Origin of the sequence: Bradyrhizobium sp. SMVTL-02, assembly GCF_051853005.1 — a bacterium.
Taxonomy (GTDB): domain Bacteria; phylum Pseudomonadota; class Alphaproteobacteria; order Rhizobiales; family Xanthobacteraceae; genus Bradyrhizobium.
Genome location: NZ_CP182469.1, coordinates 2,780,755 through 2,838,425 on the forward strand (window position 1 = coordinate 2,780,755; position 57,671 = coordinate 2,838,425).

The window sequence follows — 57,671 nt, forward strand, 5'->3', positions numbered from 1 at the left end:
CATGGTGGTCGCGTGCCTCCTGATCGACCGGCGGCAACCCGCGCCGAAGGCCGGGCGGCTGCTGAACTTCGCGCCCGTCTTCGCCAACCGCGAAGCACTCGGATACATCCTGGGCTATGGCGCCCATTGCTTCGAGCTCTACGGCATCCGCACCTGGCTGGTCGGGTTCTGGACATTCGTCGTCGCGCATCAAGGCGCGCCATCGTGGCTGAGCCCCGTGGTGCTGAGCTTCTGCTTCGCGGTGATCTCGATGCCCGCCAGCATCCTCGGCAACGAGGCCGCGCTGAAATTCGGCCGCCATCGTGCGATCACGCTTGTGATGATTGCGTCGGCCTGCGTGGCGCTGGTGATCGGGCTCAATGCGACGGCGCCGGCATGGCTGCTCGCACTGTTGCTGTTCATCTATGGACTGACCGTGCCGGCAGATTCCGGCGCATTGACCGCCGGCATGTCGGCCGCGGCGGCATCCGAGCATCGCGGCGCGACGCTCGCGCTGCACTCGACGGTGGGCTTCGGCCTGTCCGCTCTTGGAGCATGGGGAACCGGCGCCGCACTCGACATCGCCGGCGGTCCGCAGAGCGCGAGCGGCTGGCTGCTGGCGTTCGTCGTTCTTGCCGGCGGAATCGCACTGGGGCCGGTGGCGCTGCTATGGGCGCGCATGACGCAGGCAAAGTAACGATCGTAGAGCACGTGCTCCCAAACAAAACACCCGCGACGGACTGCTCCGCGCGGGTGTGACGAACTCTCGATAATGCCAATATGCCCCTGTTTTGCCCGACGAGTCAAACCTGCTCGCAGGTCGCCGATAGGGCGACAGGCACGGTGTTCGCGGATCGGTGAACGTCAAACGTCCGGCGTGTGCCCGGGGCAGCCCGAGCATGTGTTGAGACTGCAGTTTGCAGAACTACTGTCGTGCCGCGCCGCTGGCTCCGGGGATCTGTCCCCCGAACTTTGAGGGGCCGGTGCCACTGACGCTCGTCGGCCCGCCCGCCGTCCCGTTCGGGTCGGTCCTGGCCGCGGTCCGGCCGGGGCCGTGCATCATGTTCATTGAATTGAACCACCCGTGATGGTGATGGCGTTTGGCGCCGTGGGCCGAGGCATAGCCGGTCGAGCAGGCGAGTAAGATCGCTAAAGCAAGCGTTGCTGTTTTCATCTGGGTTTCCTCTCCAATTGAGGAAACTGCATGGGCAAGCAACTTGTTCCAAGGCTACGCCGATCGTCACACTGGAAGCGTCTCTTAAGCGTTTCTCAAGCGTCGGTCACGTCGACGGGACGTTCCGCACCCCCTGTCCACATGGTCAAGCCGACGGCGGGCCGAAGCATCACGCCCTACAAACGGGTGCACCCGATCGAAAGGAGGTCGTCTGGTGATTTCAATGCCCCGCTACCGTGCATGGGGTTGTTTTCGCAGTTTTGTTTGGCATCGCCGAAACCGCCGCTCAGCGCCGTCCGCGCGGCGCCTCGGCCTTGGCCTGCGGTTCGGTCTGCGGGCCGCAGGTCGCCGCCTGGAGCGTCGCCTGCGCCTGCGGCATCAGGCCGGGCTCGGGGGCGAGCGCCTTCATCACGATCAGGCCGGTGGTGCTGGGCGAGTCGATGATCAGGCGGTCTGCCGCGGTGACCTCTTCGTCCTCCGGCAGCTCCTCGTGCTGCGCTTCGGTCATCAGGTCGAGCTCGATCACCTTCTTGCCGGCCGAGCGGTCGTTGATGGCGTAATAGGCGATCTCGTTGCGGGTGTAGAACGACACCGAGGTGTAGGCCTGGCTTACCGGCACGGTCAGCTTGATCGGGCCGCCCGAGAGGTCGTAGCGGCAGATCGCCAGCGCAAAGGCCGGGTCCATGAACGGCATCGGCGAGGTCTGCGGATCGGCGCGGGGAAGCTGCGTCACGCCGTTGAGCTTGGTCATCGGCGTCAGCCGCGAATAGGCATCCTGCGTCGCGATCCGCGGCAGCGCCAGCACGCTGACGAGATGGACCACGAGGCCCAGCACCACGCCGGCAACGATGGTGAAGGCGAGGCGGATCATGAGCAGCCCACCGTCGAGATGGTGGGCATCGGCGCATCGCGCTGGGTGCGCGTGGCAACCCCGACCGGGGTGTCGTAGAGGCGCAGCATCAGGGCGTAGCGCTCGATGCCGCCGGTCGGCAGCCAGTTGCCGGCGCGCGAGCGCGAGGCGATGCGGATCTCGAACGAGCCGTCGGACGAGCGCACGATCTCCTGGCTGGTGAAGCCGTAGCGCTGCAGCGAATTGGCGACGAGGTGGCCCTTGCGGTCGTACAGCGTCAGCGTCCAGAACCGCGCCGGCGGCGTCACGCCGGACACGATCACGTCGCAGCGGCCGTCGAGCGCCTTCTTCTTGTCATCAGTGGTCGCGGTGAAGGCGACGCCGTCGCCGGTGCCGATCGGCAGCTCGCCGTTGCGCACGATGGTGGCGCGCGAATACGGATCGACGTCGGCGGTGCCGGTGCGCGGCCGCGCCGTCCAGGCGCCGATGGTGAGCGCGCCGATCTCGGTGCCGCGCGTCGTCGTCATCCAGGTGGCGCCGACGCCCACCACGGTCGCGAGCAGAAGGGCCGTCAATGTGATCAGGATCAGTCGCACGGGTTTCGATCAGTTCTTGCGCGGGGCGGATGTATTCGCATTCTCTTCCGCATAATTCTGCGGGAAGGCGAGTGCACTCGATGCCGAGGACGGCTTGGCCGGATTGCTGTCGTCAGCCGTCGATTTGTTCACGGTCCTGGCGGCGTCATCGAGCAGCTTCTCGACGCGCACCAGGATGTCGGCGCCGCGCTTGGTCAGCACGGGCGGCGGACCGGGCTTGGTCTCCAGCACCTTCGGCGCCGCGCTGGCCTGCGCGTTCGCGTCCTTCGGCTGCGGCGGCAGCTTCTGGCCCATGCCGATGCCGGGGATCTCCCGGACCTCGACGCCCTGATGCGCGGCGACCATGATGTCGTGCCAGGTCTGCGCCGGCAGCGAGCCGCCGGTCATGCGGTTGGTCGGCGAGTAGTCGTCGTTGCCGTACCAGACCGCGCAGGTGAAATTGCCGGTGTAGCCGACGAACCAGGCGTCGCGATACGCGTTGGTCGTGCCGGTCTTGCCCGCCGTCGGAATGCCATCGAGGGCTGCGCGACGCGCGGTGCCTTCGCTGACGACGTGGCTCATCATGCCCGCCATGTCGGCGGCGGTGTTCGGCGGAATCGCCTGCTTCGGCTTCGGGCCGTCGCGGTCCCAGCGCCAGACCAGATCGCCGCCGCCGGTGCGTACCTCCAGCACCGAATGCGGCGTCACCGCCTTGCCGCGGTTCGGGAACGTCGCATAGGCGACGGCATGCTCGAGCACGGTGACTTCGTCCGAGCCGATCGGCAGCGAGGGCGTGTCGGGCAGCGGCGCCTTGAGGCCGAAGCGGCGCGCGACCTCGACGATCTTGGCGCGGCCGATCTTGGCCGGGTTCGGCGCCTTCGGCTGTTCCTTCTGGCCGATCGCGATGGACAGCTTCACCGGCACGACGTTGATCGAGCGCGTGATCGCCTGCGTCAGCGTCACCGAGCCGGAATAGGAATGGCCATAGTTCTGCGGGCACCAATTGCCGATGCAGACCGGGCCGTCGACCACGACCGAGTTCGGCGTGAAGCCGTTGAGCAGGGCCGTGGTGTAGACGTAGGGCTTGAACGAGGAGCCGGGCTGGCGATAGGCGTCGGTGGCGCGGTTGAACTGGCTGGCGCCATAGTCGCGGCCGCCGACCATGGCGCGGATGCCGCCGTCGAGATCGGCGACGACGGTCGCGGCCTGCGTTGCGTGATAGTCGCGGCCGAACTGGCGGAGCTGGTTCTCGATCGCGTCCTCCGCCGCCTTCTGCACGTTGGTGTCGATGGCGAGGCGCACCACGAACACGCGCTCGACGTATGATTTCGGGAAGGTGTCGACCAGCTTGCGCATCTCGTCGAAGGCGTAGTCGAGATAGTAGTTCGGCGATGCCTCGTCGCGGCGGTCGACGGCGAAGGCCGGGTTGCGGCGGGCGCCGAACACCTGGCCCTCGGTCATGAAGCCGGCATCGACGAGGTTGTCGAGCACGACGTTGGCGCGGGCACGTGCTGCGGGCAGGTTGATGTGCGGCGCGTATTTGGTCGGCGCCTTGAACAGGCCGGCGAGCATCGCCGCCTCCGACAGCGTGACGTCGCGCGCGGACTTGTTGAAATAGAAATGCGCCGCGCCGTCGACGCCGAAAGTGCCGCCGCCCATATAGGCGCGGTCGAGATACAGTTTGAGGATCTCGTTCTTGGTCAGGCGCCATTCCAGCCAGATCGCGAGGAAGGCCTCGTTGACCTTGCGCTCGATGGTGCGCTCGTTGCTCAGGAACAGGTTTTTCGCGAGCTGCTGGGTGATCGAGGAGCCGCCCTGCCGCACGCCGCCGGCTTGCGCGTTGGTGACGAGCGCGCGCGCGGTGCCGGCGATGTCGATGCCGAAATGCTCGTAGAAGCGGCGGTCTTCGGTCGCCAGCGTCGCCTTGATCAGGACATCCGGAAAGTCTTCCAACGGAATGGAGTCGTTGTGCTTGATGCCGCGGCTGCCGATCGGATTGCCGTAGCGGTCGAGGAAGCTCACCGCGAGATCGGACTTCTTCAGCCAGTCCTCATCCGCAGTCTCGCGGAAGGCGGGGATGGCGAGCGTGAGCATCACGACGAGGCCGCCAAGCCCCAGGGTGGCCGCCTCCGACAGCGGCTCGATGAATACCCAGCGCTTCCACCGCCCGACATAGAAGCGGTCCATGAAGGTCGAGTAACGCTCGTAGAGCTCGCGGATGCCCTTGGCCGAGGAGAACAGGGAGGAATCGATGCGGGCATCGAGGTCCAGGAAGAAATTCCCGACCTTGTGCTTCCATTGCGGTGGTATGGTCTGGCGCACCTAGAACCCTTGAGGCTTGGTTCGAAAGCGTTCAAGCACCCGGCCGGGGGCGGCATCGAGACGTCTTGAGGGAATGTTGCGGCAAACCCAAGGCGCCCGGTTCGCGTCCTCTGGGGACTCTGTGTTCCTTCTAGCCGAGCAGGGCCCATAAACCAATGGTCAGGCTCGCGATTTTGAACAGGCCTAATTGAACCCCGGTTCATTACGGGCGTTCCGGGGACGTTGCTTGCAGCGTCACGGCCGCGCGGCCTAGATGGGTTAGCCGTAGCTCTTTCGAATCTTGTTGAGGCGCATGACCGCAGCTCCCAAACGACCTTCCGGACAGGAAGGATTCTTCTGGAAAACCAAGACGTTGGAAGAGATGTCTGGGGAGGAGTGGGAGAGCCTGTGCGACGGCTGCGGCCGCTGCTGCCTGAACAAGCTCGAGGCCGAGGACACCGGCCAGATCTATTTCACCCATATCGGCTGCAAGCTGCTCGATGGGTCGACCTGCGCCTGCAAGGATTACCCGAATCGCTCCGATAAGGTTCCGGACTGCGTCCGCCTGACCCCGGCCAATGTCCGCACCCTGAACTGGCTCCCGCCAAGCTGCGGCTACAAGCTCGTCGCGGAGGGACGCGACCTCTATTGGTGGCATCCGCTGGTCTCGGGCGATCCCAACACTGTTCATGAAGCCGGCGTCTCCGTGCGCGGCCGGGTCGAGGGCAGCGAGGAGGAGGTCCCGGACGAGGAACTCGAGGACCACATCGTGCAATGGCCCGCCGTGCTGCCGAAACGGGCACGTCTGAAGCGACGCCCGAAGGACTGATCCGTCGTTTGGCTCTTTCGGCCATCACGTCTTCGGGATGACCCGGGGGTGGGATGCACCCATGCGCCGCGGTGCCTGCCCGAGAAGAACTTTGCTGTCTACATTGGCTTCATAGAACGAATCCTTCGCGGCGTTGCGCCGCTCCCATGCGTCCGATCGAGATGAACAAGTTCGACCGGCAGAGCAGTTCTGCCGACATCCAGGCATTGCCCGACGACATCGCCGAGGAGCTCTCCCGACTTCCGAGCGAGGTGATCAGCGTCGATGACGCGCCGTCCATCGCGCCGCCGGCCCCGCTGAGTTCCGACGAGGTCCGCACCATCGTCATCAGCCTGATGCTGACGATGTTCCTGGCCGCCCTCGATCAGACCATCGTGGCGACCGCACTGCCGACCATCGGGCGCCAGTTCCAGGACGTTTCCAACCTGTCCTGGGTGATCACGGCCTACCTGCTCGCCTCGACCGCGGTCGCGCCGGTGTTCGGCACGCTGAGTGACATCTATGGCCGCAAGGCCATGATCATCACGTCGCTCAGTTTGTTCGTGACTGGCTCGATCCTTTGCGCGATCGCACCGAACATGCCGATGCTGATCCTCGCGCGCGGCCTCCAGGGTCTCGGCGGCGGCGGCATCATGCCGGTCGTGCAGACGGTGATCTCCGACGTCGTGAGCCCACGCGAACGCGGCCAGTACCAGGCCTATTTCTCCAGCGTCTGGATGGTCGGCGGCATCCTCGGCCCTGTGATCGGCGGCGTGTTCGCCGAGCATCTGCACTGGTCGATGATCTTCTGGATCAACCTTCCGCTCACGGCCGCAGCGCTGGCGCTGCTGCTGCCGAAGATGAAGAAGATCCCGGTCTTCCACCGCAAGCGCAAAGTCGACTGGCTCGGCGGCGTGCTGCTGATGGCCTCCGCAGTCGTGTTCATGCTGGTGCTGACCTGGGGCGGCACGCGCTATCCCTGGCTGTCGCCGACCGTGCTCGCGATGGTGGGCGGTGCCGTCGCGCTCGCCGTCACCTTCGTCTGGCATGCACGCCGTGCGGACGAGCCGTTCCTGCCCCTGCCTCTGCTCGGCGGATCGGTCGTACCATTCGGCCTGACCGCCGGCGGCTGTGCGCTCGGCGCGATCACCGGCCTCACCGTGCAGCTCCCGCTCTATTACGAGTCGGTCTACCATCTCAGCGCCAGCGAGGCGGGGCTTGCGCTGATTCCGCTCGCGGCGGTCTCGACCTGCGGTGCGGCGATCGCCGGCCGCACCATGGCGCGCGCCAAGCACTACAAGCGCGTCGCCATCGTCGGCACGTCCTGGGCGGCGCTCTGCGGCCTCGGTCTCACGTTCACCACCTTGCCGCTGTGGGGGCTGCTGCTGCTGATGGCGGCGTTTGCGCTGGGCCTCGGCACGACCTTCCCGGTCTGCGTGGTCTCGATCCAGAATTCGGTCTCGCGGCCGCAAGTCGGCACCATAACCGGCGCGCTGAACTTCTTCCGCTCGCTGATGTCCTCGTTCACGGTCGCGGCCTTCGCGGCGATCCTGCTGATCGCGCTCGGCGCCGACATTCCGCTCGCCGGCGAACATCATGTCGCGGGCAGCATCCCTGCGATCCCCACCGAGGACATGCGGCACGCATTCCGCTACGTCTTCGGCGCCGCCACCGCGCTGATGACGGGCGCCGCGCTCTGCCTGATCATGATGGAGGAGCGGCCGCTCGCCGGCCCCTCCGTTACGCCGCAGGTGGAGATGGCGGAGTAAAATTAGCCGCCGCGATCGGCGTAAGCATCTTCGCCGGCGGGGCTACCGGCCTCCTGCCGTGCCCTCGTCGCAAGATGGCTCTTCAGCCGCGCCAGCGCGTCGGCAGACCAATCACTGATATCGGTGACCGCGACCCAGGCGTCGACGTAATGTTCGGGCGCGTAGACATGGCCAAAGCCCATCGGGGTATGGGTCGCGACCGCCATGTCGAGTGCGAGCTGCAGCATCGTCACGACCGGATACCATCGCAGCTCCGGTGAGACATCCGGCCCGCGCGGTGCGCTCATCCAGGCCGGGGGCTGAAAGGCATCGCGGTAGGCGAAGAACGTGATCGCGTCGCTGGCATATTGCAGGTAGACGACGCGCATCGGGCCCCAGGGCGTATCCGGCGGTACCGTCGGCCCGTTCTGGTTCATGAAGCGCACGAAGCGGCTGTCGCGGAATTCCGGCAGCCACGCCGGCGAGCCCGGATTGCGGTTCGCGGTGACCGAGCGCCAGATGCGGCTCTCGAAGGGAGGTCCGCTCCATAGTGCGCCGGCGATGGGATTGCCGATCGTCTCGAACAGCTCCGCGGATTGTTCCGAGTTCATGGCGCCGAGGCTGAGGCCGTGCAGGTACAGCTTCGGCCGCTTGTCCTTCGGCAAGCTCGTCCAGTAGCCGTAGATTTCCGCGAACAGGGCGCGCGCCGCCTCCGCGCCGTACTCGGGCTGAAACAGCAGCGACAGCGGGCTGTTGAGGTAGGAGTACTGCATCGCGACGCTCGAGACATCGCCGTGGTGCAGATATTCGACCGTATCCATCGCGGACGGATCGATCCAGCCGGTCCCGGTCGGCGTGATCACGATCAGGATCTTGCGTTCAAAGCCGTGCTGGCGCTTGAGCTCCTCGAGCGCGAGCTTCGCGCGCGCCTGCGCCGTGCCTCCACCGGCGAGGCCCACATAGACGCGCACGGGGTCATGTGCGGCCCGGCCCGTGACGGCGCCTATGTCCGCGGCGGTCGGACCCGAGGCAATGAAGCGGCGGCCGGTGCGCCCCAGCTCCGTCCACTTCAGCAGCGACGCCGGACTTCCCGTGCGATCCGGCGCGGTCGGCTGCGGCCGTTCGGGCTCGTGTAGGGCGTCGAGCTCACGGAAAGACGAATCGAGTGCGCGAAATGCCGTGCTGATCAGGACGTTGCTGGCAATGGACCAGAACAGCAGGCCTGCAGCCACGATGCCTATGACGTTCGCGATCTTGCGGGGAATGATGCGCTTCGCGTGCCAAATGAGGAATCGCGACACAAGCGCGAATAGCCGCCCCAGCAGCAGCAATGCGGCGAACGTGACGAGGGCGATGGCGCAGACCTTGAAGGGATGCGCGGTCTCGACCGGCGCCATCTTCATCACGGCGCGGACCGAGTTCTGCCATTCGGCGGCGCGCCAGAGATAGATGAGGACGACGAGCAGGCAGCCGGCCGCGACCAGCGCATTGGCCTGCGAGCGCAGGCGCGCCGATGGCTCTGGCAGCTCAAGATAGTGCCACAGCCAGCGCCAAAGATTGCCGGCAAGGTAGCCGATCGCGAAGCAGGCGCCGGCGAGGGCACCTTGGGTGAGATAGCTCCGCGGCACCAGCGTCGGCGTCAGCGCGGCCGCGAAGAACAGGGCGCCCAGCATGAGGCCGACGCCGGACAGCGAGACCAGTTGTCGCCGAATGAGCCGGGTCAGATACATGAAAGCACCTTAAGAACGAAGCTAAAGTTTGTCCTTGTTTGGGAAGCCGCTCTTTCGCGGCAGCAGAATCGTGAATTCGGTGAACTCGCCCGGCTTGGTCGCGACGTCGATCGTGCCGCCGTGCTGCTTGACCACGATGTCATGGCTCATCGACAGCCCGAGGCCGGTGCCTTCGCCGGCCGGCTTGGTGGTGAAGAACGGATTGAACATCTTCTCCTTCACCTCGTCCGCAATGCCGGTGCCGTTGTCGCGGATCCGGATCTCGATGCGGTCGCCGCGATCGCGCGTCGTAGCGGTCACGATCGGCTCGTAGCCCGCGCCGCCGTCCTCCGCCTTGCGCCTGGTCACCGCGTAAAATCCGTTCGAGATCAGGTTCAGCAGCACACGCGTGATCTCCTGCGGAAAGACTTCGGCTTGGCCGGCCGCGGAATCGAACTCGTGCTTCAGCGTCACGTCGAACTGCGGTGTCTCGGCGCGCGCGCCGTGATAGGCGAGGTTGAGGCTCTCCTCGACCAGCGTGTTGATGTCGCTCAAGCGATGCTCGCCGCCGCCCTCACGCGAATGCAACAGCATGTTCTTGACGATGGAATCGGCGCGCCTGCCGTGCTGCACGACCTTCTCCAGATTGTCCTTCAGAAGTCCCGTCAGCTCCTCGACCTCGCTGCGGACGTCGCTCGCGAGCGGGAGACGCGCCAGCACCTCGTTCAATTCGCTCGTCAGCTCGGCGGAGAGCGCGGCAAAATTGTTGACGAAGTTGAGCGGGTTCTTGATCTCATGCGCGATGCCGGCGGTGAGCTGGCCGAGGGAGGCCAGCTTCTCGGTCTGGATCAGCCGGTCCTGCGCGGCCCTGAGATCATCGAGCGATCTGGCGAGCTCACGCGTGCGGTCCTGCACCTCGTTGAACAGGCGCGTGTTCTCGACGGCGATCACGGCCTGGTCGGCGAAGGTCTTGAGCAAATTGATCGCCTTGTCCGGGAACTGACCGGCTTCCCGTCGCGTCACCGCGATGGTGCCGATCGCGACGCCGTCGCGCAGCATCGGCACCACGAGAATGCTGCGATAGCCACGGGTCCGCGCCAGCTCCTTCATGGCGTCGGTGAGATCGGGCTCGTTCTGCATGTCGCTGCGGAAGGCATATTCTCCGCGCATCGCCACCCGGCTGTGAATGCCCGACGAGGATAGCGGCGCCGGGAAGGAGCTGAGCAGGTCCGCGTTGCCGGCTTCATTGTCGGTGGTGAAGGCCGCCAGGTGCAGCATGCCGTCGATGACGCGGGTGACGGTGGAGGAATGCCCGCCGATCAGCGCCTTGGCGCTGTCGGAGATCGCCTGGAACACCGGGGTGACATCGGCCGGCGAAGCCGCGATCACCTTCAGGATATCAGCGGTCGCGGTCTGACGCTCCAGCGCTTCCCTGGTCGTGTTGAACAGGCTGACATTGCTGAGCGCGATCACCGCCTGGTCCGCGAAGGTTTGGAGCAGGCGCACATGGTGCTCGCCGAAGGCGCCGGTCGTCCGGCGCGTGGCGATGATGACGCCGATCGCCGCGCCCTCGCTCATCAAGGGGACGAACAGCATGCTGCGAAAGCCGCGGGCGCGCGCGATCTCGCGCGCGGCCGGCTCGAGCTCGGTGTCGGGCAGTTGTGCCGCGGCTCCATTGGCCACGAGCTGGTAGGCCGGGAACTGCGCGAACGGCACTGGGAACGAGGCCTGGAGCACGCGGTCGCCGGCCGGATCGGTCGGCGTGAAGGCCGCAAGATGCGCGGCGCCGTCGATGTAGCGCAGCACCGCGGTGGAGAATCCGCCGATCAGCCGGTTGGCATTGGCGGCGATGGCCTCGAACACCGGTTGTACGTCGGACGGCGAGGCCGCCATCACCTTCAGGATCTCGGCCGTCGCGGCCTGCCGCTCGAGGGCTTCCCGCCTTTCATCGGCGAGGCGCGCGTTCTCCGCCGCGCTCGATGTCAGCTGCTGCTCGAGCTCGTCGATCCTGCGCCTCAGCGCGTCGGCCATATCCTCGGTAAGCGCGGTCATTGTTCGTCCGGTGCGGCCGGGAGCAAGCCCCTCAGCCTGCGCCTTTAGCGCCAAACGCCCGGCCGGCCAAGACTGAAGTCAAAAAGACTGAAGTCAACAAGACCGGCGTCAACAAGACTCAAGTCAAGTGCCCGGCCGCGAGACTTCGGTCTCCTTGCTGGTGATGAACTCCAGCAGAACCGGCACGCCTTCGCGGGTCTTCTGAATGCCGCGCCTGATCGCGGGCACGATGTCCTCCGGCTTCGTCACCCGCTCGCCATAGCCGCCGAAGGCGCGTGCCATCGCGGCATAGTCGCCAGAGATATCGGTCGAGCGATATTTTTCAGTCGAAACCGGCATCACCTTCAGCTCGATCGCCATCGAGAAATTGTTGAGCAGGATCGACATGATCGGGATGCGCTCGCGCACGGCGGTCTCGAAATCCATGCCAGTAAAACCAATGGCCGCATCGCCCCAGACATTGATGCAGAGCTTGTCGGGTTTTGCCAGCTTGGCGCCCATCGCGAGCCCGAGGCCGTAGCCGAGCTGCGTCGTCTTGCCCCAGCCGAGATAGGTGAGGGGCTCGACCGCCTTCCAGAACGGCGAGAGCTGGTCGCGCGGGCTGCCGGCATCATGCGTGATGATGGTGTTCTTGATGTCGACGGTGTGCTGCAGGTCCCACAGCACGCGATAGGGGCTCAAGGGTGCGTCATTGCTGGTGAGCTTCGGCATCCACTTCGCCAGCCACTCCTCGTGCGAAGCCGCGATCTCGGCCGCGACGGCTGAGGCGTCGCGATCGGCGGTGACTGTCTTGCCGATCTCCTCCAGCAGCGCGTCGAGCACGAGGCCGGCATCGCCCACGAGGCCGATGCTGGCTTCGACATCCTTGTTGAGATGGTTCGGATCGAGCGTCGAATGGATGATGGTCTTGCCCTTGGGCATCGTGATGCCGAAATTGGTCTCGGTAAGCGAGCAGCCGATGCTGAAGATGACGTCGGCCTCGGCGAGGAATTTCGGGACGGCGCGCGGCACCGCGAGGCCGCCGGAGCCGAGCGAGAGCGGATGGGTTTCCGGGAACGACGATTTGCCCCCGAGGCTGGTGGTGACAGGGATCGCGAGCCGCTCGGCGAGGCGTTTCAGCTGCGGCCAGGCCTGCGCGTAATGAACGCCCTGCCCGGCGTAGATGACGGGCCTCTTTGCATTGACGAGCAGGCTGGCGGCTTCCTTCACATGAACAGGGTCCGCGCCGCAGCGCGTGCGCAGCACCGGCGTGTAGTTCAGTGGCTCCGGCACCTCCTCATTCCACATGTCGGAGGGGATCTCGACGATCACGGGCCCGCCGCGGCCGTTCTTCAGCTTGGTGAAAGCGCGGCGGAAGATGTTGGCGACCTCCGCGGCCAGGATGATCGGCTCGGACGATTTCGCAAATGGCTTCATCGCCTCGCTGGAATTGAAGTTCGGCTCGATATGCGCCAGCCTGCGCTGGTAACCCATCGGTAGCACCAGCACGGGGACGGATTCGCCGAAGCACTGGGCGACGCCGCCCATCGCATTCTCCGCGCCCGGCCGGTGCTGCATGCAGAACGCGCCGATGCTCCGCCCCGAGGTCACCCGCGAGATCGCATCCGCCATGTGGATGCCGACGCGCTCCTGCCGCACCATGACGGGGCGGATCTCGGCCCTGGCCGCGTGCTCGATCAGGTGATTGACCGGATAGCCGCAGAGGATCTCGATCCCCTCGCGCCGCATGATTTCCGCAATGGCGGTGCCGAGCTTCATGGCGTCTCTCTCCCTGGCAAGGCCGGTGATCCGGTCGGTTGAAGAGAGAGGATCAGGAATTCCGGGAAGCGTAAAGCGCGCGCGGTGAGCGCGGCGGTAGGCCAGCTATGCACCGCGAGCGTGCATCGGCTCCGGCTGGCGAGAGCGGCCGCACGCACTGCAGCAGGCGCCTGGCAGCAACGAGATCCGGCGTTTCGAAGCCCTCGGTGAATTCGTCATAAATCGGGGCGAGCAGTCGGATGGCCTTGGCCCTGCGGCCGGTCGCGATCCAGTGTGCTGCGAGATCGATGGCGATCCGCAACTGGAATGTCGTCGCACCGATGGCGCGGGCTTCGGCGAGCGCCTGCTGCAACCGCTTTTCGGCGCGCAGCGGCTCGCCGGCGCGGAGCAGGATCGCCGCATCGACCCGCTGGAGCTCCGAGCGGCACCAGCGCTCGCCCTGGCGTTCCTGATGGTCGATCGCCCGCGCGATCGCTTCGCGCGCCTCCGCGATCCGTTCCTGTCGCAGATAGGCGCGGGCGAGGACCGCGAGATAGCTGCCGATCCGCATCAGAAAGCGACATTCGATCAGCTCGTCGATTGCGGCCCGAATATCCTGAACCGCGCGCGGATCGCCACGCAGGTCGCGAAGGCAGGCGGAGAAATAGCGCTCGACCGGAACCCAGCGCGAGATGCGCTCGCGTTCGAGGTTGCGACGCAGCCGCATCGTGTAACTCTCGAGCGCGTCGAGATTGCCGGTTTCGAGCGCGACAGGAAGTGCGGCGAGCCCCAGTGCGTTCGACTGCGACACCCAATGGCCGCCGCGGTCCGCGGCGTCGACGGCGTCGCGGGCGAGCCTTGCCGCATAGTCGGCTTGCCCTTCCATCCACGCCACGAACGGAAGGTTGAAGCGGACGGTGATGAACCGGTAGACCTCATTCGCATCCTTGTGCGAACGGCCCTCGGCCAGCGAATAGGTCGCCGCGAGACGATCCAGAACCGGGCGGCTCTTGCTCAACTCGCCGGCAAAGGCGCGCGCCCAGGCCAGTGCCCGATCGGCTTCGGACGTCGCCGTCAGGTCGCGGCCGCGGTCGGCGAGCGCGGTGGCCTCCTCGAGATAGGTTATGGCGCGCGGGACCTGACCGATCTGCAGCAGGTAAAAGGCAAAACCCACCAGTGCTCGCTGCTGATACTCGATACTGCCAGCGCGCCTTGAAAAGGCGATCGCATCGAGCCAGGCAACCTCGTTCTCGTTCGACATCTTGCGGGCGTAGAACAGGCTCCACCCAAGGGCGCAGGCGAGCTTTGCCTTCGACAGATCGTCGCACGCGACGGTCTTGGCCAAGGCGAGCGCATCTTCCAATCGCGCCTGTGCTTCCGACAGGATGGAGGTTTCCGACCACAAGGTGATCGCCGCAACCGCGAGCCTGATGCCGACGACAGCATCTCCTTGTTCGCCGAACGCCCATGATAGCGCAGCGCGCAGATCGGCGATGCGGCCGAGATAGCGCTCCGTCCAATCGGCCGGCTCGCGCCAGTTCCACTCTTCCTCGGACTGCTCGAACAGCTCAAGCACGCGCTGCGCATGGCGGCGAAGCGCCTGGCCGCAGGCGGGATCGGCCTGGCGGCGCTCGGCTGCATAGCGGCGGGTGCTGTCGAGCAGCCGATAGCGAAGGTGCGCTCCGCGGGCCTGCGCGCTGAGGAGCGATTTGGCGACGAGGCTGCCGAGGCCGGTGACGACCTCGATCGGCGTGAGCCCTGACGCTTCTGCGACGAAAACCGCATCCTCGGCGTCAAAGGCGTCGCTGAATACCGACAGCAGGCCGAACAGTCTGGCTTCCTTCTGCGACAGCAGCCGAAAGCTCCAGTCGATCGTCGCCATCAGCGTCTCGTGGCGCGGCGGCGCACTCTCGGCACCGGGGGCGCGAAAGCCCAGCTTCTGGTCGAGCAGCGTCACCAATTCGCGAGGACTGAACCTGCCGATCTGGGCTGCCGCCAGCTCGATGGCCAGCGGAAGGCCGTCAAGCGAGTGGCAGATCGAGGCGACCGCCTCGGAATCGTCATCGATGAACTGGTAGTCCGACCATTCGGCGGCGCGGCGGACGAACAGCTGCACCGCTGGAAACCTCACGGCCTGATCGATCGACAGGTCGAGGCCAGACTTCGGCGAGGCAAGCGAGCCAAGCCGTACGACGTGCTCGGTGGCGGTGCCGAGCGCTTCGCGGCTCGTCGCCAGCAGCCTGGACGGCGATGTGTCCGTCAGCAACTTGCCGGCGAAGATCGTGGCGGCGGGCAGCACATGCTCGCAATTATCGAGGATGAGCAGCATCTGCCGCGGCCTCAGATAGTCGAGCACTGCAGCCAGACCGTTGTCCGTATTGCCTCTGATGCCGAGTGCCGTCACCAGCGCTGAGCCGAACAGCGTCGGATCGGAGATCGTCGCGAGATCGACGAAGCAGACGCCGTCGCGGCACCGCGGCGCGAGCGCCTGGGCGACGGCCACGGCAACCGTCGTCTTGCCGATGCCTCCCGCGCCGGCCAGGGTCACGTGCCTGTTGTCGGCCAGCAGATCGGCGATATCGACGATGTCCGCCTCGCGACCGACGATGCCGCGCAACAAGGGTGGCCTGGACAAGGGGACCGGTTCGGCGAGCGCCGGATCGTCCTCGATCTCGCCGATGCTGGCCTGGACATCCGCGATGAACTTGTAGCCGCGGCGCGCCACTGTCGCGACGTAGACGGGCTCGATCTGGGTATCTCCCAGCGAACGCCGCAAGCTCCACATGTTGACCTTGAGATTGCTGTCGTGGACGAATGTGCCTGGCCAGGCCGCCGCCATGAGCTCATTCTTGCTGACCAACTCGCCGCGGCGCTGCACCAGCAGCTGCAACAGCTCGAATGCGCGCCCGCCCAACTTGACGGGGCGCCCGTCGAGAAGCAGGAGTTGGCGGCTGGGAACCAGTCGAAACGGGCCGAAGCAGAATGTGAGTTCCTGCCGGCGTGTGCCCCGTTGTCGTGTCTGCGTGGCAGCCCGCATTGACCATTGCCAATCGATCGAAAAGATCGCTTGCAATTATCATGCGCTGCAAACTTATTGAAGTGAGCCGTTCTGAATTCGCACGATTGCCGCCGGCATTTGCCGGCCGAAGGGCTGCGACAAAACCGCTCGCGCGCAGGCCGGCTATTTCTTGGGCACGCCAAGAACCGCCATGTGCATGACCTCGATGCCGCCATCGGCCTGGGCCGCTCAAGCAGTGGCGGGAAGTGGAGCTGCGGGGTTGACGAGCCCCTCCGAACGGAGCTCGCGCCAGAAGTCGGCGGGGATGGGTTCCTCGAGCGCGGTGCGATCCTCGGCGATCCGGCCTGGGCGACTCGCACCGGGAATGACGGCCGCCACCACCGGATTGGCAAGCGCGAACTGCAAGCCGGCCGCCTTCATGCTGATGCCGTAGCGGCCGGCGATCGCCTTGATGCGCGCCACCTTGCTCAGGATTTCCGGCGGCGCCGGCGCATACTCGAAGTTCGGGCCGCCGACGAGCGCGCCCGAACTGTAGGGGCCGCCGACGACGATCGCGAGCTCGTGTTCCGCCACCATCGGCATCACCCGTTGAAGCGCTCTTGCGTGGTCGAGCAGCGTGTAGCGGCCCGCGAGCAGGAAGCCGTCGGGGCGCGGCTGTTCGAGCGCGAGCAGCAGCTCGATCGGCTCGACCCGGTTGACGCCGAGGCCCCACGCCTTGATCACGCCTTGATCACGCCTTCGTCGCGCAGCCGATCGAGCGCCTTGAACGCGCCCTTGCGTGCGCTTTCGAACACCGAAAGCCACTCGTCGCCGTAAAAATCCTGCGCGACGTCATGCACAAACGCGATGTCGATGTGAGAGATGCCAAGCCGCTTCAGGCTGTCCTCGATCGAGCGCAGTGTCGCGTCCCGGGAATAGTCGTTCACGATCCTGTTCGGACGTCCGTATTGGAAGACGCCGCCCTTCTCGCCGAGGTCGCGGGCGCTGGCATCCTCGATCTCGTCCAGGATCAATCTTCCGACCTTGGTGCTGACGACATAGTCGCCCCTTGGCCGGCCGGCGAGCGCGGCCCCCATGCGGATCTCGGCGAGGCCAGCGCCGTAGAACGGCGCGGTGTCGAAATAGCGGATGCCGTCCTCCCAGGCTGCATTGACCGTCGCGAGTGCTTCCTGCTCCGGGATGTCGCGAAACATGTTGCCGAGCGGCGCCGCGCCGAAGCCCAATCTTCCGGGCAGAATATCCTTGAGGGCCATGTTGCGAATCCTTAGTTTGCGACAGGCAAGTCCGTCCGTGCGCGGCGCCGCCGGTCTCACTCGGTCGCGGACGTATCCGCGCTTCTGATGAAGGCCGCGACCTCGCGCGGATGCGACAGCATCACCGCGTGGCTGCTTTTCATCTCCGTCACCTTCGCGCCCGATCGCTTGGCCATGGTGCGCTGTAGGGTCGGAGGGATCATGTGATCTTCGCTCGTCACCATGTAATGGGTCGGCTTCGTCTTCCAGGCCACGCGATCGACCTTGGTCTGCACCGCCTGCAATCCCCAGGGCAGCTGTGCCGCATTCATGAACCTGGTCGTGGCCGCATCGACATCGGCCGCGAACGAGGTCGGGAATTTGTCGCGGTCGACGAGGAGATAGTTGCCCTCAGTGACCACCGGAGCCTTGTGCTCGCTGGGTGGCACGGGTGCTTCCCCCAGCGAGCTGACCGACTCGCCGGCATCGGGGGCATATGCCGCGAGATAGACGAGGCTGCGAACCTTCGGATTATCGCCGGCTTCGGTGATGATCATTCCACCATAGGAATGCCCGACGAGAATGACCGGATGCCGCGCCTTGGCGATCACGCGTTCGGTCTCCGCGACATCGTCTCGCAGCGTGATCGTCGGTTGCTGCACGACGAGTACCTCATAGCCCGCGTTCGAGAGGATGTCGTAGGTATCCTTCCAGCCCGATCCGTCGACGAAGGCGCCATGGACAAGGACGATGGAAACGGCCCTCTCGGCCGCGACCGCGGGGGAGGCCGTTGCTATCGACATTGCGGCAAGCGCAGAGATAAGCAGCTTCATACCAGACTCCATTCTCGATACGGCGGCATTGCCGTTGATGCGCGCTTCACTAGCGTTCGCGAGCACTGCGGTATTTCCGTTTCCTGCGCGATGACGGACGCATCTTGCTCATCCGCCGCGGGACCGGCTTTTCCAAGCCGAGCACGCTGCGCTCCAAGCCTTTGCATTGCCTGCCTTTTACCTCTTTTAACCGCGCCGCCTCTGGACTTCGCGATCGCCGCTTGTGAGAAATTCGAAGATTGGCGTGGCAGCGGCCGGGGCTGCAACTCGCCACCGGATGGAATGATCGCTCGCTCGCGATACGGGGCCGGGATTCGCCGCAACTGAAGCGGAAGGTCATGATGGCGCTCGTGACGCATGGCGATCTGAAATACAAAAACAGCGAGAAGCTCGCGGCGGCCAGCGACTGGCCGGGGCTGAGCATCGAGCATCGCAGGTTCGAGGCGGGGCGGCAGGCAACGCCCGTTCCTATCTGCACCGAAATCGTCATGGTGCTGTCAGGCGGCGGCATGGTGTGCCGGGTCGGCAACGGCGAAGTCCAGAAGAGCTTTGCCCGGCCGGGCATGAGCTACCTCGTTCCCGTGGGGACGCAGGAGAGCCATCTCGAACTGTCCGACCGGATGGAGTGTCTTCACCTTTATCTTCCGCCGGCGCTGCTGGACCACAGCGCGCTTGCCGACTTCGATATCGATCCGGCGAAAGCCGAGATCGCCTACGCCCACGGCCTGGCCGACCTGGTGCTCTTCCATATCTGCTCGCCGCTGCGCGATCTGCTCCATCGTCCGCGCCAGCCGACCGACGCGCTGTTCGTGGAGGGAATCCAGGTTGCGCTCGCGGCGCATATTCTGGGAAATTATACCATCGACCGCTGGCGCGCGCCGGACAGGTCGCCGTCGCTCGATCCGCGGCGTGTGCAGCGCGTGCTGGACTATATCGAGGCCTCTCTTGGCAGCGACATCAGGCTCGAGGATTTGGCGGCCCAGGCCTGCCTCAGCCCCTATCATTTCTCACGGCTGTTTCGCGAGGCGACCGGATTGTCGCCGCACCGTTACGTGACCGATCGCCGCGTCCAGGCAGCGCGGCACGAACTCGCGCGCGACCGCTTGTCACTGGTCGAAATCGCCCTTGAGTTCGGGTTCGGCTCGCAAGCGAATTTCACGCGCGTGTTCCGCAAGGCCGCAAGTCTCACGCCGGGGCAGTATCGCGAATTGTGCTGCGGCCAGGCCGACGTGAAAACGGATCGCGCCGATCCGGCGTTGCGCAGGGATTGCGCATGATCCCGCAGGAATCGGAAATACGGCTCGGCCTCCATCAGGCAGTGCTGTTGTGCCGACCAGATCCGCAATAGGATGTACCGACCTGATCGAGTTCACGGTGAACGGGATCAAACGCCGGGTCGACGTCGTTCCCGAGATGCCGCTCTTCGACATGGCGATGTGGGGTGCGGCCGGGCAACCCTGTCCGAATTGATGTGTACTCCGCGTCGCGCCAACTGGCCGCCTGAATGAACAGCGTTATCGGAAGGAGAAAACCTTGACCCAACATGTCCTCTTCATCGTCACCAACGCAGCCGTGCTCGGTCCGCATAATCGCAAGACCGGTTTCTTTTTCGCCGAGGTCGCCCATCCTTTCGAGGTGCTCGACAAGGCTGGAGTCGCGGTGGAGTTCGCGTCCCCGGCCGGGGGATGGACGCCTTACGATGCGTACGACGAGAAAGATCCCGCCCAGAAGGATTTTCTTGCGAGTAAGGCCTTTCGTCGCCTAAATCACAGTCGCAAATTGTCCGAGGTGGACGCCGCCGACTACGACGCCATCCTGGTGCCCGGCGGTCTTGGGCCCATGGTGGACATTCAGCGCAATGCAACGGTCCAGAATGCCATCGTGCGCGCCTGGAGCACCGGCAAGCTCGTCGCCGCTGTTTGTCACGGGCCGTGCGCGCTGCTTGGCGTCAACCTTGGTGATGGCACCCCTTTCGTGCGCGGCAAGAAGCTCACGTCCTTCTCGAAGAAGGAAGAGTACGACTACGCCCGCGATGATGTGCCTTACGAGCTCGAGGACGCGTTGAGGGCAGAGGGTGCCGAGTACTCGTCGACAGCCAACTGGCAGCCTCACGTCGTCGTCGATGGCCGGCTCATCACGGGGCAGAACCCCGCTTCGGCCGGACCGCTCGGAAAAGAGTTGCTGTCCGCCCTCAAGCGACAGGACCGCTGATACGAACCTCTGAAATGTCGGAGCGGACGCAATTCGCGAGGGCGGGCTCGGCTTCTCCATCGGGACTACGGGCTTGCCAGCGGCGACAGCCGTCCGGAGCCGCTGACAACGTCCTATTTGCAGTTCTGGCAGATCATCAGCTTTCGCTTCAACGCCCGATCTTCCTGATCGAGGTCATTTGCATCAGGGTTGGACCTTGTGTCCTTTGCGGCGCGTGACCTCGCAGGCCGCGTCACCCGGCTCGGGCTGGCATTGTCATCGACGGTGCCGACGCTGAAGCCGTCGTAGTCGGCGGCCGGGTTCGGCTGAGGCATGCCGATCACGGCCGGTGAAGTCTGCCTGACGCCGCCGGCGCAGTTCTATCAGTCGTCGCTCGGGCGGGCCCGCCTTTGGGCTTGGAATGCCGGTCGCCCGGGAGTGGTAGAGATGCGTCGGGCGGAGCAAGCGAAACCGGCGGGCTTACCGAAGTCTGGCCTCGCACGCTGTCGTGCGACCATCCGCCGGCGAACATGAGGCTGAGAGCCAGGAGCGTCACGCGTCTCATCAAAATCCTTCGAACGGCTCTGGTTCGTCTGTTGGCAGCATGGCTCGCCGAACCACAACGTGCAGAGTATCAGGACTCCCGTAGCCGTCAAAGCGCGTAGCCCGGATTGCGCCGAAAAGGTTCGCCGCCGGCATTGCGCCGTTGCTCTCGTCGATGGTGATGATGCCGTTGCCGTCCTGGCCGAAGGCCTGAATCAACTTGGTGTTGGCGACCGTCGCGGGGCCGCCCTTGATCGAGGCTGCGCAGCCGTTGACGACGATCGTTCCGGCTGCGTTGCGGCCGAGTGGTGCTGCAGCTTGCTCCGTCATTGCGAGCGCAGCGAAGCAATCCAGACTGTCGTCGCAGGGGGACTCTGGTTGCTTCGCTGCGCTCGCAATGACGAGTTATGGAGGCGCCGTGCTTGCGACGCTATCGCACAAATCGGAGCGACGGGTGTGCCGCCTACTTCGTGGCTGCGTCGATCGAATTGAACTTGTTGTTCAGCAGCGCGCTGCCGGTGTTGTTCACGACAGCGACGATCGCGAGCGCGATACCGGCGGCGATCAGGCAGTACTCGATAGCGGTCGCTGCACTTTCATCGGCGAGAAAGGACCTGAGCAAGGCCATCGTCAACTCCTGTTCATCCGTCGAGTTTAGGCTGGTGCCATTTTCGGAATGGTAAATTGCTTCATTAAGTTTTTTCGCGGTGCGCGCACGCCAAACCGCAAGGTCGGATGGTCCCAACCTCCAGCTTTATGCGCTGCCATTCCTTGATTTAAGGTTTCGTCGCCCGAAGGTGCGTTCGGCCGTGTCGCCGCTGGCTCAGGATTTGATCGCGCCTCCGGTCGCGGCCTTGCCGAGCGTGTCAGGGCGGCTGCGAGGCGACCGACAGGTTGCCCATGACGCGGGGTTGCAACCGCGCCGAGCTGTCGGCAAGGCGCTTGTCCTCGGTCGTGTCGTTCACGAGGCCGATATAATTCTTTCGGGCGTCCGGCCGCTGCATCGCGCGCAAACCTTGGGTTCCATCGACGACGCGACCATGTCCTACGCAAAGCGAATCGACGGTTAATTTTCTCTTCCGCAGGACTACGTGGCGCCTTGCGGGTGCTGGAGGCGGCTTAACGGATTGTTGAGGCTATTTGCGGCGTGCGTCCGCGTTCAGCGCCCGCAACATCGCGATGCGGGCGAACATCATCCAGCCGCCACCCGATTCGGCCGCGTTGAGCAGAGTCTCGATCGCGGTCTGCCAGTGGCTCGCGTGCTGGGCATCCTCGGGCAACTGCATGATGTGATCGGCCGCTTCCTGGAGCGTCCGCAGCCTGCGCCCATCGGAGAGCGGAATCGGATCGTCGAACGGCGCCGACCAGGGCATGTCAGGCCGGCCGACCGGAGGGGAGGGACATCACGGCGCGATCGAAGGTCTGGTGCGCTAGCTGGCCTTCTTCGCCCGCGCCGGCGCGCGCACCGGCTTGTCGGCGGCCTTCTTCGCAGGCTCCTTCGCCGCCTTCGCCGCGGCGTCCTTGCCGCCCTTGCCCGATATCGGCAGCAGCATCTCGCGCTGGCCCTCGACGCGCTTCTTCGGCTTCTTGCCCTTGGCGGCCTCCTTGGCGACCTTCGCCGCAGGCGCCGCCTCCTTCTCGCTCGCGAGGCTCTTCTTCAGCGCGTCCATCAGGTTGATGACGTTGCCGCCCGTCTTCGGCGCGGCCTTCGCGGTAATGGGCACCCCGCTGCGCTTCTTGTTGATGAGATCGATCAGCGCGGTCTCGTAGTGATCCTCGAACAGCTCGGGTTCGAACGCGCCGGACTTCTTCTCGACGATGTGCTTGGCAAGGTCGAGCATGTCCTTGGTCAGCTTCACGTCCTGGATGTCGTCGAAATATTCCTTCTCGCTGCGCACCTCGTAGGGGTAGCGCAGCAGCGTGCCCATCAGACCGCTCTCGAGCGGCTCCAGCGCGATGATGTGCTCGCGGTTGGTCAGCACCACGCGACCGATCGCGACCTTGTCCATGCTGCGGATGGTCTCGCGGATCACGGCATAGGCGTCATGGCCGACCTTGCCGTCCGGCACGAGGTAGTAGGGGCGGATCAGATAGCGGTTGTCGATGTCGGCCTTGGGCACGAACTCGTCGATTTCGATCGTGTGCGTGGAGTCGAGCGCAATCTCGTCGAGTTCGTCCTTGGTCACCTCGATATAGGTGTCGGTGTCGACCTTGTAGCCCTTGACGATGTCCTCTGACGTGACCTCGTCACCGGTCTCGGCGTCGACCTTGAGGTACTTGATCCGGTGACCGGTCTTGCGATTGATCTGGTTGAAGGAAACCTTCTCGGTATCCGAAGTGGCCGGATAGAGCGCGACCGGGCAGGTCACGAGCGACAAACGCAGAAAACCCTTCCAATTGGCGCGGGGGGCCATGGGCTACTCCAAACGCAACAGGGGACGGACTTATGAGAATACCATCGAGGAACACCGAATCATACACGGCTCGGCGTGCAATCTTGCAACGGCGTTAACCGCCGGGCGGGGCTTGCGTTACCTGTGCGGCGCGCAGAGCGGCCCGGCGTCCGGAACATCGCGGATGATCACGCGTTGCCCCGGACCTGTCCGGCCGCGAGGAAGTTCGTAGCCATCGGAGGCGACAGCCACAGATCGAGGTCACCCATGGCAACCACGCGAGAGCAGCGTCGAATCGTCGAAACTCCGACCGAGGCGCGCCAGGGCGAACCTGGACCGTCCGTGGCGGCGTTGCTCGCCATCTCGACCGGCCTGGCGATCCTGATCCTCGCCGTCATCTGGTTCGTGTTCTTCCGGACCTGACGGCCGGACCGGGACGCTCCGGCCCTTCCTAATCGCCGCGCAACGCGGCACATTGCGCCCGCCAGGCAGCCGGCTCGTCCGGCTGACCGGCGGGCGCAGTCGCGTTGGCGGACAATAGGTCGTATATGACCAAAAAGTAACGTCGGCGGTTCCCGGCGTTCATATTCAGTTCACGCCGGAATTGCTCATCTGGAGCGGTGTTCATGCGGTCTATTTCTGGAGAGAAGCGTGCGCCTGCTCGTTGTTGAGGACGACCCCGATCTCAATCGCCAGCTCACAAAGGCGCTGACGGACGCCGGCTATGTCGTCGACCGCGCCTTCGACGGGGAGGAGGGGCACTATCTGGGCGACAACGAGCCCTACGATGCCGTCGTGCTCGACATCGGCCTGCCGAAGAAGGACGGCATCTCGGTGCTGGAGGCCTGGCGCCGCAACGGCCGCACCATGCCGGTCCTGATCCTCACTGCACGCGACCGCTGGAGCGACAAGGTGCAGGGCTTCGACGCCGGCGCCGACGATTATGTCCCAAAGCCGTTCCATCTGGAGGAGGTGCTGGCCCGCATCCGCGCGCTGCTGCGCCGCTCCACCGGCCACGCCCAGAGCGAGCTGAGCTGCGGCCCTGTTACCCTCGACACCAGGACCGGCCGGGTCAGTGTTTCGGGCAATCCGGTCAAGATGACCTCGCACGAATATCGCCTTCTGGCCTACCTGATGCACCATTCCGGACGCGTCGTTTCGCGCACCGAGCTGGTCGAGCACCTCTACGACCAGGACTTCGACCGCGACTCCAATACCATCGAGGTGTTCGTCGGCCGCATCCGCAAGAAGCTCGACGTCGACATCATCCAGACCGTCCGCGGCCTCGGCTATCTCCTGACCCCGCCGCCGGCGCCGGGCGCCTGAAGCGGGCTTGACGGGAGGCCGAACAGGGCCCTTGGTCCGGTCATGACCTCCGACGCCCTGATATCCTGCGCCCGCCGGGACCCTGCCGATGGCTACTAGCTCACTTGCCAATCGGCTGTTCCTGTCGGCGACCGCCTGGCTCGTGGTGATCCTGGCCATCACCGGCGTGGTGCTGTCGTCGGTCTACAAGAACGCGACCGAGCGCGCCTTCGACCGCCGGCTCAATCTCTATCTGCGCACGCTCATCGCCGAAGTCGCGACCCCCGACGAGCCGCCGGACCGCCAGTTTCAGTCGCTCGGCGAGCCGCTGTTCGAGCTGCCGCTGTCGGGTTGGTACTGGCAGATCACACGCACCGACACCGAGAAGCCGGAGGTGCGCTCCTCGCGCTCGCTGTGGGACAAGAAGCTGCCGAAGCTGGAGGAGCAGGGCGCCGAGCTCACCTCCGCGGGCATCCGGCTCGGCTATGTCGACGGGCCCGAAGGGCAGAATTTGCGGATGGTGGAGCGGCCGGTCGATCTCGGCGCCGACGGCAAATATCTGGTCAGCGTCGCCGGCGACGACACCGAGATCTTCGACGAGACGCGAAGCTTCGACTACTATCTCGGCGGCACCTTCACCGCGCTCGGCATCGTGCTGCTCCTGACCACGGTGTTCCAGGTCCGCTTCGGCCTCGCGCCGCTCAAGCGCATCTCGGAATCGATCGCCGACATCCGCTCCGGGCGGGCCGAGCGGCTCGAGGGTGAATTCCCGGTCGAGATTGCGCCGCTGGCACGCGAGACCAATGCGCTGATCGAAGCCAATCGCGAGATCGTCGAGCGCGCCCGCACCCATGTCGGCAATCTCGCCCACGCGATCAAGACGCCGCTGTCGGTCATCGTCAACGAGGCCGGCGCCCATGCCGCGGAGCCGTTCGCGGCCAAGGTGATGGAGCAGGCGGACGTGATGCGCGACCAGGTCGCCCATCATCTGGAGCGCGCGCGCATCGCGGCGCGCGTCTCGGTGGTCGCGACCGTGACGGAGGTTGCGCCTGCGATCGAGGCGCTGCGGCGGACCATGGAGAAGATCCACCGCGACCGCGGCATCATCGTCGAAGCCGAGTCCGATCCCTCGGCCAAGTTCCGCGGCGAGCGGCAGGATCTGGAGGAGATGGTCGGCAATCTCGTCGACAATGCCTGCAAATGGGCGGCATCGCGCGTTTTCATCGAGGTCTTGGTGGAAGCACCGCAGCAGGCGGGCGCAGGTCCGCGGCTGCGGATCCTCGTCGACGACGACGGCCGGGGCCTGTCGGAGACCGAGCGCGTCCAGGTCTCCCGGCGCGGCCAGCGGCTCGACGAATCCAAGCCCGGCTCGGGGCTCGGGCTATCCATCGTAACCGACCTTGCCGCCCTCTATGGCGGCAATCTCTCGCTTAGTGGCGCGCCGATCGGAGGCTTGCGGGCCGAGCTGGTGCTTCCGGGAATATAATCCTCTGTTCCCAAGGGGTTACTCGATCTGCCGGGCGCCGATCCGGAGCAAAACGGTGGCATTCAGGCCAACGTCCTCAACGGCTTCTTAAGGCGCAGCCACCTATGATCGCGCCCGGACGCATCCCATGTCCGACATTTTACCGTGCATTACCCGGCGCATGAGCCAGACATCGATCGAGCGGCTGAGGGAATATCTCGCGCAGCTCCCGCCGCAGTCGCAGGCGCTGCTGATGCGGGAGTTCGAGCGCGCGCTCGAACGCGGCCAGGACACGGCCGTGGCCACCCTCGTGCTCGAGCAGCTGCGCAAGATCGTCCGCAAGAGCGAAGCCGAGGAGGTCCCGCCGCCGCGCACCGACGATCTGTCGCGACTGCTGTTCCAGTCGCTGGAACCGTTCCTGGTCGAGGCGGGCGCTCCGATCCGGGTCGGACAGATCCGGCGTTCCTCGCTCCAGCCGATCTGGCAATGGCTTGGCCGGGACGGCGCCCCGGACAAGGTGAACGAGTTCAAGGCGGCGCTAGCGCGCATGCCGTCGGACAGTGCGGGGCAGGTCGAGGCTCTCGCCCAGAAGCTGCAGGCGGTCGCCGCGGACGCGATCTTCGCGCTCACGGGGCCGGGCGGTGGCGACAAGTCGCGCGCGCTCGCCCGGGTCGGCCCGCCCAACGTGATCGAGGACCTCTATTCGATCGGAGCGGTGCTTGGGGTCCGCGAGGCCATCGCGACGCTGAACGACAAGCTGCCGCGCACCTTGCGCGCCTTCGGCGATTCCCAGATCGCCTCGGTGACCGCGGCGCTCAACATTCCCATTCTCCAGACGCCGCAGATGCTGCCCTTCGCGCTGTCGATCGTCGTGCAGCGCATGACCGCGCCGTGGCAGGTCATCCGCCTCGCCATCAAGATCGCCGCCTCCGACGACGAGATCCGTGTCGCGGCAACCCCCTATGGCGTCGCCGTCACGATCGCCCTGCACGATCTGTCCTGCGTGGCCGCTATCCTGCGCGCGGATATCAAGCGCGGCCATTTCGACAATGTCGCCGACAACCTCAAGGCGCTGCACGACGGCGTGCGCGGCCTGCGCACCGAGCTCGACCTGCGCAACGATTCCGTCTGGGGCAAGCAGCTGACTTCGATCCGGGCCGACATCTCCAATGCGCTGCAATCGGAGATCGACAGCGTTCCCGGCCGCGTGCGCCGCATCCTGCGCCAGCGGCCCGAGAAGGACATTCCGCCGGGGGCGCGGATCGACAGCACCGAGGTGGAGGAAACCGCGGCGCTGATCGATTTCGTCGCGACCTGCCGCAACTATGCGAGCGAGCTCGCGATCAACGAAGTGACGCTGCGCACCTATTCCGACCTGCAGCAATATGTCGAACGCTCGACCGAGCAGCTGGTGCAGTCGCTGCGCGCGGCCGATCACAAGGTCCGCGTTTATCGCCAGCAGCAGGTGCAGGCTGCGATTCGCTTCTGCCAGGTGCTGTTCGGCGATGACTATGCGTCGCTGATGAGTCGCGCAGCGGAGAACGCTGCAACCGGCGAGCGCAAATCGTCGCGCGCAAGCTGATTCAATCGCATGGTTTCGTAATCACAATTTGTAGTTGACGCTGCCCGGGGCGAGCCCTACGGTCGATGCGCAAGCTTTGGAATTTCTACCTGTGGGCGCATGAAACCCATTATCAGCTCCATCGAGATCGAGAATCGCGTCATCGTTGCCAAGTATCAAAGACTGATGGTCGGTGCGAAAGTCGTGCTGGTCGAGAAGGCAAGCGGCCGGCAACTGCCTGAGACAGCCATCAGGGTTGCTTCTCGGGTTCCGGTCGGGGCGGTGCGCATCAAGTTGCCGGATGCGATTCCGCCGGGAACGTACTTCGTGAAGGCCTTCAACGGTCACGGCGAGGCTGCCGCTCGTAGTGCCGATTTCGAGATCGGCTAAGCCGTTGGGACATCGACCGTTTCAGGACAGTGCGCGGTCGCGTCGAATTGACAATTGTCAATTGCCGCATCGTCTGGCCGTGGTGTAAAGCCACCGATGGGCGCGGGTGGCGCGCTGCCGGAAGCTTGCCAGATGACGTTATGGTTCGTGTTCGCGCTGATGACGGTCGCGGCGATTTTCGCCGTGCTCTGGCCGCTCGGCCGCAGCGGACGCGCGCAGGATCAGGGCAGCCAAGATCAGGGCAGTGAGGTCGCGGTCTACAAGGACCAGCTGGCTGAGATCGAGCGCGATCTTGCCGCGGGCCTGATCGCGGCACCCGAAGCCGAGGCGGCGCGTGTCGAGATCAGTCGCAGGCTGCTCGCCGCGGCCGGAACCGAGTCACCGCCTGAGCTCAAGTCGGATCTCGCACCGAGCCTCAAATGGCGCCGCGCGGCCGCGGTGCTGGCGCTCGTCGGCCTGCCGCTCGTCGCGATCGGCGTCTACATGCCGCTCGGCTCGCCCCGGCTTCATGACTTTCCGCTGGCGCAGCGGGAGCGCGGGGCCGGGTCCGGCATGGCACGATCGCTCGAGAATCTCGTCGTGCAGGTCGAGCAACATCTGGAAAAGAACCCGACCGACGGACGCGGCTGGAACGTGCTCGCGCCGGTGCTGCAGCGGCTCGGCCGCTTCGACGACGCGGTGCGGGCCTATCGCAACTCGCTCACCTACAATGGCGAGAGCGCAGAGCGCCGCTCCGATCTTGGCGAAGCGATCTCCGCCGCCGCCGGCGGCGTGGTGACTGCCGAGGCCAAGTCCGAGTTCGAGCGTGCGCATGCGCTCGACGCCGATGATCCCAAGGCGAACTACTTCCTCGGGCTCGCGGCCGAGCAGGACGGCCGCAAGGACGATGCCGCCAATATCTGGCGCGCGTTGCTGGCCAAGGCCCCGGCGGTTGCGCCGTGGCGGCCCCTGGTGCAATCGTCGCTGGCGCGGGTCGGGGGCGGCGGCACGGTGCCGGCGCTGTCGGACGAGACCATCGCGGCGTCCAAGGACATGGCCGAAGGCGATCGCAACGCGATGGTGCGCGGCATGGTCGAGCGTCTTGCGACGCGCTTGAAGCAGAACGGCGACGACGTCGAGGGCTGGCTGCGCCTGGTGCGCGCTTATCTTGTGATGGGTGATCGCGACAAGGCGATGGGCGCGTCGACCGACGCCCGCCAGGCGGTCGCCAACGATGCCGAGCGGCTCCGCCAGCTCAACGAAGGCCTCAGGACTCTCGGGCTCGACGGATGATGATTTCGGGACGCGACCAGCCGAGAACGGATACGCCATGACGCGCAAGCAGCGACGTATGACCATCATCGGCGGCTCGCTCGCCGTGCTCGCGCTCGCAGCCGCGCTGGTGCTCAACGCGTTGCGCGATTCCATCGTGTTCTTCTCGACCCCGACCATGGTGGCCGAGAAGCACGTCGCGCCTGGCAAGCGGTTTCGTCTCGGCGGCCTGGTGCAGCCCGGCTCGCTCCAGCGCGGCGACAATCTGGCAGTGACCTTCGAGGTCGCCGATGGCAACGCCAAGCTTCCCGTCGCCTACAAGGGCATCCTGCCCGACCTCTTCCGCGAAGGGCAGGGCGTCGTCGCCGAAGGCGCGCTCGATGCCAGTGGCGTGTTCAAGGCCGATACGGTCCTCGCCAAGCACGACGAGACCTACATGCCCAAGGACGTCGCCGATGCCCTGAAGCAGCAGGGACACTGGAAGGACGATTACGGCGCCAAGCCTTCTGGTGGTGAAAAGCCCGCGGCGACGACCGCGCAGGGCAATCCGCAGGGAGCGGTACGTTGATCGCTGAATCCGGACATTACGCGCTGGTGCTGGCGCTCGGGCTGGCGCTGATCCAGTCCATCGTACCGCTGATCGGCGCGCGCCTTCGCGATGCCGCGCTGATGAACGTGGCGCGTTCCACCGCGCTGGCGCAGCTCTTGTTCGTCGGCGCGTCGTTCGTGGCGCTGGTGATGCTGCATGTCAACTCGGACTTCTCCGTCGCCAATGTCTACGAGAATTCCCACTCCATGAAGCCGCTGCTCTACAAGATCACCGGCGTGTGGGGAAACCATGAAGGCTCGATGCTGCTGTGGGTGTCGATCCTCGCGCTGTTCGGTGGGCTCGTGGCCGCCTTCGGCAATAACCTGCCGCTGTCGCTGCGCGCGCATGTGCTCGCCGTGCAGGCCTGGATCGCCAGCGCCTTCTATCTCTTCATCCTGGTGACCTCGAACCCGTTCCTTCGCATCGCCAATCCGCCGATCGAGGGCCGCGATCTCAATCCGGTGCTTCAGGATATCGGCCTCGCCGTGCATCCCCCGATGCTCTATCTCGGCTATGTCGGCTTCTCGATCTCGTTCTCCTTCGCCATCGCGGCGCTGGTGGAGGGGCGGATCGACGCGGCCTGGGCGCGCTGGGTGCGGCCGTGGACGCTGGTCGCGTGGATCTTCCTGACGCTCGGCATCGCCATGGGCTCCTACTGGGCCTATTACGAGCTCGGCTGGGGTGGCTGGTGGTTCTGGGATCCGGTCGAGAACGCCTCGCTGATGCCGTGGCTCGCCGGCACCGCCCTGCTGCATTCGGCGCTGGTGATGGAGAAGCGCAACGCGCTGAAGGTCTGGACCATCCTGCTGTCGATCCTGACCTTCTCGCTGTCGCTGCTCGGCACCTTCCTGGTCCGGTCCGGCGTCATCACCTCCGTGCACGCCTTTGCCACCGATCCCACGCGCGGCGTCTTCATCCTGCTGATCCTGTGCCTGTTCATCGGCGGCAGCCTGTCGCTGTTCGCGGGCCGCGCCACGTCGCTGAAGCAGGGCGGCCTGTTCGCGCCGATCTCGCGCGAGGGCGCGCTGGTGCTGAACAATCTATTGCTCACGGTCGCCTGCGCGGTGGTGCTGTTCGGCACGCTCTATCCGCTGGCGATGGAGATGCTCGCCGACTTCAAGATGTCGGTCGGCGCACCCTTCTACAACCTCACCTTCGCCCCGCTGTTTGCCCTGCTGCTGCTCGCCGTGCCGTTCGGTCCGATGCTGGCGTGGAAGCGCGGCGATCTGCTCGGCGTGACGCAGCGCCTGCTCGCGGCCGGTATCGCTGGCCTCGTCGGCGTCGCCATTGCCTGGGGCTGGGCGAGCGGCGGCGCTACGCTCGCGCCGCTCGCGATCGGACTTGGCGTCTTCGTCATTGCCGGCGCCGTCACCGATCTCGCCGAACGGACCGGCCTGCTGCGGTTGCCGTTTGCAACGGTATTGCACCGGGCGCGCGGCCTGCCGCGTTCGGCCTGGAGCACGGCGTTCGCGCATGCCGGCCTCGGCGTCGCGCTGATCGGCATCGTCTGCGAGACCACCTGGAACAGCGAATATATCGCGACCATGAAGCAGAACGAGGTTGCCCATATCGCGGGCTACGACGTGAAGCTCAACGGACTGTTTCAGCGCCAGGGCCCGAATTACCGCGAGATGATCGCCGAGTTCAACGTCAGCCGCGACGGCGAGGCGCTGAGCGTCATGACCCCGTCCAAGCGCAGTTTTACGACGCGCGGCTCCTCGACCACCGAGGCTGCGCTGCTGACGCGCGGCGCAAGCCAGCTCTATATCTCGCTGGGCGATGCCACCGCCGAGGGCGCCATTGCCGTGCGCATCTATCACAAGCCGCTGGTGCTGCTGATCTGGTGGGGGCCGGTGCTGATGGCGTTCGGCGGCGTGCTGTCGTTGTCCGACCGGCGTCTGCGGGTCGGCGCGCCGAAGCCGGCGCGGGCCAAGCAACGCCTGCAACCGGCGGAGTGATTTTGATGCGCCGGATGATGGCCGCGTTCGTCGCGCTGATGCTGCTGGCCTTGCCTGCGGCGTACGCCGTGCAGCCCGACGAGATCATGTCGGATCCGGTGAAGGAGGGCCGCGCGCGCGAATTGTCGCGCGAGCTGCGCTGCATGGTCTGTCAGAACCAGTCGATCGATGATTCCGATGCGCCGCTGGCGCGCGACCTGCGCCTCCTGGTGCGCGAACGCATCGCAGCGGGCGACAGCAATTCGCAGGTCCTCGATTTCCTGGTCGCGCGCTATGGCGAGTTCGTGCTGCTCAAGCCCCGCTTCGAGCGCCAGACGGTCCTGTTGTGGCTGCTCGCGCCGCTGCTGCTGATCGGCGGCGGCACGGCGCTCTGGCTGCAAATCCGCCGTCGCGCGCGGAGCGGTGCAGACGTACCAGCTCCGCCGCTCACTGCGGAGGAAGAGGCCCGGCTCGCCGCCTTGATGTCGGATGACGCGAAGTCGCCCTGACCTTACGTAGTAACGGGGAGGTTTTCGGCGCAGGTTGAAGCGCGAAGTGGACGAATCGGGGCTAGTAAGGCCAGCCAGAAGGCTCGTTCGGTGCCGCTCCCCTAACCCGACTAAGTTCCTGTGGAACCAGCATTTTCGGCCTGCGCTAAACTGCCGCATCCATAGCGTGCCATCATTACAAAAGTTTAACCTCGCCGCCAGCGCACGGTAAGGCGGAAGCCCCCATCTTCAGGTTCGCAAGGTGCCGACATCCGGCACCAAAAGGAATTCAAGGCCCTGGAGATTTCTGCATGACCGAACGTACCGACCTCTCGAACCTCCCGTCCTACCGGCAGCCGCGCCGGTCGGTCTTTTCTGCACGCAAGCTCGCGCTGATGGCCTCGGTCGTCGCCGGCCTCGGCGCCGCCGTCTACGGCTTCAGCCCGTCGGTGTCGCCGGCCGACCTGTTCTCGAGCCCGGCGCATGCGCAGGTCAACAACGAGGTCCGCAAGGTCGAGCGTCCGATCGGTTTCGCCGACATCGTCGAGCGCGTGAAGCCCTCGGTGATCTCGGTGAAGGTCAACATCAAGGAGAAGACCGCGAGCAACGACGATGGCGACGACGCTCAATCGCCGTTCCAGCCGGGCTCGCCGATGGAGCGCTTCTTCCGCCGCTTCGGCGGTCCGGACGGCATTCCCGGGCTGAAGGGTGGCGGCCGTGGCCGCGTCGTGCAGGGCCAGGGCTCCGGCTTCTTCATCTCGGCTGACGGCTATGCCGTGACCAACAACCACGTGGTCGACGGCGCCGACAAGGTCGAGGTCACCACCGACGACGGCAAGACCTACACCGCCAAGGTGATCGGCACCGACCAGCGCACCGACCTCGCCCTGATCAAGGTCGAGGGCGGCTCGAACTTCCCGTTCGCCAAGCTCGCCGACGCCAAGCCGCGGATCGGCGACTGGGTGCTCGCAGTCGGCAACCCCTTCGGTCTCGGCGGCACCGTGACCGCCGGCATCGTCTCGGCCAGCGGCCGCGACATCGGCAACGGTCCCTATGACGATTTCATCCAGATCGACGCGCCCGTGAACAAGGGCAATTCCGGCGGTCCGGCCTTCGACACCAACGGCGAGGTGATGGGCGTCAACACCGCGATCTACTCGCCCTCCGGCGGCAGCGTCGGCATCGCGTTCTCGATCCCGGCCAACACCGTCAAGAGCGTGGTGGCCCAGCTCAAGGACAAGGGCTCGGTCAGCCGCGGCTGGATCGGTGTGCAGATCCAGCCCGTCACGTCCGACATCGCCGACAGCCTCGGCATGAAGAAGGCCGAAGGCGCGCTGGTGGCCGAGCCGCAGGCGAACGGTCCGGCGGCGAAGGCCGGCATCGAATCCGGCGACGTGATCACCGCCGTCAACGGTGAGCCCGTCAAGGACGCCCGCGAGCTGGCCCGCACCATCGGCGGCATGGCGCCCGGCGCGACCGTGAAGCTCAACGTGCTGCACAAGGGCCAGGACAAGGTCGTGAACCTCACCCTCGGCCAGCTGCCGAACACGGTCGAGGCCAAGGCCGACGTCGATCAGGACAGCGGCAAGGGTGCCAGCAAGGGCACTGACGTGCCGAAGCTCGGCATGACCGTTGCGCCCGCGAACTCCGTGGCCGGCGCCGGCAAGGAAGGCGTCGTGGTTACCGAAGTCGATCCGAAGAGCGCCGCGGCCGAACGCGGCTTCAAGGAAGGCGACGTGATTCTCGAAGTCGGCGGCAAGAGCGTGGCCACCGCCGGCGAAGTCCGCGACGCCATCAACGCGGCCCGGACCGACAACAAGAACAGCGTCCTGATGCGCGTGAAGAGCGGCGGCCAGTCGCGCTTCGTCGCGATCCCCATCGCCAAGGGGTAAGCCTCAGGAGCCTACGAGATGAAGGGTGTCGCCGGCATCAGTCGCCCCGCCGTCGGCGCCCTTCGGGGGAGCAGCGTAATTTTCGCTTCCCCGCCTACCTTCCGGTGGAATTACGCCCCCCTCCGTCGGAAGGCATAGGGCGGTGAGGTCCCCCCAGCTTCACCGCCCGCCTTTTTCTCGCTTCGACACTCTCCCGCTCGGCTTGCATGCGATTGCCGCTCGCGCCATGTTTAGAGAAGGTTGACCTCCTTGACCGCCGCCGAACGCACGATGCGCCTCCTCATCATTGAAGACGATCGCGAATCCGCCGACTACCTCGTGAAGGCGTTTCGGGAGGTCGGACACATTGCCGACCACGCCGCCGACGGCGACGAAGGCCTCGCCATGGCCGAGAACGGCGACTACGACGTTCTGGTGGTCGACCGCATGCTGCCCAAGCGCGACGGCCTGTCGCTGATCGGCGCGTTGCGCGACAAGGGCAATACGACGCCGGTGCTGATTCTCTCCGCGCTCGGGCAGGTCGACGACCGCATCAAGGGCCTGCGCGCCGGCGGCGACGATTATCTGCCGAAGCCCTATTCCTTCGCTGAGTTGCTCGCCCGGGTCGAGGTGCTGTCGCGCCGCCGCGGCGGACCTGCCGAGGACACGCTCTATCGCGTCGGCGATCTCGAGCTCGACCGGCTCTCCCACCGCGTCGCCCGCGGCAAGGACGAGCTGACGCTGCAGCCGCGCGAGTTCCGCCTGCTCGAATACCTCATGAAGCATGCCGGCCAGGTGGTGACGCGCACCATGCTCCTGGAGAACGTCTGGGACTATCATTTCGATCCGCAGACCAACGTGATCGACGTGCACATTTCGCGCCTGCGCTCGAAGATCGACAAGGGCTTCGAGCGGCCGCTGCTGCACACGATCCGCGGCGCCGGGTACATGATCCGTGACGGCATTCGGTAGAGACGCGGGTTAATTCCGGCCAATGGTGTCGCTGTCGATCCGCTGGATAGCCGGGGGATTCCACACGCCGGTCAGCGCCTCCGACTTCGGCGCATAGAGGCGCAAGGTGAGATTGAACGGACCTTTGGGTGCGGGCAGCCAGTTGGCTTCACGATCGCTGCCGGGATTTTCATTCTGGAAATAGAGAGTCAGCGAGCCGTCGGCATCGCGCTTGAACGGCATCCAGCTGCTCACAGCAAAGCGGTTGAGCGGATTGGCGACCTGGAAGCCTTCGTTGTCGTACAGGGTGATCGACCAGAATGCATCGACCGGTGGAAGTCCGTCTTTGGCAAAGCGGACGATGTATTTGTTTGCGCCGTCGAGCGGCTTGCCGCTTTCATCGCCAATGCTGCCCGGGTAGATCGCATCCTCGGGCAGATTGGCGCCGAGTCCGACCTGGGCGACAATCGCGCGCTTCAGATAATAGGTCCCGTAAACGCCCATCGTATCTGTATTCATGGACCAGTTGTTGACGACGCGCGCCAAGGTCGGGACTTTCCACGCCATCAGCTTTCGCGCTTGCGCCGGCGCATCGTCGATGGCCTGCCGTACCGTCGCGTCAACCTTTGTGACGTCGAAGCTCTTGCCCTGGTCGAAACCAATCCGCTTCATGCGCGCGAGGATCGGCTCATCGGTGATGTGTGGCGGGTTGACCTTGAGCAACTCCGCGGCATAAGCGAAGAACTTATCCCCCGCCATCGTATCGACTTGCGTCTTTGGCGGCGTTTTGACGTCGACGCTGGGATCGATGGTTTGTGTAACGGCGACCGGGGGCTTGCCCCATCCTGACAGCGGCGTGATCCTGTAGCCCTTCTGCACCTCGTGAACCGCGGCATAGTCGGCGGGTCCATCGGTCTTGGTGCGACCGATGACCCAGACATGAGGCGTCGGCGCATCGATGCGCGTGAAGCCCGCCGGCACGTCTGCATTGCAGCCCGGCGGCACGACCAGGAAATTGGCCGCCTTGGTGCCTGTCGTGCGCATTCCCGGCGATGCAAACACATCGGACCACATGTCGAGCATCGGCAGCAGGTAGTAGCGGCCACCGGTATCAGGAACCGAAACGATCATGGGCTCCTGTGTCAGGTCCAGCCAGGCGCTCGAATACAACGTGTCGAAATTGGGCCGCACCACCGCCCGCATGTCCGCGGTCGGGTAGGCCTGGATATTGTCGAACGTGTTGGGCGGGCCGCCTATTCCGCCGGTTCTGGGATCGGAATTGATGAGCTGCTTGCGTGTCACGTCCATCGTCACGAGCGGATAGAAGTAGACATACGCCTCTGCGGCGATGGTCTGTGCCTCGTCGGGAGAAATTGATTGAGCCGCGCTCGGCACTGATGTCGGGACCATGAAGACCAGACCCGACAGGACCGCAGCCAGCGATGACAAATACTTCGTCATGATCTTCCTTCCGGTTATCCCTGCAGTGGCGAGCAATGATCCAGTGGGCGGGGAATGGACAGTGGAGGAGCCAGCCAAGAAGCGAAGCGCCGCGGTCTGCTTGATCTACATCAATGGACGCCCGCGAAGGGTCGAAAACGGAAGATCGAGCAATCCGCCGTCCCAAGGTCCGCTCCTGGTCCGGAAGCAGACCCAGGCGCCCGCGAGATTGCACAGAATTAAGTAGAGAGGGGGCCCTTCTGCCTTTATCATGACTGGACCGTGCGGTTCGCGATAGCTCGATAAGGCATTGTGGCCGCTTGCCAAAAGGACCACCCCCTGAGAGGACGGCAAGGAAAATGGTTTTGAATTTACCGTTCTGCCAGTGCCGTAAATGATCCGTGACGGCATTCGGTAAACTCGTCCGCACCACGGCGTTCCGGCTCACGCTGGTCTATCTGCTGCTGTTCGCGATGTTCGCGGCCTCGCTGCTGGCCTATTTCGCCTGGAATACGCGGCGGCTGATCACCGAGGAGATCACGCAGACGGTCAACGCCGAGACCTCGGAGATCAGCGAGATCTACGGCCGCCGGGGCCTGCGCGGCCTCGTGCTGGCGATCGAGTATCGGGCGCTGCGGCCGGGTGCCAACCTCTATCTCGTGACCACGCCGACAGGGCAGGCGATCGCCGGCAATGTCGGCTCGCTCGCGCCCGGCGTGATGGCGACGCGCGGCTGGTCCGAGACCGCCTACCGGCGGATCGAGGATGCCGATGACCGCGATCATCGGGCGCTGGTGCGAGTCACCGAACTGGAGAACGGCTTTCGCCTCCTGATCGGCCGCGACCTTGCCGAGCGACGGCGGCTGTTCGGCATCGTCGCCAAGGCCGCGCAATGGTCGGTGCTGATCGTCGTCGTGCTCGGCCTCGGCGGAGGCGTCTTCGTCGCGCGCCGCGTGCTCCGACGTATCGACGCCATGACGGGAACGGCGCAGCGCATCATGACCGGCGATCTCAGCGAACGCCTGCCGGTCGGGCGCAGCGGCGACGAACTCGACCGTCTCGCCGAGAACCTCAACGCCATGCTGGAGCGGATCGAGGCGCTGATGGCGGGGCTCAAGGAAGTCTCCGACAACATCGCCCACGATCTCAAGACGCCGCTGACGCGCCTGCGCAACCGCGCCGAGGAGGCGTTGGCGAGGTCGGGCTGCGAAGCCGACTACCGTGCGGCGCTGGAGCGGACCATCGAGGAATCCGACGGCCTGATCCGCACCTTCAACGCATTGCTGATGATCGCACGTGCCGAGTCCGGGCAGGCGCGCGGCAACATGGATGATTTCGACGCGGCCGAGGTCGCGGCTGGCATCCACGAGCTCTATGAGCCGCTCGCCGAGGACGACGGCATGACCTTGAAGGTCAAGGCCGATCCGACGCCGGTCCGCGCCAACCGCGAATTGATCAGCCAGGCGCTCGCCAACCTGGTCGAGAATGCGATCAAATACGGCAAGCCGGTCGCGCAGGCCGGCGGAACCGTGGTCAGCATGGACAGCCGGCAGATCATGATCGAGGCGAAGCGCGAGGCTGACCAGGTGCTGCTCAGCGTCACCGATCGTGGCCCCGGCATTCCCGAAGCCGACCGCAAACATGCCGTCGAACGATTCGTCCGGCTGGAGGCGAGCCGCACGCTGCCGGGCTCCGGCCTCGGCCTCAGCCTCGCCGCGGCTGTTGCCACGCTGCATGGAGGCGAATTGCGGCTGGGCGATGCCCATCCTGGCCTCGTCGCCACGCTGGTGCTGCCGGCGCGCACGGGCGCGGGCGACAGGGTTGCTCCGCCAATACCGGATGTGCCACAGAAGGTGGCATGAACCACTCCGCGCCGGGAAACGCGGACAAGCATGGTGTGAGCCTCGCCGCACGCTTCGCGGAGGCTCCCCATATTGTCGCTTCCACAACCGACGAACGCCCTCTTGAAAACTGGCTGGCCGACCTCGAGCCGGCACAATCGGCCCGTCTTGAAGCGTTGCTGGTTCATCCATTCGCCCGGAACATCCTGGCCGGCATCGCGGAATTCTCGCCCTATCTGTTCGACCTGGTGCGCGCCGATGCGCCGCGCCTCATCCGGCTGCTCGAATGCGATCCGGAGGCGCATCTCGCCGCACTGATCGCCGAGGCAAGGGGCGCGGTGTTCGCGGCACCCGACGAGGCCGAGGTGATGCGACTGCTTCGCCGCATGAAGGCGGAGGCGGCGCTGCTGACCGCGCTGTGCGACATCGGCGGGGTCTGGCCGGTGATGCAGGTGACGGCGGCGCTCACCGACGTCGCGATTTCCTCGGTGCAGGCGGCGCTGCATTATCAGCTGCGGCAGGAAGCCGCACGTGGAAAGATCGTGCCGCCCAATCCGGAGGCACCGGAAGAAGGCTGCGGCCTGATCGTGCTCGCGATGGGCAAGATGGGGGCGGGCGAGCTGAACTATTCCAGCGACATCGATCTCATCGTGTTCTTCGATCCCGATGCGACGACGCTCGCACCCGACATCGAGCCGCAGCCTTTCTTCGTCCGCGTGACGCAGGGTATGGCGCGCATCCTGCAGCAGCGCACCTACGACGGTTATGTCTTCCGCGTCGATTTGCGCCTGCGCCCCGATCCGTCCTCGACGCAGGTGGCGATCTCGCGCGACGCCGCGCTGCATTATTACGAGCGGGAAGGGCGGACCTGGGAGCGCGCCGCGATGATCAAGGCGCGCGCCTGTGCCGGCGACGTCAGGGCGGGCGAGGCGCTGCTCGCCGAGATCGCGCCGTTCGTCTGGCGCAAGCATCTCGATTTCGCCGCGCTTGCCGACGTCCACGACATGAAGCGGCAAATGCAGACCTATCGCGGCCAGAGCGAGGTCGCGGTCGAGGGCCACAACGTCAAGGTCGGCCGCGGCGGCATCCGCGAGATCGAGTTCTTCGCGCAGACCCAGCAACTGATCGCCGGCGGCCGTCATCCGGAATTGCGGGTTCGGCCGACGCTCAGGGCGCTCCACGTGCTCGCCACCAGCAACTGGATCACGATCGAAGCGCGCGACGAGTTGACCACCGCCTACGAATTCCTGCGACGGGTCGAGCACCGCCTCCAGATGGTCGCGGACGAGCAGACCCATGCGCTGCCCGACGACAAGGAGGCGGTCGAGCGCTTTGCCCGCTTCTTCGGCTATCCGGATCGCGAAGCCTTTGCGCGTGACCTGCTGCAACAGCTCGAGATCGTCCAGGGTCACTACGAAAAACTATTCGAGGGTGATGACCCGACCGGCACCGCCAGGCTGCCGGCGCTGGACTACAGGGCAGGTCCCGATGATGCGCGCCTGCTCCAGCACCTGGCGACGCTCGGCTTCAAGAAGCCCGCCGTCGTGGCGCAGACCGTGCGCGACTGGATCACCGGCGACTATCGCGTGTTCCGCAATAAGGCAACGCGCAGCGCCTTCATCGAGTTCGTGCCGGCCCTGATCGACGGACTCGCGCATGCCGAGGAACCGGACCGCGCCGTCCTGGCGTTCGATCAGTTCCTCGGGGCGCTCCATCGTGGCGGCCGGCTGATCACGCTGCTCGGCCAGAACCGCGATCTCGTCGCGCTGGTGGCGCTGGTACTGGGCGCAGCGCCCCGGCTCGGGGAAATGCTGGCGCGCCAGCCGCAACTCATGGACGGGCTGATCGATCCCCGCTTCTTCGGCGCGATGCCGGACAGGCAGGAACTGTCGGGACGGCTCGCTGCCACCGTGCAGGATGCCGGCTCTTACGAGGAGTTCCTCGATCGCCTGCGCCTGTTCGGGCAGGAAAGCCTGTTCCTGATCGGCACGCGCATCCTCTCCGGCACCGTCTCGGCGCAGCAGGCGAGCACGGCTTTTGCCGATGTCGCGGAGGGAATCGTTCACACCGTGCATGGCCTCGTTGCCGACCGCTTTGCCGCCCAGCACGGCCGGATCGAGGGTCAGGAGACCGCGATCATCGCGATGGGGCGGCTCGGTAGCCGCGAGATGACGGCGTCCTCCGATCTCGACCTGATCCTGCTCTACGATTTCGACGCCAAGAACCCGGACTCCGATGGGCCGAAGTCGCTGCAGGGCGCGCATTATTTCGCCCGCTTCACCCAGCGCCTGATCAGCGCCTTCACGACGCGCACCAATTACGGCGTGCTCTACGAGATCGACATGCGGCTCCGTCCGTCGGGGCGCGCCGGCCCGGTGGCCTCGAGCCTTGCCTCCTTCGCGGACTACCAGGCCAACGAGGCATGGACCTGGGAGCACATGGCGCTGACGCGCGCACGCGTGGTTTCGGCTTCGCCTGCATTCCGGGAACGGATCGAGCGCGTCATTTGCGATGTCCTGACCCGCCGCCGCGACCCTGCGATCATCGCCAACGACGTCGCCGACATGCGTGGCGCGATCGGCCAGGAGAAGGGCGAGACCGACTATTGGGATCTCAAATATGCCGCCGGCGGCATGATCGACATCGACTTCATCGCGCAATATCTCCAGCTCGTGCATGCCTACGACAAGCCCGGGATCCTCGACGTCAGCACGATGCAGGTGCTGGACAATGCCTGCAGGCTCGGCGTGCTCGGCCAATCGGAGACCGAGATCCTGCGCGCGGCGGTGCGGCTCTATCACGACTTGACACAGATCCTGCGCCTCTGCGTCAGCGACCGCTTCAAGCCGGACACCGCGGGCACTGATCTGTTGCGCGTCATGGCGCGCGCCGGCGATGCGCCGGACTTCTCTTCGCTTGAGGCGCGGGTGAAGGAAACGCAGGGCGAGGTGCGGCGCGTGTTCAGGGCGCTGCTGGAAGGGCCGTCGTCTGCTTCAGCGCGGTGAGGGCCTCGCGCACGTCAGGCTGCAGGCCCGCGCCGCCGGCATCGAAATGGGCGAAGATCGCGCGCTTCATCCGGGGATCCCGCCGATACGAAAGGGTAATGAAGATTGAACGGGCTGCCGGTTTTTGCGTGTTGGTGCAGGCTCGGCATGCTAGCTTGCATGCCAACACAGAATCCGAGGGGACGACCGGTTGATCGACAAGCTTGAACTTCTGCTGGCGCTGGCGAAGGAGCGGCATTTTGGACGCGCGGCAGAGGCCTGCGGGGTCACACAGCCGACCATGTCGACCGGGCTGAAGCAGCTCGAGGAGATCCTCGGCGTGATGCTGGTCCAGCGCGGCTCCCGCTTCCAGGGCTTTACGCCCGAAGGCGAGCGGGCGCTGGACTGGGCGCGCCGGATCGTGGGCGATGCCCGCGCCATGCGTGACGAGATCAACGGGCTGAAGCACCAGCTCTCCGGCGAGATCCGCATCGCCGCGATCCCAACCGTGCTCGGCATGGTCGCTTCGCTGACGACCCCGTTCCGCGCCCGGCATCCCGAGGTGCGTTTCAGCATCCGCTCGACGACCTCGTCGGAGGTGCTCGGGCTGCTCGAAAATCTCGAGGTTGATGCGGGGCTGACCTATATCGAGAACGAGCCGATCGGGAAAGTACGCACCATTCCGCTCTACAATGAAAGCTATCGCCTGCTGACTGCGCCGGACGGAATGTTCGGTGACCGCGAGACGGTGACCTGGAAGGAAGTGGGGCAGGTGCCGCTGTGCCTCTTGACGCCCGACATGCAGAACCGCCGCATCATCGACCGCGCGCTGCGTTCGGTCGGCGCGGAGGCGACGCCGACACTGACCTCGAACTCGCTCCTGGTGCTGTTCACGCATGTGAAGACGGGACGCTGGGCCAGCGTGATGCCGGCCAAGCTCGCCGAGACGCTCGGCCTGTCCGATACGGTGCGGTCGATCCCGATCGTCGACCCCGAGGTCAATTACAGCATCGGCATGGTGATCCCGCAGCGTGATCCGATGACTCCGCTGATCGCGGCGCTGGTCAATGTCGCCAGGGAAGTCGCGCCGTCGCTGCAGATCTAGGGGCAGGGCGGGAAGGCGTGAGCAAGCGCCTCGTCCTTCGAGACGCCCGCGTCACGGGCTCCTCAGGATGAGGCTCCGTTGAATCGGTGTTCGTTGAAACGGCTGCCGTGTATTCCGGCCTCATCCTGAGGGCCCGCCGGAGGCGGGCGTCACGAAGGATGGCCGCAGGCGGGCTTCCCGTCGTGCGGCTAGGCCGCCGCCGATATCCCGGGCGCAGTCTTGACGGCGTCGCGCGGCAGCGTCACGCGGACGACGGTGCCGACATCGATCTTCGAGCGCAGCCGCATCGAGCCGCCGTGGAGCTGGGCCAGCGAGCGGGCGATGGCGAGGCCCAGGCCCGAGCCGTGATAGGTCTTGGTGAGCTGGCTCTCGACCTGCTCGAACGGGCGGCCGAGCCGCGCCAGCGAGTGCGGCGCGATGCCGATGCCGGTGTCGGCGATCATCAGCACGATCCTGTCGTCGAGCTGCCGGCTGCGCACCACGATCCGCCCGCCGTCGGGTGTGAACTTCACCGCGTTGGAGAGCAGGTTGACGATGATCTGCTTGGTGGCGCGGCGGTCGGCGACGACCGAGATCGATGTCTCGATGTCGGCATCGAGCGTCAGTTGCTTGTCCTGCGCGCGCCCGGAGACGACGCGCAGGGATTCGGCGAGCGTCCGGGCGAGGTCGAGCTCTTCCATGTCGAGCTTCATGCGGCCGGCCTCGATCTTGGACATGTCGAGGATGTCGTTGATGACTTCGAGCAGATAGTGGCCGCTGGTCAGGATGTCCTGGCAATATTCCTGGTACTTCTCGCTGCCGAGTTCGCCGAACATGCCGCTTCCCATGATCTCGGAGAAGCCGATGATGGCGTTGAGTGGCGTGCGCAGCTCGTGGCTCATATTGGCGAGGAATTTCGACTTGGTCTGGTTGGCTTCCTCGGCGCGGGTCTTCTCGCGCTGATACTTTTCGGCGAGGTCGGCGAGCTCGTTGGTCTGGCGCTCGAGGGCGGCCTGCGAGCGCTTGAGGTCGATGACGGTGGCGCGCAGGCGCAGATCGTTGTCGACCAGCTTCTGCTCGTGCTCCTTGATGCGGGTGATGTCGGTGCCGACCGAGACGTAGCCGCCGTCCTTGGTGCGGCGCTCGCTGATGTGGAGCCAGCTGCCGTCGTCGAGCTGCGCCTCGAAGGTGCGTGCGCCCGGGCCTTTGGCAGCGGTCTCATTGTGACGGGTGCGCACCTCCGGCATGCGGCCGACCTCGAGCACTGTCTCGTAGGAGGTGCCGGGGATGACGGCGCTGTCGGGCAGCTTGTGCAGCCGCTGGAAGTGCGAGTTGCAGAGCACGAGGCGGTCGCTCGCGTCCCACAGCACGAAGGCTTCCGGAATGGTCTCGATCGCGTCGCGCAGCCTCAGGTCCGCTTCGACGGTCCGCTCGGCAAGGCTCTTCTGCTCGGTGATGTCGACGGCGATGCCGATCAGGTGCACGCTGGAGTCGGTCGCGCCGCGCGTCTTCTCGCAGCGGACGCGGAGCCAGATCCAGTGGCCGTCGACGTGCTGCATGCGGAAGGTCTGGTCGATGTGGTCGATCTTCTCGGAGATGAGCTGGTCGGCGATCTCGAACAGGTCGATGTCGTCCGATTTCACCAGCGCGTTGACCTCGCCGAAGGTGAGGAGCTCGTGGCGGCCGTCGAGCCCGAGCATCGAGAACATCGACTGCGACCAGAAGATCCGGCCGCGCGACAGGTCCCAGTCCCACAATCCGCAGCGGCCGCGGTTGAGCGCAGTATCGATCCGGCCGCGCACGGCGTCGTTGATGAGATCGCCCTCGCGGGCGCGGGTGGACTGCCAGTGGAAGGCGAAGCCGAGGATCAGGACGACGAAGCCGGTGGTCGCCGACAGCGTCACCGAGAGCGCGGCATCCGAGCCCCAGATCGGCTCGTTGCGCTCCTGGATCACGGTGACGAAGCCGGGCAGCGACTTGATCTGCCGCGCGGTCGCCATGGCTGCGTTGCCGCTCGGCAGCGTCATGTCGGAGATGTTGCCGTCGCGCGGTGGTGATGCGAGCAGCTGCGCCGTGGTGATGGCATCGAGCAGGCGGTCGTTGCCGGAAGGATCGCTGTCGATGGGAATGCGGGCGAGGATGCGGCGGTCGATCCCGGCCGATGTGACGATGACGTGGCGACCGGCGGCCGAGCCCCAGGACGGGATCAGATCGGGCAGCAGCGTCGGCAGACGCTCGATGTTCTTCTGCCGCTCGATCCGCAACGAAGTGAGGCCGTCGATGCGCTCTGCGAGCAGATCGGACAGCGCGGAGATGTCATGCCGGATCACCAGCCGCTTCTGTCGCGTCTGGTCGACGACCTGCACGAACGCGCCGAGGCAGATCGTGATCAGGAACGCGATGATGAGGGTCGGCACGGCACGGCGCAGCGCCGGCTCCGCAACCAGGAGCCGATGATAGGCAGGTTTCGCGATCGATTGCGCCAATCCCTTGATCGAATCGGATTGGACGCACGCGTTCGCGGCGTCTGCGCGCGACATGCCTTCGGCCCCCTGAAAACCAGCCTGCAACTTGAGTTCGGAGGCAGCCCCACGTCGCTTCCGAATCAGACCGATTTGAATCCAGTTTTGCCGGGCTGTCGAGAGTCAACGAATCGTTAACGCGGAATTATTCTTATCCAATGCGCAGTTTGCGCATCGCGCGTCCGCAAACTCACCGGCGCGAGGAGTCCGAAACGGGAACGTGTGACTCCGCGCACGCTTGCGTCACGCGCGTGGCGGCTCGGCGTGACTGATGACGCGCTTCACGCTCGGGAATGCGCGGCGCAACGCGCGCTCGATCGCATCGACATGCTCGTGCACCTTGATGACGCTCATCGACGGCGCAGCGCGGCAGTGAAAGTTGACGATCTCGCCGGCATCGGTATTGCGGACGCGCACATTATGGATGTCGTGGATCTCGCCTTCGCCGGCGAATTCGGCCAGCGCCGCGGCGATGGTCTGCACCCTCTCGGGCACGGCGTCGACGCCGAACGGCAGTTCCGGTTCCAGTGGCTCGATATGGACGTCGACCTCGACATCCTCGCCGAACTCCTCCTGGATGTTGCGCTCCAGCGTGTTGGCAATGTCATGCGCGGCGTCGAGCCGCATTCCGGCGTCCACCTCGAGATCGATGCTGACGATCAGCTTGGCGCCGAGATCGTGCACCGTCACGTGGTGGATGGCGAGGCTCGAATTGCGCGCGATCACCATGATGCGGTCGCGGACGGTCTCGTTGTTGCGCGCGACCGGGACCGGGGTGAAGGTGAGGTCGGCATCGCCGAACGCCTTGTCGAGAGCGGCCTGCGCCTTGCGCTTGATCTCCTCGATGCGGTCGATCGGGTAGGTCCGCGGCACTTTCGCGATGGTATCGATGAAGGTGGTCGCCCCGACCATGCGCACGCGCAGGCGCTCGACGTCGATCACGCCGGGCACACTGCGGATCGCGGCCGTGGCCTTCTCGTGGGCACCCTCCGGCGCACGGTCGACCAGCGTCTGCACGGTCGAGCCGGCCATGCGCAGACCGAGCAGCGCGATCATCACGGCAACCGCGGCGGCGGCCGCGGCGTCGCCCCACCAGAAGCCGAGGGCGGCGAGAAGCAGGCCGACGATCACGGCGCAGGAGCCCATCACGTCGGAGGCGAAGTGCAGCGCATCGGCGGCGAGCGCCTGGCTTCGGGTCTCGCGCGCGGCGCGGTGCAGGGCGCGGGCGCGCCAGAGATTGACGGCAATGTCGACCACCAGCACCACGAACGGCACGGCCGAGATGGTCGGCGGCGGCGTTCCCTCGCGCAGCCGGCTATAGGCTTCGACCAGGATGCCGCCGGCGAGCACGTAGAGCAGGGCGGTGACGCCCAGCGCCGAGATGCTTTCCAGCTTGCCGTGGCCGTAATGATGCTCCTCGTCCGCCGGCTTGTCGGACACCCGCACCACCGCCCAGGTGATGATGGTGGCGACCAGGTCGATCGTGGAATGCAGGGCCTCGGAGATCAGCGCCAGCGAGCCGATCGCGATGCCGACCACGAACTTGGCCGCCGCCATGCCGCCGCTGGCGAAGATCGAGATCGCCGCGACCGAGGTTTTGTTGTGCTGTGCGCTCATGGCGAGGATTTAGCAGCCCGCCGGTGAACATCAAGCCGTGATCCACAGCTCTAGTCGCGAGTGAGTTGCAGGAGCGAAGGCATTGCGACTGCTTCTGAATTGGATGCCCGCTGACGCCGCGAATTCGGTCTCGTAGGCTGGGCAAAGCGCGGCGTGCCCTCCTTAGGTCAGTGATGATGGAAGAATGTGGGCACGGCGCTGCGCGCTTGCCCACCTGCGGGACCGTCGCTTTGTCGAGCCTGCCCCTTAAAGCGTCACCACGATCTTCCCCAAATGCTTGTTCGCCTCCATGTGCTCGAACGCCCTGTCGATGTCGTCGAACGCAAACACCTTGTCGATGGGCAGCTGCAGCTTGCGCGACTCGACCGCGCCCCAGATGTCCTTGCGGACCTCGTCGAAGATCTCGCGGACCTCCTCGATGGTGCGGGTGCGGAAGGTGACGCCGATATAGCTGATGCGGCGGGCGGCATGCAGGTCGAAGTTGAAATCGGCATGGGTGCCGCCGAGCCGGCCGACATTGACGATGCGGCCCAGGACCTTGGTCGCGGCGAGGTTCTGGTTGGCGACCTTGCCAGAGACCTGATCGACGATGAGGTCGACGCCTTCGCCGTTCGTCGCTTTCAGCACCTCGTCCACCCATTTGGGGGCGGACGAGTCGACCGCGAGGTCGGCGCCGTATTCCCGGAGCCGGCCGCGCCGGTAGGCGTCGGTCGACGAGCCGATCACGAGTCTGGCGCCCTTGAGCTTTGCGATCTGCATCGCCATCAGGCCGACGCCGGAGCTGGCGCCCTGGATCAGCACGGCTTGCCCGGGCTGCAGCCCGCCGACAGTGACCACCGCGTTGTGCATGGTCGCGAGCGCGACGGGGAGGGTGGCGGCCTCCTCGAAATTCATGTTCGAGGGCGCGCGGAACAGCCGGCCGTGATCGGCGAGCGTGTATTCGGCGAACGCCGCGCCGCCCGATCCCATGACGCGGTCGCCGACCGCTAAGCCCTTCGCATCCGGCCCGAGCTCGGCAACCTCACCGGCCCATTCCATCCCGAGCACGGTGCCGACGCCGCCGGCGGCGCCATGGGCGTGCCCCTTGCGCATGCCGGTGTCGGCGCGGTTCAGCCCGCAGGCGCGGACCTTTACCAGCACCTGCGTGCCTTTCGGCTTTGGTTGAACGACGTCGGAAATGCGAGCGCCGTCAGGGCCGTAGACGTAAGCCTTCATGAATTACCTCGGACTCGATTGAGTTTTTAGATGAAGCGGGGTGCCCTTCTTCGCCTCTCCCCGCAAGCGGGGCGAGGGAGCATACCTTCGGCGCGGCCAGCGCCGTGTTCAATCAGATCGGCGATCACTCAGCAGCTTGCGCCTTAGGGCCTGCAATCATCCCTTCCAGCCGGCTGCGGATGATCGCCTCGGCCTCGCGCACGATGCGGGAGATCAGCTCGGCGCAGCTCGGAATGTCCTGGATCAGGCCCTGGACCTGGCCGGCCGACCAGATGCCTTCGTCGGAGTTGCCGGTGGCATAGACCATCTTGCCGCGGGCGCCCGCAACGAGCTCGCGGATGTCCTCGAACTTGGCGCCCTCCTTCTCCATCGCGACGACCTTGGTCGAGACCGCGTTCCTGGCGACGCGCGAGGTGTTGCGCATGGTGCGGAAAATCAGCTCGGTCTCGCGCTCGTCATTGGCGACGATCTTCTCCTTGATGGACTGGTGGATCGGGCTCTCCTTGGTGGCCATGAAGCGGGTGCCCATGTTGATCCCTTCCGCGCCGAGCGCCAGCGCCGCGACGAGGCCGCGCGCATCGGCGAAGCCGCCGGAGGCGATCATCGGGATCTTGACCTTGTTGGCGGCGGCCGGGATCAGGATCAGGCCGGGGGTGTCGTCCTCGCCGGGATGCCCGGCGCATTCAAAACCGTCGATCGAGATGGCGTCGACGCCCATGCGCTCGGCCGAGAGGGCGTGGCGGACGCTGGTGCATTTATGCACGACCTTGACGCCGTTCTTCTTGAACTCGTCGACGTGCTCCTGCGGCTTGTTGCCGGCGGTCTCGACCACTTTGATCCCGGCCTCGATGATGGCGGCACGGTACTCCGCGTAGGGAGGCGGCTTGATCGCGGGCAGGATGGTGAGGTTGACGCCGAAGGGCTTGTCGGTGAGGTCGCGGCAGCGCGCGATCTCCTTGGTGAGGTTCTCCGGCGTCGGCTGCGTCAGCGCGGTGATGAAGCCGAGCGCGCCGGCATTGGCAACGGCCGCGACCAGCTCGGCCCGTCCGACCCATTGCATGCCGCCCTGGACGATCGGGTGCTCGACGCCGACGAGCCTGGTGAACCGTGTCTGCAACATGATCTGTTTCCCCCGCGCCCGTGTGGCGCTCTGTTATCGGTTGATGGCAGGGAGGATGCCGCCGGGGTGAGGAAAAGTCTATTGCCGGGGTGTGCGGTGGAGGCGTGGTGGTATGCGGGGGATGTCCGAGATTCCGCGACGCGGATAATTGGGGCGCGGCGTTTGCTACAGTCACCGCTGTCGTCCTGGCTTTCTTGAGGACCACGTTGGGAAATGGACGCCCCGCTGCTTCAACCTCGTCATTGCGAGCGCAGCGAAGCAATCCAGAGTCCCTCCGCGGCTGGATTCTGGATTGCTTCGCTGCGCTCGCAATGACGGCAGAGCTACTCCGCCGACAGCCGCACCATTTGCCGGCCGCCGTTCATTTCCTTGAGGCGGTTGACGAAGTTTTCGGGGCGCTGCCAGCGGTTCGGCACTTCCAGGCCCATGAATTCGGCGATATCGCCGATGAAGCCGGTGCAGTTGGCGGTCTCCGCGTTCCACACCGGCGAGTTCGCCTGCAATTCCTTGATGTAGGCGAACACGCGCTTGGCGTCGGCTTCGTTCAGGTAGACCCGATAGCTCGCGGTCAGACATTCCGGATCGAGATCGCCGTAGCTTGCGCCGGTCTCCGACGGCACGAAGGTGATGTGACCGAGCACGTAAGCGAGCGTGTCTCCGGCCGGCGTCAGGCCCGCGACCTCGACCGCCTTCTCGCTGGTTTTGCCGTACCAGACGAAGGCATGGCCCCAGCTCGCCGCCGTCCGCGCGCGGAAGTCGACATAGTAGGGGCCTTTCTCCGGGCGCGCGACCGGGCGCCGCGTCGCTTGCGGCTGGGGTTGCGATGCGGTCTCGGCCGGTGCAACCGCGTTGGCATCGGCAAGGCGCTTGCTGGCTTCGTGGGCCGAGGCGGTCGGCGTCGTGCATGCGATCATCGCCGCGAGGGCGAGCCCCGCGAGGATGCAGGATCCCGATTGATCAGCTTTGTTCGTCACGTTGAGCCCCTCGACTGTCCGCCGCTTGCGCTAAAGTCTGCGCGTCAGTAGCGCGCCGCGACCGGGCCGGGTGCCTTGCCGATCGGGGCCTTGCCGACCGGGCTCTTGCCAATCGGCATCTTGCCGATCGGGGCCTGCTCCGCCGGATAGACCGGCACGGGCTGCCGGCGCGGCAGATCCGCGGCATTGGCGGCCGTCACCAGAGCAAGCGTGGCACCGAGAACAAATGCAATCTTCTTCACAGTCATACCCCTAGAAGGTTTGGTCCAAACACGGCCATGCCGTGCCCCCAGACACGCCTCACAGAAGGGCGGCCGTTTGCGTCCAAGTTGCGGCACTTGCGGGACATGTTGGCGGCATTGATCGGACGCGCGCAGATGTGATGTGTCTGGATGTTTCGGTCCGGCGGGCGGTGTCGCAGCCCGGATGAGCGCAGCGATATCCGGGTGCTTTGCGGATCGTTCGTTCCGGATCTCGCTCCGTTCAGCCGGGCTACGGCGTCGCGCTCGCTATCGCTTGCCGAGGAAGTTCGAGCGCATCTTGTCGGCAAACCAGACCACGAAGATCGCGGCGAACGAGAGAGCAAAGTATATAGCCGTCCACAAGAGTGCATTGCTTGCGTTCGTCATGGCGTCCTCCCTGCATCAGAATTGCTGGGAAGGATAAGGCAGCGGCGACGGCGCGATTTGCGCAGGATCAATTTTGCCGCGCTGCGGTGAACATGGCCGGCGAGCCTTTATTCACGCTACGCCACTGCGGCTGCCGCTACAGGCGAAACTCGTTGGTGAGCTCGCCGATACCGTCGATCGCGACGGTGACCGTGTTCACCGGCTCCTTCATCACGCCGACGCCGACCGAGGTGCCGACGGCGATGAGGTCGCCGGGCAGCAGGGTCATGTCGTGAGAGATCCTGCTCACCAGCTCCTGCGCGGTGAAGATCATGTCCGAGATCGGATAGTTCTGCCGCTCGGCGCCGTTGAGGATGGTGCGCACGTTGAGTTTTGCGGGATCGAGGCCGGTCGCGATGACGGGACCGAACGGACCGTAATCGTCGATACCCTTGGCACGCGCCCATTGCGGGAAGGTGGGGTTGCTGGTCAGGATGTCGTTGGCGGTGATGTCGTTGACGCAGGTGTAGCCGAAGATGAAGCCGTCGGCTTGCGCAGGCGGCACCCGCGCGCAGGTCTTGCCGATGACGATGCCGAGCTCGCCCTCATAGGTGGTCTTGCCGTCGTAATAGGAAGGACGGCGGATCACGGCGCCCGGTGCTGCGATGCTGGTGGTGGCCTTCAGCAGATACAGCGGCTCCGGCGGCTCGGGCTGGTTGAGTTTCGCGGCGAGGGCGTGGAAATTATTCCAGAGCGCGACGATCTTGCTGGGGACGCAGGGAGCGAGCAGCTCGACCTCCGACAGCGCCAGCGTCCTGCCGGTCGCGGCATTGCGGCCGAACAACTCGCCCTCATGCACGCTGATGCCCGAGGACGTCAGGGTGCCGAAGCCGGTCGTGCCGGCATGGCGGAAGCGCAGCCAGTGCTTGACCTCGCCCGCCATCACGCCACCGCCAGTGCGCGCGGATCGGTTGTCGAGACGCGGTCATAGAGGCCGGCGATGCGGGCGCGCTGGCTCACCATCGCCAGCACCGAGTCGAGCGCGGGCGTCGGAATGCCGGTGAGGCGGCCCATCTCCTGCACCACCGTGACGAGCGGGTCGATTTCCATCGGGCGGCCGCGCTCGAGATCCTGCAGCATCGAAGTCTTGTGCGCGCCGACCTTGCGCGCGCCTTCGATGCGGCGCTCGACGTCGACGCGGAATTTGACGCCGAACGTCTCGGCGATGGCTTGCGTCTCCACCATGATTGCGCGCGACAGCGCGCGCGTGGCGGGATCGGTGCAGATCACGTCGAGCGTGGCATGGGTCAGCGCGCTGATCGGGTTGAAGCAGACATTGCCCCACAGCTTGAGCCAGATCTCGTCGCGGATTCGGTCGAGCACCGGCGCCTTCAGGCCGGCGGCGACGAAGAGATCGGCGAGGCGCTGCACGTCGGACGTGATCTCGCCCGAGGGCTCGCCGAGCGGGAAATTGTTGCCGTAGACGTGGCGGATCACGCCGGGCGCCTCGATCTCGGTGGCGGGATAGACGATGCAGCCGATGGCGCGCTCGGCGCCGATCTCGCGCCATTGCCGGCCGCCGGGGTCGATGCTCTCCAGCGTCGAGTTCTCGTATGGGCCGCCGTGCTTGTAGAAATACCAATAGGGGATGCCATTGACGGCGGTGACGATGCGGGTGTGGGGCCCGAGCAGCGGCTGCATCGTCTCGATCACGCCGGTGATCGAATGCGCCTTCAGCGTGATGATGATGTAGTCCTGCACGCCGAGCTCGGCGGGATCGTCGGTGCAGCGCGGATGCACGGTGTGCGTCTCCTCGCCGGCGAGCAGCGTCAGGCCGCGCTCGCGCATCGCGGCGAGATGCGCGCCGCGTGCGACCAGGCTGACGTCGGCGCCCGCGCGCGCGAGCTGAACCCCGAGATATCCGCCGATCGCGCCGGCGCCGTAGATGCAGATCTTCATGAAATCCTCGCGGGACCAAGATTGGCAAGTGGTTCGGTCGATCGTGACACAGGTTCGCTGCACCTCTCCCGCTTGCGGGAGAAGTCGACGCGCAAAGCGCGGCGGGTGAGGGCTTTGTCCTCCTGGGGAGCCTCTCCAGCGGAGAAACCCTCCCCAACCCTGTCCCGCAAGCGGGAGGAGGGCAGCCCTTCCGTGGCTGGAAGTGGACGCTACTTCTTAGGCTGCCGCTTGCGGCGTGCCGTTGATGGCCTCGTCAACGGCAGCGGCGATGTCGCGCATGCTGATGACGGAGACGAGGCTGTAGTCGTCGATGACCGGCAGGTGACGGATGTGATGCCGGTTCATCAGATGACGCACATGCTCGATCGTATCGGTGGAGGTGCAGGAGACGAGCTGCTGCACCGATACGAGCTGCGAGACCTTGACGTTGATGGCATTGGCGCCGTGCTCGGCGACGGCGCGCACGACGTCGCGCTCGGTGAACATGCCGACCGCGGTGTTGCCCTCGGAGCGGACCACGTCCTTGACTACCAGCGCGCTGATATTGTTGGCGCGCATCAGCTTGGCGGCGATACCCACCGTTTCGTTCATTCGCACCGTAACGACGCGCGGCGTCTTCTTGCGCAGAATGTCTCCGACCAGCATTGCGACCTCCCTGGGTGAATGACAGGAGGAAGTGTGGTATACATAATGCCAATCGTCAAGCGCTCGATTTGGCCCATCCGAAAAATCTTGCGGCAGCAATACTGACATTTGGCGTCAGCCCAAACGAAAAGGGGCGCATCGCTGCGCCCCTTTTTAAAGCCTTCTCGTGTGTGGCGGTTTACGCGGTCTTGGCGTTGCAGGCTTCGGTGCTGGCGCTCTCGGCTTCCTTGCCGAGAATGAAGGAGCGGCGCAGCGGCTTGATCACGAACAGCGCCATCAGCGCGGCCGTTGCGTTCAGCGCCACCGCCACCACGAACACGGCCTTCCAGCCATACGTTGCCGAGATCACGCTTGCGAGCGGAACGAGCAGCGAGGCGGTGCCCTTTGCGGTGTAGAGCATGCCGTTGTTGGTCGTTGCGAACTTGGAGCCGAAGGTGTCGCCGCAGGTCGCGGGGAACAGCGAGTAGATTTCGCCGAACACGCCGAAATACACCGCGGTCGCGAGCACGAAGACAACAGGATTCTGGCCATAGGCCGACAGCGTCAGGAGCATCACCGCGGCGGTGCCGAAGGCGATGAACATGGTGTGCTCGCGGCCGATGGTGTCGGAGACCCAGCCGAAGAAGGGACGTCCGAAGCCGTCGAAGATGCGGTCGAGCGATATCGCGAAGGTCAGCGCCGCCATCTGGAAGCCGGCGAGCGTCACCGGCGTGTCGGCGATCTTGTAGTCGTGCGCGATCGGGCCGATCTGCGCTGCGGTCATCAGGCCACCGGAGGCGACCATGACGAAGACGAGGTACATCACCCAGAAAATCGGGCTGCGCAGCACTTGCGGCGGGGTGAAGTCGATCCTGGTCTGCGGCAAATTCAGTTGCTTCTTGCGCGGCGGAATCGAAATCCGCGGCGGCTGGATGAAGAAGGCGAGCACGAACACGATCAGGCCCTGGCCGATGCCGAAGGTGAGGAACGCCTGCTGGTAGCCGCTCGATGCGATCATGGTCGCGATCGGCACGATGGTGAGCGCAGCGCCCGCGCCGAAGCCCGCGGCTGTCGCGCCGGCGGCAAGGCCGCGGCGGTCGGGAAACCATTTCAGCGCGTTGCCGACGCAGGTGCCGTACACGGCGCCGGCGCCCATGCCGCCGACGACTGCGGCCACGTAGAGCAGGGTTAGCGAGTTGGCGTAGGAGTTGAGCACCCAGGACAGCGCGATCATCACGCCGCCGAACATGATGACGATGCGCGGGCCGTATTTGTCGACGAACCAGGCCTCGACCGGCACCAGCCAGGTCTCGGTGACCACGAAGATGGTGAAGGCGAGCTGGATCGCGGCGCGTCCCCAATGGTGCGCGGCATCGATCGGATCGACGAACAGCGTCCACCCATATTGCAGGTTGGCGATCATCGCCATGCAGACGATGCCCATGACGAGCTGAAGCCAACGGAAACCGGTGCGAAGAGGGGCGGCCGTGACGGCGCCGTCCGTGCTGGAAATCATCAAGAACCTCCCAACGCGCCTGATTGATTGCGACTTTGGATTGCAAGATGACCAGGTGTCGCAAATGTTGTGGCTTATCGTCGCAAGCGCGGCGGGCAGCTTGGTATACCATATTCCAGAATGCAAGTCTTAACTTGGTTCCTCCATCAAGAAATTACGAGTTCCCTTCGGATTTTACGGGGTGCGGAAAGCCTGCCAAAAACGAAAAGGCCCGGCCGCGAGGCCGGGCGTTGTTGCATGGAGTTGCTGTGCGAACCGCGTCAGAGGGTCGATTTCGCGACCGCGACCTTGCGCCAGGGTTTCAGCACCGCGATCGCCAGCAGCGAAGCCAGGATGTTGGCGCCGGCCGCGATCATGAACACGCTGTCCCAGGTGCCCGACGACTGCTGCATCAGGTTTGCGACCGGGACGAGCAGCGCGGCGGTGCCCTTCGCGGTGTAGAGCAGGCCGGCATTGGTGGTCGCGAACTTGGCGCCGAACGTGTCGGTGCAGGTCGAGGGGAACAGCGAGTAGATCTCGCCCCAGGCGAAGAACACGAAGCCCGAGAGCAGCACGAACCAGACCGGATCGTGGCCCCAGAGGTAGAGCATCCAGATGCCGAGGCCTTCCATGCCGAAGGCGATGAACATCGTGTTCTCGCGGCCGATCATGTCGGAGATCCAGCCGAAGAACGGACGCGTCAGGCCGTTGAGCACGCGGTCGATGGTCGCGGCAAAGGTCACCGCGGTCATCGTCACCGCCATCAGCGTCACCGGCACGCTGTCGACCTTCCAGTCGACCGCGATCGGCTTCAGGTTCGCGGTGACCATCAGTCCACCCGCGCCGACGATCACGAACATGAAGTACATCAGCCAGAAGATCGGCTGGCGCAGCACTTCGGTCGGCTGATAGTTGCGCCGGGTCTGGATGATATTGGCATTCGCCACCACGCTCGGCACCTGGCCCGCTTTCGGTGCGAGCAGGAAGAAGGCGAGGATGCAGATGATGATGCCTTGTCCAAGGCCGAAATAGAGGAAGGTGGTCTGGAATCCACTGTCCTTGATCATGGCCTGGATCGGCGCGACGGTGAGCGCGGAGCCTGCGCCGAAGCCTGCCGCCGTGATGCCTGCAGCAAGACCGCGCTTGTCCGGAAACCACTTCAGCGCGTTGCCGACGCAGGTGCCGTAGACGCCACCGGCACCGATGCCCGCGATGATCATGCCGAGATAGTAGCCGTTGAGCGAGGTGGCCTGTGCGTTGATCGCCCAGCCCATGGCGCAGAGCAGGCCGCCGACGAGAACCACGATGCGCGGACCGTATTTGTCGACGAACCATCCTTCGACCGGCACGAGCCATGTCTCGAACAGCACGAACAGCGTGAACGCCCACTGGATCGAGGCGCGATCCCAGCCGAACTTCTTCTGGATGTCAGGGACGAAGAACGTCCAGCCGTACTGATAGTTCGCGATCATCACCATGGCCGCTACACCGATCGCCAGTTGCGCCCAGCGATACGTGTCGCTAACGCGCGCGGCTGTAGGGGCCGTTGCCTGCACCATGTCCGTCATAAAGCCTCCCGTGGCGCCTCTCATTTTCTGCGAGCGCTGGAGGGACATTCTTGTATGCATTATGCCAAGCTTCAAGCGCCGGTCCGGCCACCGTGCGCAAATGCCGCAGGACCCTTGTCCGGGGGCGGCTGTGACTCAGGACAGCACAAGTAGAAATGGCCCCGTCCTGCGGGGCCATTCTTCAAAAGTCGAATGTTGACGGTACTGAAGCCCGCGCGCTGCCTTCGGCAGCGCAAAAGCACGGGCTTAGAGGCCGAAGCGCGGCAGGTCGCCGTTGTGATTCGAGATCTCCGCGCTCGCCATCAGGAAGCGGTCGACCGCAGCCAGGAAGCGGGCGAACAGCGAGGAGGAGGGGGCGAGAGCGACGGTAGCGGTCTTGGACATCGGAATTCCCTTTCTTGAGACGGTCAGTGATGCTGTCTCACTTCGAGAGGCAAACTATGTATACCAGATGCCAAAGTCCATGGATGCTATCGCATAGCAGCATGTGCTCCACCGCATTGCAGCATAATGCCCCGCTGAAGCGGCCGTTCCGGACCTAAAATTGCAGGTATGGACCGTCGAAGCAGGGATTCAGGCCTCGGGAGCAGGAAAACCTTGTGTCGCCCGTCGCGGACAGGGGCCGGATGCGCCTCGAATTCCGACCGCGGTGCAGCAAGCGGCTCTTGGCAGGGCGGGTCAAAGCCGTTAGTGCTCTGCCCCCTTTTCCAGTCAACTGTCAGAGTGGTTCATGTCGAGCGCCTCGCCCGCCGTGTCGATCGGCATCGATTTTGGGACCAGCAATACGGTCGTCGCGCTTGCCGCGGACGACCGCCGGGTCGAGGCCATCCGCTTCGATCACGGCGGACAGCGCCACAGCACCTATGTGTCGGCGCTCTGCTTCTGGGAGGACCGGCCGGGCGCCGGCGCGCAGGCCGAAGGCGGGCCGTGGGCGATCGAGACGTTCCTCGAGGGGCGCCACGTCTACCGTTTCCTGCAATCGTTCAAGACTTTTGCGGCAAGCAGCAGCTTCAACACCACGCAAGTGTTCCGGCAGCGCTTCAAGTTCGAGGATATTCTGGCGGCGTTCCTGCGCACGCTGGCGCGCCATGGCGGCGAAAAGTTCGGCTTCGAGACCTCCAACATCACGGTCGGCCGCCCGGTGCGCTTCGCCGGCGGCAATCCCGACGAGGCGCTGGCGATGCAGCGCTACCGGGCCGCGTTCGAGCGCTTGGGTGCCGGCCACGCGCGCTACGTCTATGAGCCCGTGGGGGCGGCGTTCTCCTTTGCCCGCAGGCTCGAGCGCGATGCCACCGTGCTGGTTGCGGATTTCGGCGGCGGCACCAGCGACTTCTCGGTGATGCGGTTTTCCCGCGCGGGCGGCACGCTGCGCGCCGAGCCGCTCGGACACGCCGGTATCGGCATCGCCGGCGACACGTTCGACTATCGCATCGTCGACCACGTCGTCTCGCCGCGGCTCGGCAAGGGCTCGAGCTTCCGCTCGTTCGACAAGGTGCTGCCGGTCCCGAGCGGCCACTACACCAACCTCGCGCGCTGGCATCAGCTCGCGATGATGAAGAGCAATGGCGATCTGCGCGAGCTGCGCGAGCTCCAGCGCACCGCGCTGAAGCCGGAGCTGCTCGAGCATTTCATTACCATCGTCGATCTCGACCTCGGCTTCTCGCTCTAC

Annotated in this window: 48 protein-coding genes and 2 pseudogenes (2 of these 50 only partly in view); 20 read left to right on the forward strand and 30 right to left on the reverse strand. The window is 65.4% G+C overall.

Annotated elements, in window-relative coordinates:
- Positions 1-676: the 3' portion of an MFS transporter gene (locus ACNJYB_RS12910; RefSeq protein ID WP_439374310.1), read on the forward strand. 491 nt of this gene lie to the left of the window's left edge; 676 of the gene's 1,167 nt are visible here — the last part of the coding sequence; the start codon falls outside the window, past its left edge; the stop codon is at positions 674-676.
- 228 nt (positions 677-904) lie between these two features.
- Here the strand turns inward: ACNJYB_RS12910 and ACNJYB_RS12915 are convergent, their stop codons facing one another.
- The 4 genes from ACNJYB_RS12915 to ACNJYB_RS12930 all read right to left on the reverse strand — a co-directional run bounded on the left by ACNJYB_RS12915 (position 905) and on the right by ACNJYB_RS12930 (position 4,900).
- Positions 905-1,153, reverse strand: a complete 249-nt coding sequence (locus tag ACNJYB_RS12915) for a hypothetical protein (RefSeq protein WP_439374311.1) — start codon at positions 1,151-1,153, stop codon at positions 905-907.
- Between the two features lie 286 nt (positions 1,154-1,439).
- Positions 1,440-2,024 carry a DUF1254 domain-containing protein gene (locus ACNJYB_RS12920; protein WP_439374312.1) on the reverse strand — a complete coding sequence of 195 codons (585 nt, stop codon included), beginning with the start codon at positions 2,022-2,024 and terminating at the stop codon, positions 1,440-1,442.
- The gene (locus ACNJYB_RS12925; RefSeq protein ID WP_439374313.1) at positions 2,021-2,599 is read right to left on the reverse strand and encodes a DUF1214 domain-containing protein; all 579 of its coding nucleotides are present in this window, start codon (positions 2,597-2,599) and stop codon (positions 2,021-2,023) included. The genes ACNJYB_RS12920 and ACNJYB_RS12925 overlap by 4 nt, the downstream gene beginning before the upstream one ends.
- Before the next feature lie 9 nt (positions 2,600-2,608).
- Positions 2,609-4,900 (reverse strand): transglycosylase domain-containing protein, encoded by a 2,292-nt coding sequence (locus ACNJYB_RS12930; protein WP_439374314.1) that lies wholly within the window; start codon positions 4,898-4,900, stop codon positions 2,609-2,611.
- A 292-nt stretch (positions 4,901-5,192) separates the two neighbouring features.
- Here ACNJYB_RS12930 and ACNJYB_RS12935 point away from each other — a divergent pair, with 292 nt between their 5' ends.
- Together ACNJYB_RS12935 and ACNJYB_RS12940 are read left to right on the forward strand one after the other, a co-directional pair.
- Positions 5,193-5,708, forward strand: a complete 516-nt coding sequence (locus ACNJYB_RS12935; protein WP_439374315.1) for a YcgN family cysteine cluster protein — start codon at positions 5,193-5,195, stop codon at positions 5,706-5,708.
- Between the two features lie 161 nt (positions 5,709-5,869).
- The gene (locus ACNJYB_RS12940; RefSeq protein ID WP_439375541.1) at positions 5,870-7,456 is read left to right on the forward strand and encodes an MDR family MFS transporter; all 1,587 of its coding nucleotides are present in this window, start codon (positions 5,870-5,872) and stop codon (positions 7,454-7,456) included.
- Between the two features lie 2 nt (positions 7,457-7,458).
- Here the strand turns inward: ACNJYB_RS12940 and ACNJYB_RS12945 are convergent, their stop codons facing one another.
- The 6 genes and pseudogenes from ACNJYB_RS12945 to ACNJYB_RS12970 all read right to left on the reverse strand — a co-directional run bounded on the left by ACNJYB_RS12945 (position 7,459) and on the right by ACNJYB_RS12970 (position 18,017).
- Positions 7,459-9,165: an alpha/beta hydrolase gene (locus ACNJYB_RS12945; protein ID WP_439374316.1), complete on the reverse strand. Its 1,707-nt coding sequence runs from the start codon at positions 9,163-9,165 to the stop codon at positions 7,459-7,461.
- Between the two features lie 21 nt (positions 9,166-9,186).
- Positions 9,187-11,196 (reverse strand): GAF domain-containing protein, encoded by a 2,010-nt coding sequence (locus ACNJYB_RS12950; protein WP_439374317.1) that lies wholly within the window; start codon positions 11,194-11,196, stop codon positions 9,187-9,189.
- 123 nt (positions 11,197-11,319) lie between these two features.
- On the reverse strand, positions 11,320-12,954 hold the full coding sequence (locus tag ACNJYB_RS12955; RefSeq protein WP_439374318.1) for a thiamine pyrophosphate-requiring protein: 1,635 nt from the start codon (positions 12,952-12,954) through the stop codon (positions 11,320-11,322).
- 52 nt (positions 12,955-13,006) lie between these two features.
- Positions 13,007-15,847, reverse strand: coding sequence for an ATP-binding protein (locus ACNJYB_RS12960; RefSeq protein ID WP_439374319.1), 2,841 nt, complete (start codon positions 15,845-15,847; stop codon positions 13,007-13,009).
- Between the two features lie 333 nt (positions 15,848-16,180).
- Positions 16,181-17,205, reverse strand: a pseudogene (locus ACNJYB_RS12965) (aldo/keto reductase).
- 56 nt (positions 17,206-17,261) lie between these two features.
- Entirely contained in the window at positions 17,262-18,017 is a 756-nt protein-coding gene (locus ACNJYB_RS12970; protein ID WP_439374320.1) for an alpha/beta fold hydrolase, read from the reverse strand.
- Between the two features lie 341 nt (positions 18,018-18,358).
- Here ACNJYB_RS12970 and ACNJYB_RS12975 point away from each other — a divergent pair, with 341 nt between their 5' ends.
- Together ACNJYB_RS12975 and ACNJYB_RS12980 are read left to right on the forward strand one after the other, a co-directional pair.
- Positions 18,359-19,294, forward strand: coding sequence for a helix-turn-helix domain-containing protein (locus ACNJYB_RS12975; RefSeq protein WP_439375542.1), 936 nt, complete (start codon positions 18,359-18,361; stop codon positions 19,292-19,294).
- Between the two features lie 256 nt (positions 19,295-19,550).
- Positions 19,551-20,228 carry a type 1 glutamine amidotransferase domain-containing protein gene (locus tag ACNJYB_RS12980; protein WP_439374321.1) on the forward strand — a complete coding sequence of 226 codons (678 nt, stop codon included), beginning with the start codon at positions 19,551-19,553 and terminating at the stop codon, positions 20,226-20,228.
- 113 nt (positions 20,229-20,341) lie between these two features.
- Here ACNJYB_RS12980 and ACNJYB_RS12985 read toward each other — a convergent pair whose 3' ends face one another.
- The 6 genes from ACNJYB_RS12985 to ACNJYB_RS13010 all read right to left on the reverse strand — a co-directional run bounded on the left by ACNJYB_RS12985 (position 20,342) and on the right by ACNJYB_RS13010 (position 23,164).
- The gene (locus tag ACNJYB_RS12985) at positions 20,342-20,542 is read right to left on the reverse strand and encodes a hypothetical protein (RefSeq protein WP_439374322.1); all 201 of its coding nucleotides are present in this window, start codon (positions 20,540-20,542) and stop codon (positions 20,342-20,344) included.
- 229 nt (positions 20,543-20,771) lie between these two features.
- Positions 20,772-21,080, reverse strand: a complete 309-nt coding sequence (locus ACNJYB_RS12990; protein WP_439374323.1) for a hypothetical protein — start codon at positions 21,078-21,080, stop codon at positions 20,772-20,774.
- Between the two features lie 133 nt (positions 21,081-21,213).
- Entirely contained in the window at positions 21,214-21,378 is a 165-nt protein-coding gene (locus ACNJYB_RS12995; protein WP_018647793.1) for a Flp family type IVb pilin, read from the reverse strand.
- A gap of 238 nt (positions 21,379-21,616) precedes the next feature.
- Positions 21,617-21,754 (reverse strand): hypothetical protein, encoded by a 138-nt coding sequence (locus tag ACNJYB_RS13000; RefSeq protein WP_439374324.1) that lies wholly within the window; start codon positions 21,752-21,754, stop codon positions 21,617-21,619.
- A gap of 132 nt (positions 21,755-21,886) precedes the next feature.
- A complete protein-coding gene (locus tag ACNJYB_RS13005; RefSeq protein WP_439374325.1) occupies positions 21,887-22,123 on the reverse strand; it encodes a hypothetical protein in 237 nt (78 codons plus the stop codon).
- Positions 22,124-22,180: 57 nt separating this feature from the next.
- Complete coding sequence (locus ACNJYB_RS13010; protein ID WP_439374326.1) at positions 22,181-23,164, reverse strand: Ku protein; 984 nt, start codon at positions 23,162-23,164, stop codon at positions 22,181-22,183.
- A gap of 246 nt (positions 23,165-23,410) precedes the next feature.
- Between ACNJYB_RS13010 and ACNJYB_RS13015 the strand changes: the two genes are divergently transcribed.
- The 11 genes from ACNJYB_RS13015 to ACNJYB_RS13065 all read left to right on the forward strand — a co-directional run bounded on the left by ACNJYB_RS13015 (position 23,411) and on the right by ACNJYB_RS13065 (position 34,972).
- Positions 23,411-23,566: a hypothetical protein gene (locus ACNJYB_RS13015; RefSeq protein WP_439374327.1), complete on the forward strand. Its 156-nt coding sequence runs from the start codon at positions 23,411-23,413 to the stop codon at positions 23,564-23,566.
- Positions 23,567-23,794: 228 nt separating this feature from the next.
- Positions 23,795-24,469, forward strand: coding sequence for a response regulator transcription factor (locus ACNJYB_RS13020; RefSeq protein ID WP_014496705.1), 675 nt, complete (start codon positions 23,795-23,797; stop codon positions 24,467-24,469).
- 88 nt (positions 24,470-24,557) lie between these two features.
- Positions 24,558-25,934: an ATP-binding protein gene (locus ACNJYB_RS13025; RefSeq protein ID WP_439374328.1), complete on the forward strand. Its 1,377-nt coding sequence runs from the start codon at positions 24,558-24,560 to the stop codon at positions 25,932-25,934.
- A 160-nt stretch (positions 25,935-26,094) separates the two neighbouring features.
- Positions 26,095-27,495 carry a hypothetical protein gene (locus ACNJYB_RS13030; RefSeq protein ID WP_439374329.1) on the forward strand — a complete coding sequence of 467 codons (1,401 nt, stop codon included), beginning with the start codon at positions 26,095-26,097 and terminating at the stop codon, positions 27,493-27,495.
- 99 nt (positions 27,496-27,594) lie between these two features.
- The gene (locus ACNJYB_RS13035; RefSeq protein ID WP_439374330.1) at positions 27,595-27,864 is read left to right on the forward strand and encodes a hypothetical protein; all 270 of its coding nucleotides are present in this window, start codon (positions 27,595-27,597) and stop codon (positions 27,862-27,864) included.
- Between the two features lie 132 nt (positions 27,865-27,996).
- Positions 27,997-29,136 carry a c-type cytochrome biogenesis protein CcmI gene (ccmI, locus tag ACNJYB_RS13040; protein ID WP_439374331.1) on the forward strand — a complete coding sequence of 380 codons (1,140 nt, stop codon included), beginning with the start codon at positions 27,997-27,999 and terminating at the stop codon, positions 29,134-29,136.
- 37 nt (positions 29,137-29,173) lie between these two features.
- Complete coding sequence (gene ccmE, locus ACNJYB_RS13045; RefSeq protein ID WP_439374332.1) at positions 29,174-29,683, forward strand: cytochrome c maturation protein CcmE; 510 nt, start codon at positions 29,174-29,176, stop codon at positions 29,681-29,683.
- Positions 29,680-31,662, forward strand: coding sequence for a heme lyase CcmF/NrfE family subunit (locus tag ACNJYB_RS13050; protein ID WP_439374333.1), 1,983 nt, complete (start codon positions 29,680-29,682; stop codon positions 31,660-31,662). The genes ccmE and ACNJYB_RS13050 overlap by 4 nt, the downstream gene beginning before the upstream one ends.
- Positions 31,663-31,667: 5 nt before the next feature.
- Positions 31,668-32,150 (forward strand): cytochrome c-type biogenesis protein, encoded by a 483-nt coding sequence (locus tag ACNJYB_RS13055; protein ID WP_439374334.1) that lies wholly within the window; start codon positions 31,668-31,670, stop codon positions 32,148-32,150.
- 290 nt (positions 32,151-32,440) lie between these two features.
- Positions 32,441-34,021, forward strand: coding sequence for a Do family serine endopeptidase (locus ACNJYB_RS13060; protein WP_439374335.1), 1,581 nt, complete (start codon positions 32,441-32,443; stop codon positions 34,019-34,021).
- A gap of 270 nt (positions 34,022-34,291) precedes the next feature.
- The gene (locus tag ACNJYB_RS13065; protein WP_439374336.1) at positions 34,292-34,972 is read left to right on the forward strand and encodes a response regulator transcription factor; all 681 of its coding nucleotides are present in this window, start codon (positions 34,292-34,294) and stop codon (positions 34,970-34,972) included.
- Between the two features lie 9 nt (positions 34,973-34,981).
- Here the strand turns inward: ACNJYB_RS13065 and ACNJYB_RS13070 are convergent, their stop codons facing one another.
- The gene (locus ACNJYB_RS13070; RefSeq protein WP_439374337.1) at positions 34,982-36,412 is read right to left on the reverse strand and encodes a DUF1254 domain-containing protein; all 1,431 of its coding nucleotides are present in this window, start codon (positions 36,410-36,412) and stop codon (positions 34,982-34,984) included.
- A 380-nt stretch (positions 36,413-36,792) separates the two neighbouring features.
- Between ACNJYB_RS13070 and ACNJYB_RS13075 the strand changes: the two genes are divergently transcribed.
- Both ACNJYB_RS13075 and ACNJYB_RS13080 read left to right on the forward strand, forming a co-directional pair.
- Positions 36,793-38,253 carry an ATP-binding protein gene (locus tag ACNJYB_RS13075; protein ID WP_439374338.1) on the forward strand — a complete coding sequence of 487 codons (1,461 nt, stop codon included), beginning with the start codon at positions 36,793-36,795 and terminating at the stop codon, positions 38,251-38,253.
- Positions 38,250-41,237 carry a bifunctional [glutamine synthetase] adenylyltransferase/[glutamine synthetase]-adenylyl-L-tyrosine phosphorylase gene (locus ACNJYB_RS13080; RefSeq protein ID WP_439374339.1) on the forward strand — a complete coding sequence of 996 codons (2,988 nt, stop codon included), beginning with the start codon at positions 38,250-38,252 and terminating at the stop codon, positions 41,235-41,237. The genes ACNJYB_RS13075 and ACNJYB_RS13080 overlap by 4 nt, the downstream gene beginning before the upstream one ends.
- On the opposite strand, the pseudogene ACNJYB_RS13085 reads toward ACNJYB_RS13080, so the two are convergent.
- Positions 41,194-41,316 (reverse strand): annotated as a pseudogene (locus tag ACNJYB_RS13085) (formate dehydrogenase subunit delta); the annotation flags it as partial. The gene ACNJYB_RS13080 and the pseudogene ACNJYB_RS13085 overlap by 44 nt on opposite strands.
- Positions 41,317-41,427: 111 nt before the next feature.
- Between ACNJYB_RS13085 and ACNJYB_RS13090 the strand changes: the two are divergent.
- On the forward strand, positions 41,428-42,321 hold the full coding sequence (locus tag ACNJYB_RS13090) for a LysR family transcriptional regulator (protein WP_439374340.1): 894 nt from the start codon (positions 41,428-41,430) through the stop codon (positions 42,319-42,321).
- A 188-nt stretch (positions 42,322-42,509) separates the two neighbouring features.
- On the opposite strand, the gene ACNJYB_RS13095 is transcribed toward ACNJYB_RS13090, so the two are convergent.
- The 12 genes from ACNJYB_RS13095 to ACNJYB_RS13150 form a co-directional block, all read right to left on the reverse strand.
- Positions 42,510-44,840 carry a PAS domain-containing sensor histidine kinase gene (locus ACNJYB_RS13095; RefSeq protein ID WP_439374341.1) on the reverse strand — a complete coding sequence of 777 codons (2,331 nt, stop codon included), beginning with the start codon at positions 44,838-44,840 and terminating at the stop codon, positions 42,510-42,512.
- A gap of 225 nt (positions 44,841-45,065) precedes the next feature.
- Entirely contained in the window at positions 45,066-46,439 is a 1,374-nt protein-coding gene (locus ACNJYB_RS13100; RefSeq protein WP_439374342.1) for a cation-efflux pump, read from the reverse strand.
- Between the two features lie 246 nt (positions 46,440-46,685).
- Positions 46,686-47,654 carry a zinc-binding dehydrogenase gene (locus tag ACNJYB_RS13105; RefSeq protein WP_439374343.1) on the reverse strand — a complete coding sequence of 323 codons (969 nt, stop codon included), beginning with the start codon at positions 47,652-47,654 and terminating at the stop codon, positions 46,686-46,688.
- Between the two features lie 124 nt (positions 47,655-47,778).
- A complete protein-coding gene (locus tag ACNJYB_RS13110; RefSeq protein ID WP_439374344.1) occupies positions 47,779-48,774 on the reverse strand; it encodes an NAD(P)H-dependent flavin oxidoreductase in 996 nt (331 codons plus the stop codon).
- Positions 48,775-49,097: 323 nt separating this feature from the next.
- Positions 49,098-49,748 carry a hypothetical protein gene (locus tag ACNJYB_RS13115; RefSeq protein WP_439374345.1) on the reverse strand — a complete coding sequence of 217 codons (651 nt, stop codon included), beginning with the start codon at positions 49,746-49,748 and terminating at the stop codon, positions 49,098-49,100.
- A gap of 44 nt (positions 49,749-49,792) precedes the next feature.
- A complete protein-coding gene (locus ACNJYB_RS13120; RefSeq protein ID WP_080135944.1) occupies positions 49,793-49,996 on the reverse strand; it encodes a hypothetical protein in 204 nt (67 codons plus the stop codon).
- A gap of 517 nt (positions 49,997-50,513) precedes the next feature.
- A complete protein-coding gene (locus ACNJYB_RS13125) occupies positions 50,514-51,299 on the reverse strand; it encodes a fumarylacetoacetate hydrolase family protein (protein WP_439374346.1) in 786 nt (261 codons plus the stop codon).
- Entirely contained in the window at positions 51,299-52,315 is a 1,017-nt protein-coding gene (locus ACNJYB_RS13130; RefSeq protein ID WP_439374347.1) for a 2-dehydropantoate 2-reductase, read from the reverse strand. The genes ACNJYB_RS13125 and ACNJYB_RS13130 overlap by 1 nt, the downstream gene beginning before the upstream one ends.
- Before the next feature lie 216 nt (positions 52,316-52,531).
- Positions 52,532-52,960 carry a CBS domain-containing protein gene (locus tag ACNJYB_RS13135; protein ID WP_439374348.1) on the reverse strand — a complete coding sequence of 143 codons (429 nt, stop codon included), beginning with the start codon at positions 52,958-52,960 and terminating at the stop codon, positions 52,532-52,534.
- A gap of 178 nt (positions 52,961-53,138) precedes the next feature.
- A complete protein-coding gene (gene oxlT / locus ACNJYB_RS13140; RefSeq protein WP_439374349.1) occupies positions 53,139-54,455 on the reverse strand; it encodes an oxalate/formate MFS antiporter in 1,317 nt (438 codons plus the stop codon).
- A 260-nt stretch (positions 54,456-54,715) separates the two neighbouring features.
- Entirely contained in the window at positions 54,716-56,002 is a 1,287-nt protein-coding gene (gene oxlT / locus ACNJYB_RS13145) for an oxalate/formate MFS antiporter (RefSeq protein ID WP_439374350.1), read from the reverse strand.
- Positions 56,003-56,248: 246 nt separating this feature from the next.
- Positions 56,249-56,386 (reverse strand): hypothetical protein, encoded by a 138-nt coding sequence (locus tag ACNJYB_RS13150; RefSeq protein WP_165425083.1) that lies wholly within the window; start codon positions 56,384-56,386, stop codon positions 56,249-56,251.
- Positions 56,387-56,732: 346 nt separating this feature from the next.
- Here ACNJYB_RS13150 and ACNJYB_RS13155 point away from each other — a divergent pair, with 346 nt between their 5' ends.
- A protein-coding gene (locus ACNJYB_RS13155; RefSeq protein ID WP_439374351.1) for an Hsp70 family protein crosses the window boundary here: on the forward strand, positions 56,733-57,671 show its 5' portion. The gene runs 393 nt beyond the window's last position; 939 of the gene's 1,332 nt are visible here — the first part of the coding sequence; it begins with the start codon at positions 56,733-56,735; its stop codon lies beyond the right edge, outside the window.

Coding starts and splice junctions, on each gene's coding strand:
- ACNJYB_RS13015 (WP_439374327.1), top strand. CDS start 23,411: ATGGCAACCACGCGAGAGCAGCGTCGAATCGTCGAAACTCCGACCGAG.
- ACNJYB_RS12990 (WP_439374323.1), bottom strand. CDS start 21,080: ATGACGGAGCAAGCTGCAGCACCACTCGGCCGCAACGCAGCCGGAACG.
- ccmI (WP_439374331.1), top strand. CDS start 27,997: ATGACGTTATGGTTCGTGTTCGCGCTGATGACGGTCGCGGCGATTTTC.
- ACNJYB_RS13005 (WP_439374325.1), bottom strand. CDS start 22,123: ATGCCCTGGTCGGCGCCGTTCGACGATCCGATTCCGCTCTCCGATGGG.
- ACNJYB_RS13070 (WP_439374337.1), bottom strand. CDS start 36,412: ATGACGAAGTATTTGTCATCGCTGGCTGCGGTCCTGTCGGGTCTGGTC.
- ACNJYB_RS13125 (WP_439374346.1), bottom strand. CDS start 51,299: ATGGCGGGCGAGGTCAAGCACTGGCTGCGCTTCCGCCATGCCGGCACG.
- ACNJYB_RS13150 (WP_165425083.1), bottom strand. CDS start 56,386: ATGTCCAAGACCGCTACCGTCGCTCTCGCCCCCTCCTCCTCGCTGTTC.
- ACNJYB_RS12915 (WP_439374311.1), bottom strand. CDS start 1,153: ATGAAAACAGCAACGCTTGCTTTAGCGATCTTACTCGCCTGCTCGACC.
- ACNJYB_RS12935 (WP_439374315.1), top strand. CDS start 5,193: ATGACCGCAGCTCCCAAACGACCTTCCGGACAGGAAGGATTCTTCTGG.
- ACNJYB_RS13030 (WP_439374329.1), top strand. CDS start 26,095: ATGAGCCAGACATCGATCGAGCGGCTGAGGGAATATCTCGCGCAGCTC.
- ACNJYB_RS13095 (WP_439374341.1), bottom strand. CDS start 44,840: ATGTCGCGCGCAGACGCCGCGAACGCGTGCGTCCAATCCGATTCGATC.
- ACNJYB_RS12920 (WP_439374312.1), bottom strand. CDS start 2,024: ATGATCCGCCTCGCCTTCACCATCGTTGCCGGCGTGGTGCTGGGCCTC.
- ACNJYB_RS13080 (WP_439374339.1), top strand. CDS start 38,250: ATGAACCACTCCGCGCCGGGAAACGCGGACAAGCATGGTGTGAGCCTC.
- ACNJYB_RS12975 (WP_439375542.1), top strand. CDS start 18,359: ATGGCGCTCGTGACGCATGGCGATCTGAAATACAAAAACAGCGAGAAG.
- ACNJYB_RS13010 (WP_439374326.1), bottom strand. CDS start 23,164: ATGGCCCCCCGCGCCAATTGGAAGGGTTTTCTGCGTTTGTCGCTCGTG.
- ACNJYB_RS12970 (WP_439374320.1), bottom strand. CDS start 18,017: ATGAAGCTGCTTATCTCTGCGCTTGCCGCAATGTCGATAGCAACGGCC.
- ACNJYB_RS13130 (WP_439374347.1), bottom strand. CDS start 52,315: ATGAAGATCTGCATCTACGGCGCCGGCGCGATCGGCGGATATCTCGGG.
- ACNJYB_RS12950 (WP_439374317.1), bottom strand. CDS start 11,196: ATGACCGCGCTTACCGAGGATATGGCCGACGCGCTGAGGCGCAGGATC.
- ACNJYB_RS13110 (WP_439374344.1), bottom strand. CDS start 48,774: ATGTTGCAGACACGGTTCACCAGGCTCGTCGGCGTCGAGCACCCGATC.
- ACNJYB_RS13135 (WP_439374348.1), bottom strand. CDS start 52,960: ATGCTGGTCGGAGACATTCTGCGCAAGAAGACGCCGCGCGTCGTTACG.
- ACNJYB_RS13025 (WP_439374328.1), top strand. CDS start 24,558: ATGGCTACTAGCTCACTTGCCAATCGGCTGTTCCTGTCGGCGACCGCC.
- oxlT (WP_439374350.1), bottom strand. CDS start 56,002: ATGACGGACATGGTGCAGGCAACGGCCCCTACAGCCGCGCGCGTTAGC.
- ACNJYB_RS13100 (WP_439374342.1), bottom strand. CDS start 46,439: ATGAGCGCACAGCACAACAAAACCTCGGTCGCGGCGATCTCGATCTTC.
- ACNJYB_RS13120 (WP_080135944.1), bottom strand. CDS start 49,996: ATGACTGTGAAGAAGATTGCATTTGTTCTCGGTGCCACGCTTGCTCTG.
- ACNJYB_RS13035 (WP_439374330.1), top strand. CDS start 27,595: ATGAAACCCATTATCAGCTCCATCGAGATCGAGAATCGCGTCATCGTT.
- ACNJYB_RS12945 (WP_439374316.1), bottom strand. CDS start 9,165: ATGTATCTGACCCGGCTCATTCGGCGACAACTGGTCTCGCTGTCCGGC.
- ACNJYB_RS12955 (WP_439374318.1), bottom strand. CDS start 12,954: ATGAAGCTCGGCACCGCCATTGCGGAAATCATGCGGCGCGAGGGGATC.
- ccmE (WP_439374332.1), top strand. CDS start 29,174: ATGACGCGCAAGCAGCGACGTATGACCATCATCGGCGGCTCGCTCGCC.
- ACNJYB_RS12985 (WP_439374322.1), bottom strand. CDS start 20,542: ATGCCTCAGCCGAACCCGGCCGCCGACTACGACGGCTTCAGCGTCGGC.
- ACNJYB_RS13055 (WP_439374334.1), top strand. CDS start 31,668: ATGCGCCGGATGATGGCCGCGTTCGTCGCGCTGATGCTGCTGGCCTTG.
- ACNJYB_RS13065 (WP_439374336.1), top strand. CDS start 34,292: ATGCGCCTCCTCATCATTGAAGACGATCGCGAATCCGCCGACTACCTC.
- ACNJYB_RS12995 (WP_018647793.1), bottom strand. CDS start 21,378: ATGGCCTTGCTCAGGTCCTTTCTCGCCGATGAAAGTGCAGCGACCGCT.
- oxlT (WP_439374349.1), bottom strand. CDS start 54,455: ATGATTTCCAGCACGGACGGCGCCGTCACGGCCGCCCCTCTTCGCACC.
- ACNJYB_RS13060 (WP_439374335.1), top strand. CDS start 32,441: ATGACCGAACGTACCGACCTCTCGAACCTCCCGTCCTACCGGCAGCCG.
- ACNJYB_RS13000 (WP_439374324.1), bottom strand. CDS start 21,754: ATGCAGCGGCCGGACGCCCGAAAGAATTATATCGGCCTCGTGAACGAC.
- ACNJYB_RS12940 (WP_439375541.1), top strand. CDS start 5,870: ATGAACAAGTTCGACCGGCAGAGCAGTTCTGCCGACATCCAGGCATTG.
- ACNJYB_RS13105 (WP_439374343.1), bottom strand. CDS start 47,654: ATGAAGGCTTACGTCTACGGCCCTGACGGCGCTCGCATTTCCGACGTC.